This window comes from Aeromonas tecta (genome assembly GCF_000820185.1).
Taxonomy (GTDB): Bacteria; Pseudomonadota; Gammaproteobacteria; order Enterobacterales; family Aeromonadaceae; genus Aeromonas; species Aeromonas tecta.
On record NZ_CDCA01000020.1, the window covers coordinates 56,378 to 113,024 of the forward strand.

The 56,647-nt window shown below is 58.1% G+C and carries 55 protein-coding genes (1 of these 55 only partly in view); 17 read left to right on the forward strand and 38 right to left on the reverse strand.

The window, feature by feature from the left end; translation table 11 throughout:
• The 3 genes in view from tapT to yaaA are tightly spaced (at most 33 nt apart) and all read left to right on the forward strand, a layout consistent with a single transcriptional unit that may run on beyond the window.
• Positions 1-754: the 3' portion of a type IVa pilus ATPase TapT gene (gene tapT, locus BN1137_RS04975; protein ID WP_050717542.1), read on the forward strand. The gene continues 281 nt to the left of window position 1, outside the view; the window shows 754 of its 1,035 coding nt (coding positions 282-1,035); its start codon lies off the left edge, out of view; the stop codon is at positions 752-754.
• Between the two features lie 26 nt (positions 755-780).
• Positions 781-1,890: a PilT/PilU family type 4a pilus ATPase gene (locus tag BN1137_RS04980; protein ID WP_050717543.1), complete on the forward strand. Its 1,110-nt coding sequence runs from the start codon at positions 781-783 to the stop codon at positions 1,888-1,890.
• 33 nt (positions 1,891-1,923) lie between these two features.
• The gene (gene yaaA / locus BN1137_RS04985; protein ID WP_050717544.1) at positions 1,924-2,697 is read left to right on the forward strand and encodes a peroxide stress protein YaaA; all 774 of its coding nucleotides are present in this window, start codon (positions 1,924-1,926) and stop codon (positions 2,695-2,697) included.
• Positions 2,698-2,883: 186 nt separating this feature from the next.
• Here yaaA and srmB read toward each other — a convergent pair whose 3' ends face one another.
• A complete protein-coding gene (gene srmB / locus BN1137_RS04990) occupies positions 2,884-4,107 on the reverse strand; it encodes an ATP-dependent RNA helicase SrmB (RefSeq protein WP_050717545.1) in 1,224 nt (407 codons plus the stop codon).
• Between the two features lie 128 nt (positions 4,108-4,235).
• Between srmB and BN1137_RS04995 the strand changes: the two genes are divergently transcribed.
• Complete coding sequence (locus tag BN1137_RS04995) at positions 4,236-4,946, forward strand: tRNA1(Val) (adenine(37)-N6)-methyltransferase (RefSeq protein ID WP_050717546.1); 711 nt, start codon at positions 4,236-4,238, stop codon at positions 4,944-4,946.
• A 236-nt stretch (positions 4,947-5,182) separates the two neighbouring features.
• Positions 5,183-6,445 (forward strand): branched-chain amino acid transport system II carrier protein, encoded by a 1,263-nt coding sequence (gene brnQ, locus BN1137_RS05000; protein WP_050717547.1) that lies wholly within the window; start codon positions 5,183-5,185, stop codon positions 6,443-6,445.
• Between the two features lie 87 nt (positions 6,446-6,532).
• On the opposite strand, the gene BN1137_RS05005 is transcribed toward brnQ, so the two are convergent.
• From BN1137_RS05005 to zur, 3 genes are read right to left on the reverse strand one after another with little or no spacing between them, the layout of a single operon-like run.
• Positions 6,533-6,760 (reverse strand): hypothetical protein, encoded by a 228-nt coding sequence (locus BN1137_RS05005; protein ID WP_050717548.1) that lies wholly within the window; start codon positions 6,758-6,760, stop codon positions 6,533-6,535.
• A 5-nt stretch (positions 6,761-6,765) separates the two neighbouring features.
• Complete coding sequence (locus BN1137_RS05010; RefSeq protein WP_050717549.1) at positions 6,766-7,227, reverse strand: chemotaxis protein CheX; 462 nt, start codon at positions 7,225-7,227, stop codon at positions 6,766-6,768.
• Positions 7,217-7,675, reverse strand: coding sequence for a zinc uptake transcriptional repressor Zur (gene zur / locus BN1137_RS05015; RefSeq protein WP_050717550.1), 459 nt, complete (start codon positions 7,673-7,675; stop codon positions 7,217-7,219). Before zur ends, BN1137_RS05010 begins: the two co-directional genes overlap by 11 nt.
• 375 nt (positions 7,676-8,050) lie before the next feature.
• Between zur and BN1137_RS05025 the strand changes: the two genes are divergently transcribed.
• From BN1137_RS05025 to BN1137_RS22310, 5 genes are all read left to right on the forward strand, one after another.
• A complete protein-coding gene (locus tag BN1137_RS05025) occupies positions 8,051-8,788 on the forward strand; it encodes an SDR family NAD(P)-dependent oxidoreductase (RefSeq protein ID WP_050717552.1) in 738 nt (245 codons plus the stop codon).
• Positions 8,789-8,798: 10 nt separating this feature from the next.
• Entirely contained in the window at positions 8,799-9,005 is a 207-nt protein-coding gene (locus BN1137_RS05030) for a 2-hydroxymuconate tautomerase family protein (RefSeq protein ID WP_050717553.1), read from the forward strand.
• 81 nt (positions 9,006-9,086) lie between these two features.
• Positions 9,087-10,001, forward strand: a complete 915-nt coding sequence (locus BN1137_RS05035; RefSeq protein WP_050717554.1) for a LysR family transcriptional regulator — start codon at positions 9,087-9,089, stop codon at positions 9,999-10,001.
• Between the two features lie 417 nt (positions 10,002-10,418).
• Positions 10,419-11,471, forward strand: a complete 1,053-nt coding sequence (gene dusA, locus BN1137_RS05040) for a tRNA dihydrouridine(20/20a) synthase DusA (protein WP_157433631.1) — start codon at positions 10,419-10,421, stop codon at positions 11,469-11,471.
• Between the two features lie 3 nt (positions 11,472-11,474).
• Positions 11,475-11,624, forward strand: a complete 150-nt coding sequence (locus tag BN1137_RS22310; protein ID WP_157433632.1) for a hypothetical protein — start codon at positions 11,475-11,477, stop codon at positions 11,622-11,624.
• An 82-nt stretch (positions 11,625-11,706) separates the two neighbouring features.
• On the opposite strand, the gene BN1137_RS05045 is transcribed toward BN1137_RS22310, so the two are convergent.
• Both BN1137_RS05045 and hupA read right to left on the reverse strand, forming a co-directional pair.
• On the reverse strand, positions 11,707-12,132 hold the full coding sequence (locus BN1137_RS05045) for a hypothetical protein (RefSeq protein ID WP_050717555.1): 426 nt from the start codon (positions 12,130-12,132) through the stop codon (positions 11,707-11,709).
• Positions 12,133-12,246: 114 nt separating this feature from the next.
• On the reverse strand, positions 12,247-12,519 hold the full coding sequence (hupA, locus tag BN1137_RS05050) for a nucleoid-associated protein HU-alpha (protein ID WP_005305063.1): 273 nt from the start codon (positions 12,517-12,519) through the stop codon (positions 12,247-12,249).
• A 341-nt stretch (positions 12,520-12,860) separates the two neighbouring features.
• Here hupA and BN1137_RS05055 point away from each other — a divergent pair, with 341 nt between their 5' ends.
• Together BN1137_RS05055 and BN1137_RS05060 are read left to right on the forward strand one after the other, a co-directional pair.
• Positions 12,861-13,343: an Rsd/AlgQ family anti-sigma factor gene (locus BN1137_RS05055; RefSeq protein WP_050717556.1), complete on the forward strand. Its 483-nt coding sequence runs from the start codon at positions 12,861-12,863 to the stop codon at positions 13,341-13,343.
• A gap of 102 nt (positions 13,344-13,445) precedes the next feature.
• Positions 13,446-13,826: a PilZ domain-containing protein gene (locus BN1137_RS05060; RefSeq protein ID WP_050717557.1), complete on the forward strand. Its 381-nt coding sequence runs from the start codon at positions 13,446-13,448 to the stop codon at positions 13,824-13,826.
• A gap of 53 nt (positions 13,827-13,879) precedes the next feature.
• Here the strand turns inward: BN1137_RS05060 and radA are convergent, their stop codons facing one another.
• Positions 13,880-15,244: a DNA repair protein RadA gene (gene radA / locus BN1137_RS05065; RefSeq protein ID WP_050717558.1), complete on the reverse strand. Its 1,365-nt coding sequence runs from the start codon at positions 15,242-15,244 to the stop codon at positions 13,880-13,882.
• 100 nt (positions 15,245-15,344) lie between these two features.
• On the opposite strand from radA, the gene BN1137_RS05070 reads away from it, so the two are divergent.
• Entirely contained in the window at positions 15,345-17,720 is a 2,376-nt protein-coding gene (locus BN1137_RS05070; protein WP_050717559.1) for a PilZ domain-containing protein, read from the forward strand.
• A gap of 118 nt (positions 17,721-17,838) precedes the next feature.
• Here BN1137_RS05070 and BN1137_RS05075 read toward each other — a convergent pair whose 3' ends face one another.
• Together BN1137_RS05075 and serB are read right to left on the reverse strand one after the other, a co-directional pair.
• Entirely contained in the window at positions 17,839-18,744 is a 906-nt protein-coding gene (locus tag BN1137_RS05075) for an alpha/beta fold hydrolase (RefSeq protein ID WP_050717560.1), read from the reverse strand.
• Positions 18,745-18,773: 29 nt separating this feature from the next.
• The gene (gene serB, locus BN1137_RS05080; RefSeq protein ID WP_050717858.1) at positions 18,774-19,778 is read right to left on the reverse strand and encodes a phosphoserine phosphatase SerB; all 1,005 of its coding nucleotides are present in this window, start codon (positions 19,776-19,778) and stop codon (positions 18,774-18,776) included.
• Positions 19,779-19,903: 125 nt separating this feature from the next.
• On the opposite strand from serB, the gene BN1137_RS05085 reads away from it, so the two are divergent.
• From BN1137_RS05085 to BN1137_RS05095, 3 genes are all read left to right on the forward strand, one after another.
• A complete protein-coding gene (locus BN1137_RS05085) occupies positions 19,904-20,542 on the forward strand; it encodes an AhpA/YtjB family protein (RefSeq protein WP_050717561.1) in 639 nt (212 codons plus the stop codon).
• Between the two features lie 502 nt (positions 20,543-21,044).
• Positions 21,045-22,742, forward strand: coding sequence for a DUF3300 domain-containing protein (locus BN1137_RS05090; RefSeq protein ID WP_050717562.1), 1,698 nt, complete (start codon positions 21,045-21,047; stop codon positions 22,740-22,742).
• The gene (locus BN1137_RS05095) at positions 22,742-23,683 is read left to right on the forward strand and encodes a DUF2950 domain-containing protein (protein WP_083443365.1); all 942 of its coding nucleotides are present in this window, start codon (positions 22,742-22,744) and stop codon (positions 23,681-23,683) included. The genes BN1137_RS05090 and BN1137_RS05095 overlap by 1 nt, the downstream gene beginning before the upstream one ends.
• A 171-nt stretch (positions 23,684-23,854) precedes the next feature.
• Here the strand turns inward: BN1137_RS05095 and deoD are convergent, their stop codons facing one another.
• The 7 genes from deoD to BN1137_RS05130 all read right to left on the reverse strand — a co-directional run bounded on the left by deoD (position 23,855) and on the right by BN1137_RS05130 (position 31,080).
• Entirely contained in the window at positions 23,855-24,568 is a 714-nt protein-coding gene (gene deoD, locus BN1137_RS05100) for a purine-nucleoside phosphorylase (RefSeq protein ID WP_042652069.1), read from the reverse strand.
• A gap of 148 nt (positions 24,569-24,716) precedes the next feature.
• Positions 24,717-25,925, reverse strand: a complete 1,209-nt coding sequence (locus tag BN1137_RS05105; RefSeq protein ID WP_050717564.1) for a phosphopentomutase — start codon at positions 25,923-25,925, stop codon at positions 24,717-24,719.
• Positions 25,926-25,939: 14 nt separating this feature from the next.
• Positions 25,940-27,271, reverse strand: a complete 1,332-nt coding sequence (deoA, locus tag BN1137_RS05110; protein ID WP_050717565.1) for a thymidine phosphorylase — start codon at positions 27,269-27,271, stop codon at positions 25,940-25,942.
• 73 nt (positions 27,272-27,344) lie between these two features.
• Positions 27,345-28,118 carry a deoxyribose-phosphate aldolase gene (gene deoC, locus BN1137_RS05115; protein ID WP_050717566.1) on the reverse strand — a complete coding sequence of 258 codons (774 nt, stop codon included), beginning with the start codon at positions 28,116-28,118 and terminating at the stop codon, positions 27,345-27,347.
• A 392-nt stretch (positions 28,119-28,510) separates the two neighbouring features.
• A complete protein-coding gene (locus tag BN1137_RS05120; RefSeq protein WP_005332215.1) occupies positions 28,511-28,681 on the reverse strand; it encodes a XapX domain-containing protein in 171 nt (56 codons plus the stop codon).
• Between the two features lie 123 nt (positions 28,682-28,804).
• Positions 28,805-30,079 (reverse strand): NupC/NupG family nucleoside CNT transporter, encoded by a 1,275-nt coding sequence (locus tag BN1137_RS05125; RefSeq protein ID WP_050717567.1) that lies wholly within the window; start codon positions 30,077-30,079, stop codon positions 28,805-28,807.
• A gap of 212 nt (positions 30,080-30,291) precedes the next feature.
• Entirely contained in the window at positions 30,292-31,080 is a 789-nt protein-coding gene (locus tag BN1137_RS05130; protein ID WP_050717568.1) for a TatD family hydrolase, read from the reverse strand.
• Between the two features lie 40 nt (positions 31,081-31,120).
• On the opposite strand from BN1137_RS05130, the gene tppF reads away from it, so the two are divergent.
• Positions 31,121-31,735, forward strand: a complete 615-nt coding sequence (gene tppF / locus BN1137_RS05135) for a type IVa pilus pseudopilin TppF (protein ID WP_050717569.1) — start codon at positions 31,121-31,123, stop codon at positions 31,733-31,735.
• Here the strand turns inward: tppF and BN1137_RS21805 are convergent.
• The 22 genes from BN1137_RS21805 to BN1137_RS05230 form a co-directional block, all read right to left on the reverse strand.
• Positions 31,704-31,886 carry a DUF5363 family protein gene (locus BN1137_RS21805; RefSeq protein WP_083443366.1) on the reverse strand — a complete coding sequence of 61 codons (183 nt, stop codon included), beginning with the start codon at positions 31,884-31,886 and terminating at the stop codon, positions 31,704-31,706. The genes tppF and BN1137_RS21805 overlap by 32 nt on opposite strands.
• Positions 31,887-31,959: 73 nt before the next feature.
• Complete coding sequence (locus BN1137_RS05140; RefSeq protein ID WP_050717570.1) at positions 31,960-32,472, reverse strand: GNAT family N-acetyltransferase; 513 nt, start codon at positions 32,470-32,472, stop codon at positions 31,960-31,962.
• A gap of 93 nt (positions 32,473-32,565) precedes the next feature.
• Positions 32,566-33,915 (reverse strand): 23S rRNA (uracil(1939)-C(5))-methyltransferase RlmD, encoded by a 1,350-nt coding sequence (gene rlmD, locus BN1137_RS05145; RefSeq protein ID WP_050717571.1) that lies wholly within the window; start codon positions 33,913-33,915, stop codon positions 32,566-32,568.
• Positions 33,916-34,183: 268 nt separating this feature from the next.
• Complete coding sequence (amt, locus tag BN1137_RS05150; RefSeq protein WP_050717572.1) at positions 34,184-35,608, reverse strand: ammonium transporter; 1,425 nt, start codon at positions 35,606-35,608, stop codon at positions 34,184-34,186.
• Between the two features lie 1,672 nt (positions 35,609-37,280).
• Positions 37,281-37,883: a hypothetical protein gene (locus BN1137_RS05155; RefSeq protein WP_050717573.1), complete on the reverse strand. Its 603-nt coding sequence runs from the start codon at positions 37,881-37,883 to the stop codon at positions 37,281-37,283.
• 39 nt (positions 37,884-37,922) lie between these two features.
• A complete protein-coding gene (locus tag BN1137_RS05160) occupies positions 37,923-38,705 on the reverse strand; it encodes a hypothetical protein (protein WP_050717574.1) in 783 nt (260 codons plus the stop codon).
• Positions 38,706-39,044: 339 nt separating this feature from the next.
• Positions 39,045-40,178 carry an SIR2 family protein gene (locus tag BN1137_RS21810; RefSeq protein ID WP_083443367.1) on the reverse strand — a complete coding sequence of 378 codons (1,134 nt, stop codon included), beginning with the start codon at positions 40,176-40,178 and terminating at the stop codon, positions 39,045-39,047.
• Positions 40,178-41,902 carry a restriction endonuclease subunit S gene (locus BN1137_RS05165; protein WP_050717575.1) on the reverse strand — a complete coding sequence of 575 codons (1,725 nt, stop codon included), beginning with the start codon at positions 41,900-41,902 and terminating at the stop codon, positions 40,178-40,180. The genes BN1137_RS21810 and BN1137_RS05165 overlap by 1 nt, the downstream gene beginning before the upstream one ends.
• A complete protein-coding gene (locus BN1137_RS05170; protein WP_050717576.1) occupies positions 41,902-43,389 on the reverse strand; it encodes an N-6 DNA methylase in 1,488 nt (495 codons plus the stop codon). The genes BN1137_RS05165 and BN1137_RS05170 overlap by 1 nt, the downstream gene beginning before the upstream one ends.
• A 95-nt stretch (positions 43,390-43,484) precedes the next feature.
• Positions 43,485-45,938, reverse strand: a complete 2,454-nt coding sequence (hsdR, locus tag BN1137_RS05175; RefSeq protein WP_050717577.1) for an EcoAI/FtnUII family type I restriction enzme subunit R — start codon at positions 45,936-45,938, stop codon at positions 43,485-43,487.
• Between the two features lie 138 nt (positions 45,939-46,076).
• The gene (locus tag BN1137_RS05180; protein WP_232306894.1) at positions 46,077-46,967 is read right to left on the reverse strand and encodes an RNA polymerase sigma factor sigma-70 region 4 domain-containing protein; all 891 of its coding nucleotides are present in this window, start codon (positions 46,965-46,967) and stop codon (positions 46,077-46,079) included.
• A 408-nt stretch (positions 46,968-47,375) separates the two neighbouring features.
• Entirely contained in the window at positions 47,376-49,640 is a 2,265-nt protein-coding gene (locus BN1137_RS05185) for a DUF927 domain-containing protein (protein WP_083443368.1), read from the reverse strand.
• Positions 49,637-49,993, reverse strand: a complete 357-nt coding sequence (locus BN1137_RS05190; RefSeq protein ID WP_050717860.1) for a hypothetical protein — start codon at positions 49,991-49,993, stop codon at positions 49,637-49,639. Before BN1137_RS05190 ends, BN1137_RS05185 begins: the two co-directional genes overlap by 4 nt.
• Positions 49,977-50,144: a hypothetical protein gene (locus BN1137_RS22315; protein WP_157433633.1), complete on the reverse strand. Its 168-nt coding sequence runs from the start codon at positions 50,142-50,144 to the stop codon at positions 49,977-49,979. Before BN1137_RS22315 ends, BN1137_RS05190 begins: the two co-directional genes overlap by 17 nt.
• A complete protein-coding gene (locus BN1137_RS05195) occupies positions 50,137-50,397 on the reverse strand; it encodes a hypothetical protein (protein ID WP_050717578.1) in 261 nt (86 codons plus the stop codon). The genes BN1137_RS22315 and BN1137_RS05195 overlap by 8 nt, the downstream gene beginning before the upstream one ends.
• A 151-nt stretch (positions 50,398-50,548) precedes the next feature.
• Positions 50,549-51,085, reverse strand: coding sequence for an ash family protein (locus BN1137_RS05200; RefSeq protein WP_050717579.1), 537 nt, complete (start codon positions 51,083-51,085; stop codon positions 50,549-50,551).
• Positions 51,082-51,861 carry an antA/AntB antirepressor family protein gene (locus BN1137_RS05205; RefSeq protein ID WP_043158847.1) on the reverse strand — a complete coding sequence of 260 codons (780 nt, stop codon included), beginning with the start codon at positions 51,859-51,861 and terminating at the stop codon, positions 51,082-51,084. Before BN1137_RS05205 ends, BN1137_RS05200 begins: the two co-directional genes overlap by 4 nt.
• 13 nt (positions 51,862-51,874) lie before the next feature.
• The gene (locus BN1137_RS05210) at positions 51,875-52,288 is read right to left on the reverse strand and encodes a hypothetical protein (RefSeq protein WP_043158846.1); all 414 of its coding nucleotides are present in this window, start codon (positions 52,286-52,288) and stop codon (positions 51,875-51,877) included.
• Positions 52,289-52,298: 10 nt separating this feature from the next.
• Entirely contained in the window at positions 52,299-52,508 is a 210-nt protein-coding gene (locus BN1137_RS05215; RefSeq protein WP_043158845.1) for a helix-turn-helix transcriptional regulator, read from the reverse strand.
• A gap of 243 nt (positions 52,509-52,751) precedes the next feature.
• The gene (locus BN1137_RS05220) at positions 52,752-53,960 is read right to left on the reverse strand and encodes a tyrosine-type recombinase/integrase (protein ID WP_050717580.1); all 1,209 of its coding nucleotides are present in this window, start codon (positions 53,958-53,960) and stop codon (positions 52,752-52,754) included.
• Between the two features lie 383 nt (positions 53,961-54,343).
• Positions 54,344-55,396: a phage integrase gene (locus BN1137_RS05225; RefSeq protein WP_050717581.1), complete on the reverse strand. Its 1,053-nt coding sequence runs from the start codon at positions 55,394-55,396 to the stop codon at positions 54,344-54,346.
• Positions 55,393-56,640: a BRCT domain-containing protein gene (locus tag BN1137_RS05230; RefSeq protein ID WP_050717582.1), complete on the reverse strand. Its 1,248-nt coding sequence runs from the start codon at positions 56,638-56,640 to the stop codon at positions 55,393-55,395. Before BN1137_RS05230 ends, BN1137_RS05225 begins: the two co-directional genes overlap by 4 nt.
• Positions 56,641-56,647: the final 7 nt, after the last annotated feature.

Below are 56,647 nucleotides of genomic sequence, written 5' to 3' on the forward strand. Positions count from 1 at the left end.
CGTGTTTCGCACCATCCCGAGTACCGTCATGAGCCTCGACGATCTGGGGGCGCCGGAGATGTTTCGCAAGATAGCCGAATTCCCGCGCGGTCTGGTGCTGGTCACGGGGCCGACCGGCTCGGGCAAGTCCACCACCCTGGCGGCCATGGTCGACTACATCAACGACAACTTCCATCACCACATCCTCACCATCGAGGATCCCATCGAATTCGTGCACGAAAACAAGCGTTGTCTGGTCAACCAGCGCGAGGTGCATCGCGATACCAAGAGCTTCACCAACGCCCTGCGCTCGGCACTGCGGGAAGATCCGGACATCATTCTGGTCGGCGAGATGCGCGATCTGGAGACCATCCGCCTCGCCCTGACCGCGGCCGAGACCGGTCATCTGGTATTTGGCACCCTGCACACCTCGTCGGCGGCCAAGACCATAGACCGGATCATCGACGTCTTCCCCGGTTCGGAAAAAGACATGGTGCGCTCCATGCTGTCCGAGTCCCTGCGGGCGGTCATCTCCCAGACCCTGCTCAAGCGGATCGGCGGCGGCCGGGTGGCGGCCCACGAGATCATGCTGGGTATCCCTGCGGTGCGAAACCTCATCCGGGAAGACAAGGTCGCCCAGCTCTACTCCGTCATCCAGACCGGGATGACCCACGGTATGCAAACCATGGATCAGAGCCTCAAGCAGCTGGTCAATCGCGGGATTGTCGCGGCCCTCGATGCCAAGGCCAAGGCCTCTGACCCCAACAGCATTTAGCACGACCTCAAACCCAAGGAGACGCTATGAACATGGATGTTCTGCTCGCTGCACTGGTTGAACAAAAGGGCTCGGATCTGTTTATCACGGTCGATGCCCCGCCCACCCTCAAGGTCAATGGCCGTCTGGTGCCGCTGGCGGCGGCCCCCCTCGACCAGCAGGCGGCCCTCGCCCTGGTCAGGGAGAGCCTGGATACCGAGCACTTCGAGCGCTACCTGCGCACCCGGGAGGCCAACTACGCCATCCATCGTGAGGCGCTTGGACGTTTTCGGGTCAGCGCCTTCTGGCAGCAGGATCGGCCGGGCATGGTGCTGCGCCGCATCGAGACCCACATCCCCGGCTTCGACGAACTGGTGCTGCCCCGGGTGCTGCAAGATGTCGCCATGGCCAAACGCGGGCTGGTGCTGTTTGTCGGTGCCACCGGCGCCGGCAAGTCCACCACCCAGGCGGCCATGATTGGCTACCGCAACCAGCACGGTGACGGCCATATCCTGACGGTGGAAGATCCGGTGGAGTTCGTGCACAGCCACGGTCGCTGCCTAGTGACCCAGCGGGAGGTGGGGATCGACACCGAATCCTTCGATGTGGCGCTCAAGAACTCCATGCGCCAGGCGCCGGATGTGATCCTCATCGGCGAGATCCGAAGCCAGGAGACAATGGAGCTCGCCATCCAGTTCGCCGAGACCGGCCATCTCTGCCTCGCCACCCTGCACGCCAACAATGCCAACCAGGCGCTGGATCGCATCCTCCACCTGGTACCCCAGGAGAAACACCGCCAGTTCCTGTTCGATCTCTCCTTCAACCTGCGGGCCATAGTCGCGCAGCAACTACTGCCCGGCCTGACCGGTCAGCGCCGGATCGCCGCCTTCGAGATCCTGCTCAACACCCCGCTCATCACCGACATCATCCGCAAGGGAGAGGTGCATAGGCTCAAGGAGGTGATGACCAAATCCAGCGAACTCGGCATGCAGACCTTCGATCAGGCGTTGTTCGCCCTGTTCTGCGCCGGCCAAATTGGCTACAGTGAGGCCCTTGCCCACGCGGACTCCGCCAACGACCTGAGATTGCTGATCAAGCTGTCTGGTCGTGAGCAGTTGGGCGCAGGTTCACTGGACAACGTCACCCTGGACGAATGAGGGGGCGTGCGTCGCCGCAAGTAAAGGATAGATATGCTGATTGTGGTTTCCCCGGCCAAGACGCTGGATTACGAGTCGCCGCTGGTGACTTCCCGTTTCACTCGGCCCGAGTTGCTGGATCACTCCGCCCGGCTGATCACCCGGGCCCGTCAACTGACGCCGGCCCAGATCGCCAGCCTGATGAAGATCAGCGACAAGCTGGCGGGCCTGAACGCAGCCCGCTTCGCCCAGTGGCAGCCGGATTTCAACCCGACCAATGCCCGTCAGGCGCTGCTGGCGTTCAAGGGCGACGTCTACACGGGCCTCGCCGTTGAAGATTTCAGCGAGGAAGACCTCGACTTCGCTCAGGCACACCTGCGCATGTTGTCCGGCCTCTACGGGGTGCTGCGCCCGCTGGATCTGATGATGCCCTACCGCCTCGAGATGGGGATCCGCCTCGATAACGAGCGCGGCAAGGATCTCTATCAGTTCTGGGGCGACACCATCACAGAGCACCTGAACAAGGCGCTGGTCGCCCAGGGGAACGATGTGCTGGTCAATCTCGCCTCCGACGAATACTTCAAGTCGGTGCGCCCCAAGGCACTGAAGGGGAGGATTGTGACCCCGGTGTTCAAGGACGAGAAGAACGGCCAGTTCAAGATCATCAGCTTCTACGCCAAGAAAGCCCGCGGCATGATGGCTCGCCACATCATCAAACACCGGCTGACCGAGGTGGACCAGCTGACCGGTTTCGATGCCGGCGGCTACTGTTTCGTGCCAGAAGAGTCTGATGATCGCACCCTGATGTTCAAGCGTGCTGAAAATTAATTACAAAAAGAGGGAACCAACGGCCGGATCCTCGGGTCTGAACCTATGAATCCTCTGTTGTAAGCACTTTTTATTAGCCGACGTTTATGCGTCGGCTTTTTTCTGTCTGCGATACCGCTCGGCCTCCCTTTTGCAGGCTGCAGAAAACAAAACGGCCATCCGAGGATGGCCGTTGCTGTGCAGGTATTACTTCTTTTTCTTCTTGGCAGACTTCTTCTTGCCATCCTTCGGCTTTTTCTTCTTCACCGGCACCCGCGCCTCTTTATGGGTGGGGCGCAGCTCGTCGATCACCCGGCGCTTGAGGCGCTCCTCGGTGTAGCGCTCGATCTTCGAGACCATGGCCATGTCGTGGGCTTCGACCAGGCTGATGGCGCAACCCCGGTTGCCGGCACGGCCGGTACGGCCGATGCGGTGCACATAGACGTCGGTGCCGTAGGGCATGTCGTAGTTGATGACATGGCTGACGTTCGGCAGATCGATGCCACGGGCGGCCACGTCGGTGGCGATGAGGAAGGGCACTTCACCGGCGTGGAACTTGCGGATCGACTCGATGCGCTTGCTCTGCTCCATCTCGCCCCGGATCCAGGCGCAGGGAATGCCTGCCGCCTGCAGCTGGCCGGAGAGCTCCGCCAGTCGCTCACGGGTCTTGACGAAGACGATGGCCTTCTGGGTTTCCGGATCTTTCAGGATGTGGATCAGCAGCGCCAGCTTGTGAGCGGCATTGTCGGCCAGGTGCACCCACTGGGTGATAGGACGGCGCTCGCTGCGCGGCGGCTCGGCGTGCAGTTCGACCGGATCCTTGAGGATCTCGTTGGCGAACTTCTCGAGCCCCGCCCCTTCCAGGGTGGCGGAGAACAGCATGGTGTGCTTGCGGTAGCGCGCCTCGGCCACGATGCGATTCACGTCCTTGACGAAGCCCATGTCCAGCATGCGGTCGGCTTCATCCAGCACCAACACTTCGATGTCGTGGCTCTCGAACTCTTCTTTCTCGATGTATTCCAGCAGCCGACCCGGGGTCGCCACCACGATGTCGGTGGTCTTGGTCAGCGCCGGCAGTTGCTCTTCGTGGCTGACGCCACCGATGATGGTCTCGATGCTGAGATGGGTATGCACCGCCAGCGCCTTGGCGTGGGCACTGACTTGCAGCGCCAGCTCGCGGGTCGGGGTCAGGATCAGCATGCGGCACGGGCCCGGCTTGCGGCGCGGGAAGTCCAGCAAGTGTTGCATGGCGGGCAGCAGGAAGGCCGCCGTCTTGCCGGTGCCGGTCGGCGCGGACGCCAGAATATCGCGGCCATCCAGGGCTGGCTCCAGCACCATCTGCTGGATGGTTGTGGGGCGGGTGAAACCCATCTCGGCCAGGGCCCGGTTGAGGGCTGGATTCAGGTCGAAATCATCAAAGGACTGGCTCATGGCAATACTCGGTCATTTAGGAAACCGCAGATTATAGGCGATTATGCCGCCGCCTCCTATGGCGACTGTGGCTTAGTCGCTATAATCGCCGACCATTTTAGGTGTCGCGGGCAGATGACGGGGGTCAGATGGGACGAAACAGCGGGTTTAGTTTCAAACAATTTCACATCGAGCACGATCGCTGCGCCATGAAGGTCGGCACCGACGGCATCCTGCTGGGTGCCTGGGCCCCCATTGCCGAGGCCCGTCGGGTGCTGGACATCGGTACCGGCAGCGGGCTCATCGCCCTGATGCTGGCCCAGCGCAGCACAATCGACTGCCACATCGACGGGGTAGAGCTGGATAAGGATGCCGCCGCCCAGGCTCGCGAGAATGTGACTGCCTCCCCCTGGGCCAATCGGGTCAACATCATCAAGTGCGCGATCCAGGACTATCAGGCCGCGCCTTACGATCTCATCGTCGCCAACCCGCCCTACTTCGTGGCAGGCCAGTCATTCAGCGATCCGGCAAGGGCCCTCGCCCGTCACACCGGCGGCCTGGATCCCCACGCCCTGCTGAGCGCCTGTCAGCGCCTGCTGGCCCCAGACGGCCAGGTCGCCCTGGTGGTGCCCACCCCCATGGCCGACGACATCTTATGTATTTCATCGAATTATGATCTGTTTGAGAGTTGTTATACAGCTGTTATCACCAGAGCAGGAAAAGCGGCAAATCGCGTTTTATTGCTGCTTGGCAGAGGATTAAACAGGTGTGAGCGGGGTGAGATCCTGATCCATTCTGCTGTCGGAGGCTATTCCGACAGATATATCCAACTCACCCACCCCTTCTATTTGAAGATGTAAATTTTGTCTTGAACTATTTTTTCACATCATTATGCTGACTGTTAAACGAGCACCCGCTCAAGATCAGCTCAAACCACTGGTCGCGATGAAAAAAGCAGCGGGGCTCCTTTTTTTTACCCGCAGACAGTACTGGTCGATGACCAATAAAAAACTATAACAAGCAATTGTTTACAAGACAGACGAGGTTGAACTTGACGAAATCACTCACATTATCAGACGTGCTCGGATTGGGCTTTATGACCTTCGCCTTCTACCTGGGCGCAGGCAACATCATCTTCCCCCCGCTCGCCGGCTATATGGCGGGTGAACACCTCTCCCTGGCCATGCTGGGCTTCCTGGTCACCGCCGTGGGCCTGCCGCTCATCACCATCCTCGCCGTCGCTAAGGCGGGCAACGGTTGGGCCGGCATGACCAAGCTGCTGCCTACCGGTGTCGCCACCGCTCTGGCAGTCGCCATCTACATCATCATTGGCCCGGCCTTCGCCGCGCCCCGTACCGGCCTCGTGGCCTACGAGATGGGCCTCAAGCCCTTCATCGGCGACATGGGTCAGACCGGGCTGGCACTCTATACCGTGCTGTTCTTCGGTGTGGCCGTGCTGGTCTCCATGAACCAGGGCAAGCTGATGGATGCCATCGGCAAATACCTGACCCCGGTGCTGATGCTGCTGTTGCTGACCCTGGCCATCGGTGTCTTCATCGCGCCTCAGGGCACCATGCCCGCCGCCACCGGTGATTACCAGAGTGGTCCCTTCGTGAAGGGCATCCTGGAAGGCTACAACACCATGGATACCCTGGCGTCGCTGATGTTTGGCGCCCTGATCGTCGATCTGCTGCGCCAGAAGGGCATCCACGACTATCAGAGCCAGTTCAAGTATCTGGCCATCGCCGGCGTCATCTCCGCCATCGGTCTGTCCGTGGTCTATGTCTCCCTGTTCCAGCTCGGTAACACCGCCGCCGGGGTGGCGAGCGATGTCAGCAATGGTGGCGCCATCGTCAACGCCTACGTGCTGAGCCTGTTCGGCCAACCGGGTCAGTTCATCCTGGCCGCCATCATCACCCTGGCCTGCTTTACCACCGCCGTGGGTCTGATCTCCGCCTGTTCCGACTTCTTCCACAACCTGACCGGCATGGCTTACAAGAAGCTGGCCGTGCTGCTGGGAACTATCTGCGCCGTGGTCGCCAACGTGGGCCTGAGCCAGCTCATCAGCCTCTCCATCCCGGTGCTGGTTGCCATCTACCCGGTCGCCGTGGCGCTGGTGCTGGTCACCTTCCTGAAGGGCTACTTCGGTCGTCCACGCCTGGTGTTCCGCTCCGTGCTGTTGGTGGCCTTCCTGTTCGGCTGTCTGGACGGTCTGGGCGCCGCCGGCATGAAGATGGATGCGTTCGCCTTCCTGCCGCTGTTTGACAAGGGCCTTGCCTGGTTGCTGCCGACCCTGCTGGCCTGCGGCCTCGGCATACTGGTGCGCAGTGGTGACAAGCTAGCTGTCGAAGCCGCCTGATACCCCGACATCGAGATAAAAAAAGAGGCCAGCATCTGCTGGCCTCTTTTTTTGTGTGAATCGTCCTACTGAAAAGGACGGCTTGCGCTAGAGCACGGAGACCGGCTTAGGTTTGCCAGCCAGGCCATACCAGTGGAACTCGGTCTGGCCGGCATGCCAGCTGAGGGTGGCCCAGGGCTGTTTGGCCTGCCAGCGCGGGAAGTTTATCTGCACGCTGTTGGCCTCGTACTTGTAGATAGAAGTACTGAGCTGGATATCAGACAGGATAAGCAGCAAGACACTACCGATGACACTCCATTTCAGCAATTTCCACATGGCGGTTACTCGAAGCAGATTTCGATGGTGGCACGGCCGTAGTCAGAATCGAACGGCATCATGATCTTGGTGCCATCGGCTCTGTGGGTGATGGTGTGGTTGGGGCCCGAGACGATGATGGGGGTCGCCATGTCAAACTCGTAGCCCTTCTCCCCCAGCATGCGCTTGGCGCCACCGGTCACCATGTTGGTGATCTCGCCCACCATGTCGGTCACTTCCTCATTGAGGGTGGTCGGCGCCTCCCCCAGCATGCGGCGCATGATCTCCAGCGCCAACCCCTTCTCGAAGCTGATGGAGAGCGAACCACGGGTCTGCGGCCCGACCATGCCGATGAGACCGGAGACATCTCCCCTTGCGAGTTCATCCACCTTGCGTTTGGGGGCGCCCGGCTTGAGCTCCAGCTGGGCCATGGTGGAGAGCACATTGAGCAGCGAGAGCAGGAACGGGTTTACAAAATCAGCCTTCATCATGACTTCCTACGGTGGACGAACAGCGCGCACATTGACCGTGCGCCTCTATGGTCTTGTTGGTAATAGTAAAGCCATGCTGGTGTGCCTGCTCGGAAAAGGCGCTGTCGATGGCCGGATCGTGCAGCTCCACCACGTCTTTGCAGCGATCGCAGATCAGCAGCTGCATCGGGTGGGCATGGTCGAAGTGGCAGCAGAAGATGAAGGCGTTGAGGGACTCGACCTTGTGGGCAAAGCCCTGCTCGAGCAGGAAATCGAGGGCCCGATAGACGGTCGGCGGCTTGGCATGGGCCTCGGTCTGCTGCAATTGGGCCAGCAAATCGTAGGCACTGATGGCGTTGCCATGGGCGGCAAGCAGCCGGAAAACCTGGCGGCGGGTGGGGGTGAAACGGATCCCGCGCTGTTCGCAGAGGCGTTCCGCCCGTAGTAAGAGTTGGTCTTGATTCATGATCACGCAGCTACCCTGTCAATTAGCCGGATACTATCACAGGGCCTTGCCCACGCGGCGACAAAATTCATTTTCCCGGCCTGCCTCACAGAGTCGTGAACGAGCATGTATTGCGCGCTCGCGCGCCACCACCACATCTGTTTCTGATCACATATCTCGCCCCGCAAGCCATGACTTAGGGGAGAGCGGAGCCGGTGGCTTATCTCCATACCGCAACGGGAACCACTCCTGCTCGCATCTCTTCCCAGCCATACCGGGCTACATGTTCAATTTATTCCTTCGCGTAACAAAAGATGCAACTTCAACGCCATTCAACCCCCATCCAGGCCGACTTACACTGCACTCAATGTAATAGTCATTGGAAGGATAGTTAAGATGAAGAGCAAGACTGTGATCGTGACTGGCGCCTCGAGCGGTATCGGCTTTGCCATTGCGAAGGCCTACCTGGCCCGGGGTTACAACGTGGTGGCCAATGCCCGTACCGAGCAAGATCTGGCCCAGCCCGCCGAGCGCCTCGGCGTACCGGATAACCTGCTGCTGGTGGCCGGCGACATCGCCAGACCCGAGACGGCAACCGCCCTGTTCGTTCGGGCGCAGCAGCACTTCGGCCGGGTGGATGTGCTGGTGAACAATGCGGGGGTCTTCATCTCCAAGCCCATCGCAGAATACGACGAGGCCGATATCGAGACCATGTTGGCTACCAACCTCAAGGGTTTCATCTATCCCTCCCAGGCCGCCGCCGCCCACATGCGGGCTCATGGCGGCGGGCAGATCATCGCCATCACGGCGGCGCTCGCGATGCAGCCCAATGTGAACGTCCCGGCCCTGTTGCCCATCATGGCCAAGGGGGGGCTGAACCAGGCCGTGCGCGGGCTGGCGCTGGAACTTGCTGAGTCCAACATCATGGTCAATGCCGTCGCCCCCGGCATCATAGCCACCCCGATGCACGGCCAGGATCCAACCGTGCTGGAAGCCCTGAAGTCGATGGCGCCGACCCATCGCGTGGGAGAGGTAGAAGACATAGTCCAGGCGGTCATGTATCTGACCGACGCCAGCTTCGTCACCGGCAGCATCATGGTGGTGGATGGCGGCTCCACCGCCGGCAAGTGGTAAGGGGAGCACCATGCCTTACGTCAACATCAGGATCACCGACGAGCAGGTGACAGCAAAGCAGAAGCAGGCGCTGATCGAGGGAGTCACAAGCTTGCTCGAGCGGGTGCTGAACAAGCCCCCGGCCACCACCTTCGTGGTCATCGACGTGGTCGCGACCGACAACTGGGGGGTGGGCGGCGAAACCGTCTCCGCCCTGCGCCGCCGACAGGGAAAATAGGGCTGGTGGGGCTGGTTTGGAGGTATAGAGTCAGCGCCCTTGCTAGAATGGGGCGCGTTATCACAGGGGAGTCGACGCCGTATGCAACATAACTTGAGCGACATCATGCTCGGCAGCATCGAGCTGTTCTGCCTCGCCGCCGAGCACCAGAGCTTCACGGTCGCCGCCCAGGAGGCCGGCATCTCGCCGGCGGCGGTGAGCCGGACCATGATGCGGCTGGAGGAACGGCTCGGCATTCCCCTGTTTATCCGCACCACCCGCCAGGTGCGCCTGACGGACGCAGGGCGCCAGTATGCCGCTCAGTGCCGCGCGGCCCTGGCGCTGCTGCACGAGGCCGATCAGCAGGCCATGGGGGCCCAGCAGATCCCCGCCGGTAAGGTGCGCATCAGCCTGCCCGCCCCTTATGCCCATTGGCGACTGTTCCCCCGCATTGCCCTGTTCCAGCAGCGCTATCCCCTGGTCGAGCTGGAGTTTCACATCAGCACCCACAGCGTCAACGTCTCCCGCGATGACTACGATCTGGCCATCCGCGGCAGCGAGCTAGCGGACTCGAGCCTGATCGCCCGCAAGCTCGAAGATGCCGAACTGGTGATGGTGGCCTCGCCTAGCTACCTCGATCGGCATCCACCCATCAAGAACTGGCAGGGGCTCGCCGACCATCAGTGCCTTGGTTTCATCCTGCCAGGCAGCGGACGCCCCGCCCCCTGGCTGCTCAGGGTTGACGGAATGCAACAGGAGGTTGCCGTCGGTGGCGGCGCCCTCTGCTCGGAGGATTATCTCGGTGGTCTCTCCCTGGCCAAGGGGGGCATCGGCATCTACCAGATGTACCGCTTCGTGGTGGCGGATGCCCTGCAACGCGGTGAGCTGCAGGAAGTCTTGCCCACCTGCAACGACGCCACCCGTCCCTTCTACCTCATCTATCCACAGGCCAACTTCATGCCCCTCTGCGTGCGGGTCTTCATGGACTTCGTGCTGGAACAGCTGCGCCAGCCCTGAGTCAGCCCTGAGCCAAGGATGCGACCACTCAGGAGGCAGCGTCATGGGGTCGGACCGAGCCTTGATCAAAAATGGCCCAATAAGCCAATAGAAACGATATTGGGCCAACGCCATGATCGGGCAACCGGCCAGCTTGGCGCCGATGTCGGCGCCTTTCCCCGACATCCCATGCCAGACATCCAGCAAGACAGACCCAGGCCGGACTGGATCAGGTTCTTCTGCGGCCGGATCGCCGGTTTTCCTGCCAAAAATGGGCGATTCAGGCTAAACTATCGCGCTTTGCGGGCAGATAGCGACGTGCCAGTCGCGATGGCCACGCCCTCATATTACGCACCCCAGGGTGCAGCCCAGCCGCCTCGGTCAGCCGAGGGCTGGTGCGATAATCGCTAGTTTGAAACAGGTTGAAAACGGTTAAGCATGGCTCAAGCACAGATCTCCGACACACAAGACGACGCTCGGCTCACCCCACAATATCAGGGTACCCCGAGTGCCCAGCGGTTCTCCATCGCCCCCATGCTGGACTGGACCGATCGGCATTGCCGCTATTTTCATCGGCTGATGACTCGTCAGACGCTGCTTTATACCGAGATGGTTACCACCGGCGCCATCATCCACGGTAAAGGCGATTATCTGGGCTACAGCGAGCAGGAGCACCCGATCTCCCTGCAGCTGGGTGGCAGCAACCCGGTGGATCTGGCCCGCTGCGCCAAGCTCGCCGAAGAGCGCGGCTATGACGAGATCAACCTGAACGTGGGCTGCCCGTCCGATCGGGTCCAGAACGGCCGTTTCGGCGCCTGCCTGATGGGAGAGCCCGCCCTGGTCGCCGATTGCGTCAAGGCGATGCGCGACGTGGTCGACATCCCTGTGACGGTCAAGACCCGCATCGGCATCGACGAGCAGGACTCCTACGAATTCTTGCAAGCCTTCATCGAGCAGGTGCGCGACGCCGGTTGCGAGACCTTCATCGTCCACGCCCGCAAGGCCTGGCTGAGCGGCCTGAGCCCCCGTGAGAACCGCGAGATCCCGCCGCTGGACTACCCGCGCGTCTATCGGGTCAAGCAGGACTATGCCAATCTGACCATTGCCCTCAACGGCGGCGTGACCAGTCTGGAGCAGACCCTCGAACATCTGCAGCATGTGGATGGGGTCATGATGGGCCGCGAGGCCTACCAGAACCCTTACCTGCTGGCGCAGGTGGACAACCTGCTGTTCGGGCAGAATCGGGATCTGCCGAGCCGCCACGAGGTGGTGCGGATGATGCTGCCTTACATGGAGCAGGAGCTGGCCAAGGGCAACTACCTCTCCCACATGACCCGCCACATGCTGGGCCTGTTCCAGAACATGCAGGGCGCCCGCGCCTGGCGTCGTCACCTGAGCGAGAACGCCTGCAAGCAGGGTGCCGGCATCCAGGTGGTGCTGGATGCCATGGCCAAGGTGCCGGAGTTCGCCCAACCCGAGACGGTGGAATAAGCCATGTATCGCTTCACCGGCTCCTGGCTGCACAAGGCGATCGTTCGCCTCTGCGCCGGCCTGCTCGCCATCCTCGGCATCAAGCTCAGCGCCTTCTACCTGCTCGGGCTCGTGGTCGTACTGGGGCTGCACAAGGATCAACTGCTGGGCTAATGCTCCGTCGTGACGCCGTAGCAAGATGCAAAAAGCCGGAACCATGTTCCGGCTTTTTGATATACGGCTGACGTCGCTCGGGCTACTCGCTCAGCTCCACGAACTGCAGCTCGGGGGGCGACGAGGTCAGCACGTCGGCGCAGTAATCCCAGGTCGAGATGCGATAGTGCTGCAGATCCTCGTCCAGATGCAGGCCATCGGATTCCTGATGGAACCAGCTGGCGAAGCGGGACGGGGTGATCAGCTGGATCTGCTCCTCGATGGTATGACTGTCGCGCCCCTCCGCCAGATCGCAGTCTTCCATCACGCGCACCGCGAAGATGTGGCGGAAACTGACCCGGCACAGCGGCTGCGGCGGCAGATCGATGCTGCGTGCGCGGCCCAGCATGACCACCAGGCTATCGCCCCAGATATCCTGATGCAACTCGGCCACGACCAGGCCGGGGGGAAGTTGGCGGGACGGTGCCCAAGGCACGGCCACCTGCCGAATGGCATTCTTCTGTTCCATCATCCACCTCACTACAGCGCATGCCATATCCTGAGTGTATCTGAAACAAATTATGCTGACGATGGCAACAAAAAACCCGGCATTAGCCGGGTTTCATTCGATAACTTTACGCGATTACTTGACGGCGTCTTTCAGCGCCTTGCCTGCCACAAAGGACGGCACATTGGCGGCTGCAATCTGGATCTCTTTACCAGTTTGCGGGTTGCGGCCGGTGCGGCCTGCACGATGGTTTACCTTGAAGGTACCAAAACCCACCAACTGAACGGCATCGCCCTCTTTCAGGCTCTGGGTAATACCATTGATGATCTCTTCCAGAGCCACTTTGGCCTGAGCTTTGCTCAGGTCAGCTTTGGCGGCAATTGCATCGACAAGTTGAGCTTTGTTCATAACATTTCCTTTATGATCGGGCATTTAGCACCGGGCCACTCTATTCAAAAAAAAACACTCAGGCAAAGGCTTTATCAGCCGGATTGGCTTGAATGCTGGGGTTTTCATCAAGATCTGCGGAAATAGTCACATATATCACCCCTTCGTCGTCATTCATGACCCGGAAGTGGCGAGCAAATGATGGGGACTTGTATGCAAACCCCCATCTGATGTAACAATATCCCCACACTCCTATTGACGGTCAACAGTATTTTCCCTAGTTATAGGGAGGTGTCGTCAGTCGATGAGAATGACCGGAGGCTGCAGCCATAGCGCCGCATGCCCATGCCCACGGAGGGACTATGTTAACTGAACTGGAAAAAACCAAGCGCGCATTGGCAGGAAAGCACCGAGCAATTGATGACTGGCTGGATGCCAGGCAGGCGTTGCTGGTCGAGTACATGCGACTGGCCGGGCTCATGCCTGCCCGCTCAAAGCAACGCTCCCTCCCGAGTCACGTCGAGTTGCAGCGCTTCTGCGAACAGCTGGTCGACTACGTCAGTGCCGGTCACTTCGAGATCTACAACCACGTGGTGACCGCTTTTGAACAAGCCAGCGGTGACACACTGGAGCTGGCCAAGCGCATCTATCCCCATATCCGGGCCGGCACCGAATTTGCCCTGGAGTTCAACGACAAGTACAGCAATGCCGACGAGGCGCAACTATTGCAGCTCGATGACGATCTGAACCAGCTGGGGCCGGTACTGGAAGACAGGTTCAAACAGGAAGATCGACTGGTCAAGGCGCTGCAGGTAGTCGAATCGCTCAGCCACCCCCAGGTCTGATCTCCAATACCGGATCCAACGCAAGATCCTGATGAACAAGCTGGATTACACTTTGGGGCATGACTTGTTAGCACTGCATTCGAACGCAGACCGGAGATGAGCATGCCCGAGCGCCGCCACTTTACCAGGATCTTCTATTTGACGGCTGCCAAGCTGGTGCAAGGCGTACAGCAATGGCAGACCCAACTCATCGACGTCTCCCTGCAAGGTGCCCTGGTGCTCAGACCCGATGCCTGGTCTGGCAGCGACGATCGGGAATACGAGCTCAGCTTTGTGCTTGGCGGCAGTGACATCGTCATCAGGATGCAGGTAGAGCTGACCCACGAGGCCAGCAAGAAGCTGGGGTTCTACTGCCACCACATTGACATCGACAGCGCCAGCCACCTCAAGCGGATGATCGAGCTGAACGTAGGGGAAGAGCAGCTGTTGTACCGAGAGCTGGAGCAACTGCTACAAGAACATCAGGATCACGCTCAACCTTGAGCCTGAGTGCCACAACGAAAAAGGAGCGCCAATGCGCTCCTTTTTGCTGCCTGCTACAGCGCCTCAAGGGCCTCTGACAGTTTCTTCACCGGCACCACTTCCATGCCTTCGATGGGGTGCTTTGGCGCATTGGCGTGAGGAACGATCGCACGGCGGAAGCCATGCTTGGCCGCTTCCTGCAAGCGCTCCTGACCAGATGGCACTGGCCGGATCTCGCCAGACAGCCCCACTTCGCCAAATACCACCAGATCCTTGGGCAGGGCCTGATCCCGGAAGCTGGAGACCATCGCCAGCAGCAGCGCGAGATCCGCGCTGGTCTCTTCGACCTTGACCCCACCAACCACGTTGATGAAGACATCCTGATCCGCCATCTGCAGGCCACCGTGGCGGTGCAGTACCGCCAGCAACATGGCGAGGCGGTTGTGATCCATGCCCACCGCCACCCGCCGCGGGTTGGAAACCTGGGAGTAATCCACCAGCGCCTGCAACTCCACCAGCAGCGGCCGGGTCCCTTCCCAGATAACCACGACGATGGATCCCGGTGCCTGCTCCTCGCCCCGGCTCAGGAAGATGGCGGAGGGATTGCTCACCTCCTTCATGCCCTGCCCGGTCATGGCGAACACGCCAAGCTCGTTGACCGCCCCGAAGCGGTTCTTGTGGGAGCGCAGGGTGCGAAAACGCGAGTCATGGGCACCATCCAGCAGCACGGAGCAGTCGACGCAGTGCTCCAGCACCTTGGGGCCTGCCAGGGTGCCGTCCTTGGTGACGTGGCCCACCATGAAGATGGCGACGTGGTTCTGCTTGGCGTAGCGAGTGAGCAGCGCAGCCGATTCGCGCACCTGGGAGACGGAGCCGGGGGAGGACTGCACATCCGCCACGTGCATCACCTGAATCGAGTCGATGACCATGATCTGTGGCTGCTCTTGCTGGGCGATGATGCAGATCTGCTCGACGCTGGTCTCGGACAACATCCGAAGCTTGTCGGTCGGCAACCCCAGCCGGCTGGCACGCATCGCCACCTGCTGCAGGGATTCTTCCCCGGTCACGTAGAGGGTCTTCATTCGCTCGGCCAGACCACACATGGTCTGCAGCAGCAGGGTCGACTTGCCCGCCCCCGGATTGCCGCCAATCAGGATGGCCGAGCCCGGCACCACGCCGCCGCCCAATACCCGATCCAGCTCCTTGAAACCCGAACCGAACCGGGGGATCTCGGTGGTGGCGACCTCCGCCAAGGTCTGTACCTGGCTGCCGATGGCACCGGCATAACCGGTGTAACGGGCGCTCTTGCCAGGGGTCGTGACCCCAAGCCGGACCTCGGTGATGGTGTTCCACTCCTTGCACTCGCCGCACTGACCTTGCCAGCGGGTGAAGTCGGCTCCACATTCGGTACAAACATAGGCGGTTTTGTTTTTGGCCATGGATAACTCGGGGACAGGATGATTTCCTGCTTGATATACTTGTTTGCGACCGACAGATCAAACCCAGAATCGGAAAAGTGACTTTCCGCGGCAGGAATACATGGATTCAGAACAACCACTACACCTGATAGAACAACTCGTCCCCCTGCTCAGAGAAAAGGATTTTGATGAGCTCTTCAACCGCCTGACCCAAAACGAGAACAACAACAGCCGATTCCTGCTCAAGATGGAGATCAAACGCAAGTGCAGTCCCTGCCGGCGGGTGATCGACATGCGCAATGAATTGAGCGAGCTCTGCCTGGTACACGAGTTCGAGGGGGTCACCCATTTCATGCCTGCCGAGGCTATCGAGCTGTTCCAGTCCCAATGCTATCTCTACCGCGACAGCTACACCCTGGGGGTTTACGAGGCACTACACGGCTGGTACAAGTACCATCAGGGCCGGGGCGAGATCCTGTCCCTGCCGGTCAGCCCGTTTCGCCCCTTCGATGTCAGCGCCATCCCCTTTGCCAGCCACTATGGCCGGCAAGAGGAGCGGATGCATTTCAGCTCCCCCATGCTGCTCAGACTGGCTAACGGCGAGAAGCTGCTCGCCAAGAGTTCGGATATCTCCCTTGGCGGGATCCGGGTCTCGGTGCCCTATCTGCCCGACTACCAGACCGGCGATCAGCTCGATGTCCTCTTCACCGGGCTGGAGCGGGAGCATGCCAATCCCATCTTGCGCCAGCCGATCAGCTATCAGATCCTCGGGGAAGAGCACAAGGAGGGCAAATTCTGGCTGCGACTAGTGAAAAGTGGCGAGCACCCGAGCTTTGACAACTTCCTTGGCGAGTTCATCGAGCACAACCGCAGCCGCTATAGAGTCAGTGTCGATTACCTGTTGTCGGCGGCCATCATCAAGGGGTACGAGCAGTTCTACCTGCCACGCATGACCGGCATGCCACTCTACTTCGGCAAGGGAGACAGCCCCGCGCTGGAGATAGCCCTGCGCACCGAGAATAACCAGCACCTGCTCGAGTATTGGCGTGATGCCAAGAACCGCGACATGCTCGCCAGCCTCTTCACGGCGCCGCGCATGCACTCCCTAGTGCCAACTGGGGGCGGACTGCGCGAGACCCTGATTTACAGCTTCACCCATTCGGTGCGCAGCCATCTCTACTTCTTCTCCGCTACCCGGGAAGAGCTGCTGCAAAGCGGCCTGACCTCCCTGTTCTTTCAGGTCGGGGCACGCCGCCCCAGCTGGCGAGTCTACAAGTTCAGCCTGGAGGCCTGCACGCTGCACGAGGCCGATCTCGATAGCCAGCAGGCAGGAGAGGCGCACCAGTTACAAGACATGCTGCTGCGCGAGCGGCTTCAGCAGATAGGCTATGTCGGCCTGTTGCAGGAGGTCGGGCTCGACAACCAGCGCGACGAGTTCCGCTTTGATGCCAACTTGCCCCACAACGCCAACGATCTGCAGCGCTTCGGCCACGACATCGGTGCCACGCCCTTCGAGATAGAGACGCTGCACTACGTGCAATTGCGCAAAGAGGCACGCTACAGCCACAAGACTGCGGTCGTGATCCACCACAAGGGACGCGCCTGGATTGGCTGGACCCGCGACATCTCTGCCCATGGCATGCAGATTGAGCTGGAGGAGCCGCTTGAGGGGGAGAAGGGAGAGATCATCACAGTCGCCCTGCCCCGACTGCAGGATCTGGCCAAGAGTATGGATCTGCAGCGCTTGTCCTACCGGCTGGTCAGTCTCAACCTGAGCCGTACCGTGCTGCATCTGTGTATCGAAGGAGAGCCTGGCCGTCATATCGGCCATCAATTCTTCAGCCTGCTGATCGAGAGCAACCAGAACAAGCTCAAGACCACCAAGGAGCACAGACGCTACCGCGGCATGGCACGGGCACTGCGCAACATCTTCACCCATCACATCTTCAACACGCCGGTCTACATCAACAAGCTCAAGGCGGCGCCCAGACCTGCCGCCGTGGGACTTGCCCCCCGGCCACGCAGCCTCTCGCGTCTGCTGCACGCCTGCGCCGAACACGAAGAGCTGGCCAACCTCTACCCATTTTTCCAGGGGGGATTGATCAAGACCCTGCTGCTCAACCCCTTGCGCGCCATCGAGCGGGAGGACAAGCCAAAAGAGGAGGAGGTGTATATCGCCAGCCTGCACTCTCAGGGCGGAGCCCCGCTGTTTCGCAGTCGGCTGGCCAGCAGCTTCCCGTCACCCGAAGATAAACGCCGCTTCGTCGAGCTGGCCCTGCAGCAGGGAGAGTTCTATTCGGTACTGGTTGGTATCTCCCGCACCGGCCGCCCCGATACCAGCTTCATCGCCAATGAGCTGGACTACATCGCTAAGTTCGCCATTCACAAGGCCAAGAAGCTGGAAGAGGAGCTGTGGAGTGTGATGGGAGTGGGTGAGCTGACCGACACCACACTGGCCACCCTGTTCCGGTTCGGTATCACACCGCCCACGAGTTGACCGCCCACCGCGGCACCATCAGCAGGTGACACAATCAGCAGACGGTTCACTAAGCAGAAAGGGCAGCCCTGGTGGGCTGCCCTTTCTATTGCGGTTGGTTGTCTGATGCCAGCTGAACTCAGGCCGCCTGCGGGTCACTCAGCCAGGCGAGGATCTGCGGGAAATGATCCTCCTGGGCCTGGGGGGCCGTCAGCATGTTGATGTGGTCATAATCGAGCCGGTTGCCATTATCCAGCCCGAGCCGGGTATGGCGGGCGACAGATCCCATCTCGGTGCTGAAACGGCGCACATCGATGGGGTGACCCAACACCTTGTCGGCCTTGGCCGAGATCATCCAGAGTGGCGGCCACTGCACCCGAGTCGCCGCCTCGTCATAGGCAAAGCCATCGTGGGGATCCTGCCAGGGGCCGCATTTCACCCAGGGGATCGTCTCTTGCAGGTAGCGCAGGGGTTCATCATCTGCCCCCATCTTCAGCTTGCGCGCCGCCAAAAAGCCACTGTTGCGCGCCAGCCAGGGCGCCAGCCGGTTCCAGACCAGATCCACCTTCAACCAGCGTTCCGGATTTTGCACCGAGACACCCCGCTTGGTGCCAAAAAACACCAGACTGGCGATCTGGTCGGCAAGCTCGGGGAAGCGAGCCAGGGTCGATGCCATGAGCACCCCACCCCAGGAGTGCGCCATCCAGTGCACCCTGGCCCCCGTGTGACGGGCCGCGACCCAGTGTTGCAGCGCGGGCACATCTTCTGTGATGAGCTCATGCTGGCCATGTCCGGCTTGCTCGGCGATGGCCGGGGTACTCAGCCCCCGACCCCGCAGATCCGCCACATAGACCTGATAACCGTGTCGGGCCAGATAACAGGCCAGCCCCTTGCCCGACTCGGTATAGAAGATACGGCCGTTCTCGATGGCGCCATGCACCATCAGGATGGGCTCGGCATGCACCGCCACTCGGGGTTGAATGTGCCGCACATGCAGTTGATGTTCGCCGCAGGGAATAAACAGGGATTGTTGTAACAGTTCCATCTTGATAACAGGTCCTCCTTGACCCTTGTTCAGTGCCAGCGCCGTTCGCGGCAAGAGAGAGCGCCGAGCAGACAGAGCACCCCTTCCAGATCATGATGATTGAGGGTGGCGGCCGCCTGGGCGCGCACCAGCGGTTTGGCGTGGATGGCGATGCCGAGCCCAGCCACGGCCATCATCTTGAGATCGTTGGCCCCATCTCCGACCGCCACCGTCTGAGCGAGGCGGATGCCATGCTCTACCGCCAGCTGCTGCAACACCTCGGCCTTGACGGCGGCATCCACGATGCGGCCGCTCACCTGTCCGGTCAGGCGGCCATCCTCGGTCATCAACTCATTGGCGAAGATGGCATCCAGCCCCAGCGCCTGCTGCAACTCGCCGGCGAAACGGGTAAAACCACCCGAGGCAATCGCCACCTTCCAACCTGCCTGCCTGAGGGTTTCGACCATCAGCTGCAGGCCCGGCATCCAGGGCATGTTGGCCGCCACCTCATCGAGGATGGCGACGGGTGCCCCCTCCAGCAGGGCGACCCGGCTGCGCAGGCTGTCGGCAAATTCCAGCTTGCCCTGCATGGCGGCCGCGGTCACCGCAGAGACCTGTTCCCCCACGCCAGCCAGACGGGCTATCTCGTCGATGCACTCGATCTGGATGGCGGTGGAGTCCATGTCCATCACCAACAGGCCCGGCTCGCTCAAGCTGGGCAAGGCAGGCAGATGGCAGACATCGATGTCCCACTCTTGCGCCTTGAGGGCTTGTACCAGCGCGGGCGAGAAACGATCCGTACCGAGCAGCAGCACCGGAATACCGGCCTGCTCCCCCGTGGGGTAGAGGCTCGCATCGCCCCCCTGGCTGGCCAGCAGGGTCGCCAGACGGTGCAGATGACAGGCACCGAGCGTCTTGCCAAACAACACCACCCAGGCAGTATCATGAGACTGGGTAGCGGGCAGCAGGGCTTCTGGAGTTAGCTGCCAGCAGGGTGCGCCGCACAGGGCCGCGGGCCAGTCGGACAGGGAGGGGGGGAGCTGGGACAACAACATAGAGGTGACACCTTCCTTGGGGATCATGGGTTCATCATGCTGGCCCAGAGTAGCGTATTGCTTTTTGTACAGGCAAGCGCCAAGATCCCGCCACCTTATCCATTCACCACACGAGGCTCAGCGCTTTGCGTCATCTCCCCATCAAACGTGTCATCAGCCTGGTGGCTGGCTGCCTGCTCGGCCTCTGGGTACTGGCTCTGCTTATTCATATGCAGGGAGAGAGCCAGGCTGCGCTGCACAGCGCGGCCCGCGATCGGGCTCAGGCGCTGGTCGCCTATGCCGCCCGTGACATGAAGCGCTGGATCAAGGAAGACAAGGAGAGCGAGCTGGAGCGACTGGCCCAGGATCTGGCCGCCGAGCCGGAGATCCTCGATGTCACCCTCTACGATGCCCGCGGCATCCCCCTCGCCCAGTCGGATCAGGCCGTTCCGCTGGAGAGCCTGCTGCCCATCGGGGCCGACAACAAGTCGCTGCCGGAGCAAGGCAAGGGCCGTATCCAGTTCGTACAAGAGATCCAGGATGGGAACCTGACCCTCGGCTACCTGCGCATCACCCTGGAAGAGCAGAAACTGCTGGCGACTCAGGACACCCGCCTTAAGGTTAGCCAGGAGAAACAGCGGCTGATGCTGCTGATCATGCTGCTGGCAGGCCTGCTTATCTCCTATGGCGTGCGTCGCAACTACATGCGGGTCCGCAAGCACAAGAAGAGAACAAACCCGGCGCAGCCGCCCAGCGAGAACGCCCCTCCCCCCGGCATAGAATAAGGCGCTGTTCGCAAAACCTGTTGGTCTTGCTACTCCCCCCAACTGTTCGAGTATCTGATCGAGATGACTATCGAGACGCTTGGCACCGTCGTCGCTAAAGCGCTCGTTAACGAGGTGACGACCTATGGTCACCTCATGCAGCAGCCTCTTGACCAGCCTATCCCGCCATTTTCGCTGCATCAGTACTCAACTTTGCTATGCGTAGATCTTCTCCATCACCAAGTGAGTTGATTGAATTTCAATCCCACCGAAGACCATATCCCATCGCCCTTCACTTCTCAGGTCTACCCATCGGATTTGGTCAGGTTACGGTGTTCGGGCGTAGCTTGAGGCAGAAGAAAACGAATTTTTTACGCCTTTCCAGCCGGTTTTGGGTGTGATCTCGATTCGTGGTTTATGTTTTCGGTATGACACACCCGCATTGAATACGATGAGATACAACATTCGTGGACATCATCGGGCAAGAGGTGCATCAACCACTCCAGCAGAAGGAAGCAAGAGCATGAAGCAACCCCTATTTCGCCGTAGCGTGTTGGCGGCCGTGATCGCCCTCAGCACGGTATTGGCTGCCTGCAGAGAGGAGCCGCCTGCCGTCACACAAAATGTTCAGCCCAGCGTGGCCTCTGCTGCCAGCACAACCGGCGCTGCCAGCCCTGCGGTCGCACCACAAACGCAACCCGTTAACGCACCAGCATCGAAATATACCCCAGAGGCGCTCGAAACCCTGCTTGCGCCCGTCGCGCTTTACCCGGATGCGGTATTGTCTCAGGTGTTGGCCAGCGCCACCAATCCGCAAGAGGTGCTCGATGCCGGCAACTGGCTGGTCGCCCACCCCAATCTCAAGGGGAAAGAGCTGACCGCCGCCATTGCGCCGCTGGGCTTTACGCCGCCGACCATGTCGCTGATGCACTTCCCAACCGTCATGGACATGATGTGCTTGAAGATGGATTGGACAACGGAGCTGGGCAGTGCCTTCCTGGCCGATGAGCCGGGCGTACTGGCAGCAGTTCAGCGCCTGCGTCAACAAGCGATGGAGGTGGGCAACCTGAAAGACTCAGAACAGATGAAAGTGGCCAAGGATGAGCAGAACAATCAGCAGATCGTCACCATTGCGCCTGCCAACCCTGACGTCGTTTACGTCCCACAATACGACCCAAGCGCCGTCTATAGCCCGCCAGCTGCTGGGCCAGCCCCCGCGCCGGTGACCACAGCAACCACGACAACGACCGTGCCTGCAGCAACGACCACGACAGTGGTGGAACATGACGATCACGACAACGATGATGAATACGACCGCGGTGATATGGTCTTGACGGGCTTGCTCGCCTTTGGCGCAGGCATGTTGGTCAACGAGGTCTTCAACGACGATGATGAGGGCGATTATTATTACCCTCGGTGGGGATCAGGTTATCCCAGCGGTTACGCTCCCTATCGTTACAACCCCAACTATGGCAATGGTTTTCGCCCCACCAACGGATACAACCGTCCGGTCAACTATCAGCGGGGCTCTAACAACAATATTTATATCAACGCCAAGGGGAACGATTACTTCAACAAGTTTGAACGCGGCCCCAATAACTACCTGCGCCAAGCCAACAGCCCCATCACGGCGGCGCGCCCCAACCGCCCTGAGCTGGCTACCTTGGGACAACGTTCGCTGAATAACGCGGCAGGGGCTGTCCAACGGGATGTCACACCGAAAGGGAGTTATGCAGGGATCAATCGCCAGCCTAAAAGCGAATACGCTGGCGCACCGCGCGCTGTCAATGAGGTGAACAGAGAAGCTCGCGTCACCGCGCCGAAGGGAACCTATGCGGGAGCCAACCGCCAACTCAACAGCGAAAGTGCCAAGGCGACGCGCGACGCTAGACAGGCGAACAGGGAGGCGAATGTGGCCCAACGCACGCCGCGCCAGGGCAACTATGCCGGAGACAAGGTCAAGCGGCAGCAAATTACGCCACAGACCGCTGGAGCCCGTGATCGCGGCTATGTCCAACCACGAGCCACTCACAACAAGAGCACGGCACAGACTGCAACACGCAGAGCACCTGCGGCCTCGGCCTCAACCTCAAGGAGTGCCTTCCAAGGGGTACATAATACGGGCAGAACCGAGCGCGCCGCCAGCCAACGTGGGCGCGAAAGTGTGGCTAGGAGCGCGCATACCGGGCGCAACACTCAACCCAGACGGAGTACGCGATAATGAAGCGTTTGTTGAAATGGAGTTGGGCCCCCTCATGGGGTTTGGCCCTGCTGGCCCTGGTCTGCGCCAGCGATACAAGCGCCATGGCACCGCGAACCTTCGCCACCCCGGATGAGGCAGTGCAGGCTCTGATCACGGCCTTGGAGAAGAACGATGTCACCGCACTGACGCAGTTGCTCGGCGAAAAGAGTGAGGAGGCCATCACCTCGGGGGATGAGGTGGCCGATGCCAATGATCGCGCCGCCTTCGTCGCGAGCTTCAAGAGCAAGCACCAACTGGTGGCCGACGGTAAGGATAAAATGATACTGGTCGTGGGGGAGTCTGATTGGCCACTGCCAATCCCTCTCGTGGCCTCAGATGGCAAGTGGTATCTCGATGGTGCCGCAGGTGCCAAAGAGATCGTCTATCGCCGCATCGGTCGAAATGAGTTGGGGGCGATTGCGGTGTGCCGTGGCTTCATCGACGCACAGCTAGAGTACGCTGCCATGGGGCATGATGGCCAAACAGCGGGGATCTTTGCGGCAAAACTGCGCAGTGATGCAGGGCAACAAAATGGACTCTATTGGCCTGTAGGCAAGGGGGAACCAGCAAGCCCGGCCGGAGAGGAGGTCGTCAGTGCCGCGGCAGAGGGCTACAAAGCTGTGGTCGGTCAACGCACCCCGTATCATGGCTATTACTACCGTATCTTGTATGCCCAAGGAGCCGCTGCCAATGGAGGGAAGAAAGAGTACTTTGTCGACGGGCAATTAAGAGACGGTGTCGCCCTGATCGCCTGGCCGGCCGATTATTCCGCCAGTGGAGTGATGACCTTCATGGTGAATCACGAGGGGCGGGTTTATCAAAAGGATCTAGGGGCCGACACGGCAACGGCCGTTGAGGCGATCCAGCTGTTCGATCCCGATAAGAGCTGGTCGCTGGTGGTCAGTAAAGAGGGTGATTAGGGCTCTTTATCTACCATCGAGTCTTAGCAAATAGTATGGGTCGAGAGCGGCGTAATCGAGATCACAGGAGGTAATGTGGGGCCAGTCGGCCCCGCGTTGGTTCAGCCGATCGAGACCATAAAAAAACGGCGACCCGAGGTCGCCGTTTTGCATGGAGCCGAAGCCGCGGGATCAGTCGCCCAGCAGCACGGAGTCCAGTGCGATTTCGATCATGTCGTTGAAGGTCAGCTGACGCTCTTCGGAGGTAGTCTGCTCACCGGTACGGATGTGATCGGAGACGGTGCAGATGGTCAGTGCCTTGGCACCGTACTCTGCGGCCACGCCGTAGATACCGGCGGCTTCCATCTCGACACCCAGGATGCCGTATTTTTCCATGACGTCGAACATGGAAGGATCCGGGGTATAGAACAGGTCGGCAGAGAAGATGTTACCCACGCGCACGGCAACACCCTTGTTCTTGGCGGCTTGCACGGCATTGGCAACCAGGTCGAAATCGGCGATGGCGGCGAAGTCGTGATCCTTGAAGCGAAGACGGTTGACCTTGGAATCGGTGCAGGCACCCATGCCGATCACTACGTCACGCAGTTTCACGTCTTCACGCACGGCGCCACAGGAGCCCACGCGGATCAGGGTTTTCACACCGTAGTCGGTGATCAGCTCTTTGGCATAGATGGAGCAGGACGGGATGCCCATGCCGTGGCCCATGACAGAGATGCGACGGCCTTTGTAGGTGCCGGTGAAACCGAGCATGCTGCGCACGTCACACACCTGCTCGACGTTCTCCAGGAAGGTTTCGGCGATGTACTTAGCGCGCAGGGGGTCGCCCGGCATCAGCACTGTGTCAGCAAAGGCGCCATCTTTCGCATTGATATGAGGAGTTGCCATTCTCTTAATTCCTTCACACTAGGTTGAGTTTTATTGTCTTTATTGGGGTGCCCACCGCGTGGCGGTGGGCTGGTAACTTACAGGACCCGGGCCCTGCTGTGCAACTTGGGTAGGCGGTGCATGGGGCACCGCACTGCCCGATGCGGCATTACAGGAAGCTGGTGCCGTACTGCAACTTGGGCAGACCGTGGTAAGCGGCGATGCTCTGGCCGATGTCGGCGAAAGTCTCGCGACGACCGACGGAGCCTGCCTTGACCGGCTTGCCGTAGAACAGCACAGGAATGTATTCACGGGTGTGATCGGTACCACTCCAGGTCGGATCGCAACCGTGGTCGGCGGTCAGCACCACCACATCGCCATCTTGCAGTATCTCGAACAGCTCGGGCAGACGGGAGTCGAAGTACTCCAGTGCATCGGCGTAGCCCTTCACGTCACGGCGGTGGCCGTAGGAGGAGTCGAAGTCGACGAAGTTGGTAAAGACGATGGTGTTGTCACCGGCGGCTTTCACTTCTTCCAGGGTGCGATCCCACAGCTCGGTCAGGCCGGTGCCTTTCACCTGCTTGGTGATGCCCTGGTTGGCATAGATGTCGGCGATCTTGCCGATGGAGACCACCTGACCACCTGCGTCTTTCATGTAATCCAGCACGGTTGGTGCCGGCGGCAGCACTGAGTAGTCGTGGCGGTTGCCAGTCCGCTTGAAGTTGCCCTTGCCGCTGCCCACGAACGGACGCGCGATGACGCGGCCGATGTTGTAGGGCTCCAGCAGCTCGCGCACTATGTGGCACAGCTCATAGAGCTTCTCGAGGCCGTAGGTCTCTTCGTGGCAGGCGATCTGGAACACGGAGTCGGCAGAGGTGTAGAGGATCGGCTTGCCGGTCCGCATGTGCTCTTCGCCAAGGTCATCCAGCACCTGGGTACCGGAGGCGTGGCAGTTGCCCAGATAGCCAGACAAGCCCGCCTTCTCGACGATGGCATCCAGCAGCTCCTGTGGGAAGCTGTTGTGGTGATCATGGAAGTAACCCCATTCGAACAACACGGGCACACCAGCAATTTCCCAGTGGCCGGACGGGGTGTCCTTGCCGGAGGAGAGTTCCTGGGCAAAGCCGTAGGCACCGATGACCTCGATGTCTTTCTTCAGGCCTGCCGGGAAGTAGCCGGAGGCTTGTTCACCCGCATGGCCCAGACCCAGCTTGTTCAGGTTTGGTAGATGGAGGGCTCCACGGCCTTCGATCTCATCGGCGGCGCAGGCCTTGGCGATATGGCCAAGGGTGTTGGCGCCCACATCTCCGAACTTCTCGGCATCGGCGGCAGCGCCAATACCGAAAGAGTCCATCATCAGAATAAAGGTACGTTTCATGGGACTTCCCCTTGTTACAAATCAGCCAGACCGATGCGACGGTAAACCTCAGGCAGAGCCTGGGGCTGAGTGTCACCGATCCTGACAGCCGCCTGCACCATGCCGGCAGCCTGAGCGAATTGCTCTTCGGTTTGAGCGTGGATCAGCGCGAGCGGCTTGTCAGCATCAACGTTTTGACCCAGGCGGATAAAGTCGGTCAGACCGACCGCATAATCGAGTTTGTCACCGGCAGCGCGGCGACCGCCGCCCATGGCGACCACGGCCAGACCCAGTTCACGGGTGTTCATGGCGGTCACGAAACCGCTCCTGGACGCATACACCGGACGCACGATGGCCGCCTTCAGCAGGTGGTGATCGTAGCGCTCCATGAAGTCGCTCGGACCGCCCAGACCAGTGACCATGCGACCGAAGATCTCGGCCGCCTTGCCGTTATCCAGCACGGCTTGCAGCTTGGCACGGGCATCGTGCTCGTCGCTGGCAAGATGGGCGGAGATCAGCATCTCGGCACACAGGGCCATGGTGACTTCGTGGATGCGCGGGTTGCGGTATTCACCGGTCAGGTAACGCACCGCTTCACGCACTTCTACCGCGTTGCCAGCACTGGAGGCCAACACCTGGTTCATGTCGGTCAAGAGAGCAGAGGTACGGCAGCCGGCGCCGTTAGCCACGGCGACGATGCTTTTAGCCAACTCTTCCGAGGCTTCGAAGGTCGGCATGAAGGCACCGGAACCCACTTTCACGTCCATCACCAGCGCTTCAAGCCCTGAGGCGAGCTTCTTGGAGAGGATGGAGCCGGTGATCATGGCGATGGATTCGACGGTGGCCGTGATGTCACGCACCGCGTAGATGCGCTTGTCGGCGGGGGCCAGATCGCCGGTCTGGCCGATGATGGCCACGCCCGCCTCTTTCACCACTTTCAGGAAACGATCGTTGTCGACCGAGGTCTGGTAGCCAGGGATGGCGTCGAGCTTATCCAAGGTACCGCCGGTGTGGCCGAGGCCGCGACCGGAGATCATCGGCACGAAGCCGCCGCAGGCGGCGACCATGGGGCCGAGCATCAGGGAGACCACATCACCCACACCGCCGGTGGAGTGCTTGTCTACGATGGGGCCACCGAGGTTCAGGTGATCCCAGTTCAGCACCATACCGGAGTCGCGCATGGCACAGGTCAGGGCGACCCGCTCATCCATGGTCATGTCTTTGAAGTAGACCGCCATGGCGAGTGCCGCGATCTGGCCTTCGCCGATACTGTTGTTGGTAATGCCCTGGACGAAGAATTGAATCTCTTGGGTACTGAGCGCTTCACCGTTGCGCTTCTTGCGAATAATTTCTTGAGGCAAAAACATCTTTCATTCCCTCCGTGCGTCATGCACGAACACAGACCGAAATAGGGGACGGCATGCCGTCCCCTGCCACCGCTTAGTAACCGCTGGTATTGGCCGGCTTGTCGCCGTGGCCCAGGGTCGCCAGCAGGCTGGCCAGCAGGCTGGAAGCGCCGAAGCGGAAGGTGCGCGGGGAGACCCAGTCTTTACCCAGGATCTCTTCGGCCATGGCGAGGTACTGGCCGGCTACCGCCGCATCCTTCACGCCACCGGCCGGCTTGAAGCCGACTTTCGGGTTCTTGGCCTTGATCACTTCCATCATGATGCGGGCCGCTTCCGGGGTCGCATTGACCGGCACCTTGCCGGTGGAGGTCTTGATGAAGTCGGCACCGGCATCGATGCTGATCTCGGAGGCGCGACGGATCAGAGCTTCTTCTTTCAGCTCACCGGTCTCGATGATCACCTTCAGCAGAGCTTGAGTGCCGCAAGCTTCCTTACAAGCTTTGACCAGATCGAAGCCAACCTGTTCATTGCCAGCCATGAAGGCGCGGTACGGGAAGACCACATCCACTTCATCGGCACCGTAAGCAACGGCGGCGCGGGTCTCGGCCACGGCGATGTCGATGTCGTCATTACCGTGGGGGAAGTTGGTCACGGTGGCGATGCGCACGTCGGCGGCGCCGATCTCGCGCAGGATCTTGCGTGCAATGGGGATGAAACGGGGATAGATGCAGACGGCGGCGGTGAGGCCGGCCGGGGACTTGGCCTTGCGGCACAGATCGATGACCTTCTGATCGGTGTCGTCATCGTTCAGGGTGGTCAGGTCCATCAGGTTCAGGGCGCGTTGGGCGGCCAGTTTCAGATCAGTCATTCTATGTCTCCAAAGTCTCGATAAGTCCCGGATACCAGTGATCAGTCTCCGCCGAAGCACGCAGGATCGGCAAGAGAAGATCCCAGGTAAAGGGGATATGGAATTACAGCGCAAATGCACAGGCAATACGGCTGCAAATAAGGCAAGAGCCCTGTCACTTTCTTACAAAAGTGCGGACTTGGTTCCATGAAGACTTGAGAAAGGTCGACAACTGCTGACCCGACTTCCCAATCAATTCCATTTGACCGCCAACACCTGACTTAATCAGGTATTAGTCAATGCCAGCACCCTGCTGGCACCGCCTATTTCAGCCGAGATACCCCGTGTTTGCAAGCCAGATTTGCCAATTTCAGAGGTACCTCACATCTGGCAAATCCGGCACTGGAACGCTACTAAGAGAAGAAACGGGTCAGGATCCAGGAGTAGGCAATCCCCCCCAGATAGACCCCGACGATCCCCATCACCCCGGACAACACGGGGGGCGCCGGGATCGGCAATTTGAGGAAAGAAAACAACACGCCGACGATAAATCCGGCGGCAATCGCCAGTAGCACCTCATTCATATAACCTCCGATTTGACTCATTTTATTATTAGTTTAGAAAGGAAAACGGTTGTCACCGCTCCAAACGCGAACGCCACAGCTTTTCGCTGTGGCGTTCGTCTTTACCTGTGTGTCAGGCAAATATTACATGGCTGTCAGTGCCAGGAAGAAGCCTGCGATGGTCGCAGACATCAGGTTGGACAGAGAGCCAGCCAGTACGGCCTTCAGACCGAAACGGGCGATGGTGCCGCGACGGTTCGGTGCCATGGAGCCCAAACCACCCAGCAAGATGGCAACGGAGGACAGGTTGGCGAAGCCGCACAGGGCGAAGGAAATGATGGCCTTGGTGTGGTCAGACATGGCCACGCCGTTGATCAGCACTTCATCTTTCAGGTAAGGAGCGAAGTTCAGGTAAGCCACGAACTCGTTCACCACCAGCTTCTGACCGATGAAGGAACCGGCCACGACGGCTTCGCTCCAAGGTACACCAATCAGGAAGGCCAGCGGGGAGAACAACCAGCCCAGCAGCAGTTCCAAGGAGAGTTGCGGGTAACCGAACCAGCCACCCACACCGGCGAAGATGCCGTTGATCATGGCAATCAGGCCGATGAAGGCCAGCAGCATGGCACCCACGTTCAGGGCCAGTTGCAGACCGGCAGAGGCACCGGCGGCGGCGGCATCGATCACGTTGGCCGGCTTGTCGTCCAGCTCGCCATCGGCAGAGTTCTCGTCATAGCTGGGGGTCTCGGTTTCCGGTACCAGCAGCTTGGCGAACAGCAGACCACCCGGGGCCGCCATGAAGGAGGCAGCGATCAGGTATTCCATCTTGACGCCCATGGAGGCGTAACCGGCCAATACGGAGCCGGCAACGGAGGCCAGACCACCACACATGACGGCAAACAGCTCGGAGTCGGTCATCTTGGAGATGAAGGGACGCACCACCAGCGGGGCTTCAGTCTGACCGACGAAGATGTTGGCAGTCGCAGACAGGGATTCGGTACGGGAAGTACCCAGTACCTTTTGCAGGCCACCACCCAGCAGCTTGATCACCCACTGCATGATACCGAGGTAATAGAGAACCGCGATCAGGGAAGAGAAGAAGATGATGACGGGCAGCACGCGGAAGGCAAAGATAAAACCACCGCCACCGAACACTTCAAACATCTTGTTGCTGACCAGACCACCGAACAGGAATTCGATACCGTTTTGGCCATAGCCGATGACGCTGGAAACGGCATCGGAAACGCTCACCAGAATATCTCGGCCAACCGGGACATAGAGCACGAATGCGCCCAGACCAGCCTGGATTGCAAAGGCACCACCCACGGTGCGCACTTTGATTGCCTTGCGATTACTGGAGAACAGCACCGCGATAAGGATGAGTGTTGCCATCCCTACCAGACCCATTATCAGATTCATTATTAATACTTCCTCTTAGTAGCACCTTCCAGCTTGTTAACGTTTTGTATCTTAAAGCCGTTAATCAAGGGTGCGCATTATACTAATTACGGTGCGACAAAGTAGAATGCTGGTCACATTTTATAAGCCTGAAATGGGCCGGACATCGCTTAATTAGACCGCAAACGATTTTTATGCCTCCTATTTTTTATCACCGCGATAGCAACAGTTAATCAGATGTTAATTTCACTACTCATGAGTGGGAAAGTGCACCGAGTGGATTCATGTAACACCGAAATAACATCTGAGAGCGGCAGCTGACGCAACTCGGCTAGGAGTTGCGCAATCAGAGGCAGGTTGGCCGGAGAATTCGGCTCTCCTTGCAGCCCCTGCAGTGGCATGTCGGGAGCATCGGTTTCCAGCAGCAACGCCTCCAGCGGCATGTCGCGTACCGCCTCTCGGGTCTTGTTGGCCCGCTCATAACTGATGACCCCGCCAATCCCCAGCCTGAAGCCCAACCGCCAGAACGTTTCCGCCTGATTCAGCGAACCGCTGAAGGCGTGGATCACGCCACCCTGCGCCGGATTGAACCGCCGCAAGATCTTGGCAACGCTGTCGTTGGCGCGCACCGAGTGGACGATGAGCGGTAGCTCGAACTTCATGGCCAGCTTGATCTGCGCCTCGAACAGCGCGACCTGACCCTCCTGAGGCACATGGCTGCGCAAATCCAGCCCGCATTCGCCGATGGCCACCAGCCCGCGCGGCCGGCTCGCCAACAGGTCTTCCAACCTGGTGAGCACCCCAGGCGTCTGGGCACTCACATACCAGGGATGAATGCCCAGGCCATAGGCGATACCGGCATGTTGTGCGGCCAGCGCCATCACGCGAGTCCAGTTTTCCTCTCCCACGGCGGGGATGATATACTCGCCCACCCCCAACTGGCGCCACTGCGCCAGCCGCGTCGCCAGATCGGATTCGAATACCGGAAAATCGAGGTGGCAATGGGTGTCTGTCAGTTGCATATCACGCTTACCTGTTTGTCGTACTTAATGGGTTCATTCCATGCAAAAACGCATTTCCCACGGCTTTACCCTGATAGAGCTGGTGCTGGTCATCATAGTGCTGGGGATCCTGGCGGTCACCGCCCTACCCCGTTTCATCAATATCCAGGACGATGCCCTCAAGAGCAGCGTCTCCTCGACGGCAGGCAGTTTTTCCAGCGCAGTCCAGCTGGCCCATGCGGGCTGGGCCGTCAAGGTGAAGGGAGAGCCGCTGGCACTCTATAACTTTAGCGGCATGGGCAAGCAGGATCTCGATATCAACAGCCTCGGTTGGCCGGCGGGGACCATGGAGGATCAGGGGGGTCAGGGGCCGGATACCATCTTCCCGGGAGGCGACAGCGATCAGATTTCGGTCAGCAGCCGGGACGATTGCGAGAGTCTGTTCAGCGGCCTGCTCAACACCGACCAGACCGTCGCCGATGAGCTCCACACCGACTCAGCCAGCGACTATATCTCCCGACTCATCCCGGCCGACCATCAAACCGCCGGCAACCTGCGTCACGACAACTGCCGCTATACATTGCGGGATTCCATCGGTCGCTTCCCCGCCTATCCGGACGGGCTCAGCTTCGATTACAACAGCGTCACCGGCGCCGTGGCTCGCAATTTTCGGTAAGAGATGAGGACTCCTCTGCCACTACCGGCGGCTTGGACTCCTCATCATCCCGGCGCACCGGTACGCAGCAGCGCCGGTTCTCCGGGACAAGTCCCCACTCCTGGCACCAGGCATCGTAGCGGGCCAGCCAATTCAGCAACACGCTTTTCATCTTCTGCTCCTTATTACCAACGCAGGCAGACTGCCTGCCCAGACGACCCCATCGTCACGTCGTAGAGGATCGGTTATGAGTGACCCGACGGCAACAACAACCCCATGCTGATCTCGTCCACCTCATCATCACCCAGCCGATAGGCTCGCTGGCGCAGCCCCTCGTCAACGAAGCCGCATTTGCGATAGAGGCCATGGGCCACCTCGTTGTGCGCCATCACGCCCAGCTCCAGCCGACTGATGCCGCACCCCGGCGCGGCCGCAATCAGGGTTCTCAGCAAGCACTCACCCCAACCCTGACCCCGTGCACTCTGACGCAGGCCCATCACCACCAGGGCACAGTGCCGGTTGCGCTGCAGGCCGCCCCCTATCATCACCGCGAACCCCTGCAGTTCCTGGCTCAGCTCCAGCAGCCAGATCCGCTGGTTCTGACTGCCCTGCATGGCGCCCAGGCGCTGACGCTGCCCCTCGATATTCGATGGCCGCTCCCCCGCCTCGAACAACATGAAGCGGGTTTCCCGGTCCAGTTGCTGGAAGAAGTGATCCAGTGCGGCGGCATCTTCCACCCCTGCCAAACGAATGCTCATCCCTGCTTGCTCCTTCCCCGCCACCTTGTCGCAGCCATAAAAAAACGACTCCATTTGGAGTCGTTTTTATCAGAGCCATCTGGCTAATTCAATTTATGCCTTGGCAGGCAGGCTCAGACGGGCGACGGCCTCTACGTGCATGGAATGGGGGAACATATCCACCGGCTGCACCTCGTCCAGCACGAAGCCCTGCTTGACCAGATAGGCCAGATCCCGTGCCAGGGTCTGCGGGTTGCAGGAGACATAGACCAGGCGACGCGGTGCCATGGCCACCAGGGTCTGCAGCACTGCCTTGTCACAGCCCTTGCGCGGCGGATCCATGACCACAACATCGGCGCTCACGCCCTGGGCGTGCAACTCGGGCATCAGCTGCTCGGCCTTGCCCACGTGGAATTCGGTGTGCTCGATGCCGTTCAGGGCCGCGTTGCGACGGGCATCCGAAATCGCGCTCTCTACCGATTCGATACCGACTACCTTGGCCGCCTTGGCCGCCAGGAACAGGGAGATGGTGCCGATACCGCAATAGATGTCGAATACCGTCTCGCTGCCGGTCAGCTCGCTGTATTCGAGCGCCTTGGAGTAGAGCACATCGGTCTGGCTCGGGTTGTTCTGGAAGAAGGAGAGCGGCGAGATCTCGAATTCGAGTTCGTGGATCTTGTCGCGGATCACCCCTTCACCCAGCAGCACCCGATTGCTCGCGCCCAGGATACGGTTGGTGCGCTCGTCATTGATGTTCTGCACCAGGGTGGTGACAGGCAGGTCCGCCAGGGCAGCCAACAATTCTGCTTCGAACGGCAGGGCTTCGCCCAGCGTCACCAACACCACCATCAGCTCGCCACTCTTGAAGCCCTTGCGGGTCATCAGGTTGCGCACGCAACCGCTATGGTTGACCTCGTCATAAGCGGCGATGTCGTGCTCACGCATCCAGTTGCGGACCCGGGCGTTGAGCTCCACGTGCAGGGAGTCCTGCACCGCGCAGTCATCGGCGGTGATGAGATCGTGGGAGTGCTTGCGATAGAAGCCAATCTCGGCGCCGGCTTCGGTGCCACGCACCGCATACTGCGCCTTGTTGCGATAGGCAAAGGGGCTTTCCATGCCGATGATCGGATTGACCTGAGTCGCCAAGCCAGCCTGATCCAGCGCGCTCTGCACCAGAGCCTGCTTCAACTTGAGCTGAGCCGGATAGGCCAGCGGTCGTACCTGGCAACCACCACACTCGGTGTTGGGGCAAAAATCAGGCACCCGGTCGGCGGAAGGTTGAGTCAGCTCCACCAGCTTGCCATGCAGATAGTTCGGCTTGACCTCGGTCAGCTCAACCAGCGCCTGCTCACCGGGCAGCAGACCCTCGACAAACAGGGGGCGATCGAACAGGCGACCCTTGCCATCCCCTTTGTCGGTCAGTTCCAGAATATCGATCTGATGTTGGTGTCCCACTAACGGCATGAGCGGCTCCGAAGGCATATATAAAAGGATGGAAACAGGGCTAACCCGGCTACCCCGAATAAAGGGTGGCAGAGTTTAGCGGAAACCCGCCCAAATTGCAGGCATAAAACATCACGGCAAAAGAAATAGCTGGGGGAAGATCCGGCTACATGCCCACGTAAAAATGACCGCCATCAGGAAACCATGGACTGGCATACAGCCCGATCCGCAGCCATAAAAAAGCCGCCGGACATGGCCGACGGCAAACTCGTTAACGGGAGCGCTGCTTTTACAGACTGTACGCTTTCTCACCGTGACTGGTGACATCGAGCCCTTCTCGCTCGGCATCTTCCTTCACGCGCAGACCCACCAGCAGATCCACTGCCTTGTAGGCCACGGCAGAGACTAGGGCAGTCCAGGCCACGGTCACCAGCACACCTATGACCTGGATCTTCACTTGCGCCAGGATGGAGTAACCCTCGGCCACCTGATTGGTCACATAATCCCAGACCCCGGTGCCACCCAGATCCGGGCTGGCGAACACACCGGTCAGCACGGCACCGAGGATCCCGCACACTCCGTGCAGGCCGAATACGTCGAGGCTGTCATCGGCCCCCAGCAAGCGCTTGAGACCATGCACCCCCCACAGACCGGCGACACCGCTCAGCAAGCCGATGATGAGGGCACCACCGACCCCGACGAAACCGGCGGCCGGCGTGATGGCAACCAGACCCGCGACAGCACCTGAGACGGCGCCCAGCAGGGAGGGACGTCCCTTCATAAGCCACTCGGCAAAGGTCCAGGCCAGTGCGGCCGCGGCCGGTGCCACCCAGGTATTGATCAGCGCCAGGGCGGCGGTACCGTTCGCTTCCAGCGCGGAGCCGGCGTTGAAGCCGAACCAGCCAAACCAGAGCAGGGCTGCGCCTATCATGGTCATGGTCAGGCTGTGGGGGGTCATGGGATCACGACCGTAGCCCACCCGTTTGCCGGCCATGAAGGCACCGACCAGACCGGCGACCGCCGCGTTGATGTGCACCACGGTACCGCCGGCAAAGTCGAGAGCGCCCTGCTGGAACAGGTATCCGGCAGTAGCCGTCGCGGCAGTGGCCGCCTCGGCAGTGGTGTAGGCATCCGGACCGGCCCAGTACCACACCATGTGCGCCATCGGGATGTAGGCGAAGGTGAACCAGATCACCGCAAACAGCAGCACGGCGGAGAACTTCATCCGCTCGGCGAAGCCACCGACGATGAGGCCGCAGGTGATGGCCGCGAAGGCCCCCTGGAACACCACGAAGATAAGCTCGCTGATCCCCACCCCCTTGCTGAAGGTGGCGCCAATAGACTCAGGAGTGACCCCCATCAGCAACACCTTGTCGAACGAGCCGTAGAAGGCGCCTCCTTCGGTGAAGGCCAGTGAGTAGCCATAGACAACCCACAGCACAGTGATGAGGCAGAACAGGGTAAACACCTGCATCAGCACGCTCAGCATGTTCTTGGCGCGCACCAGGCCACCGTAGAACAGGGCAAGGCCCGGGATGGACATCAGGATCACCAGGGTGGCCGCCACCATCAGCCAGGTGTTGTCACCCTTGTTGATGGTCACGGCAGCCGCCTGTACCACATCAGCCTGCGCGGCCACCTCTTGCGCCCAACCGGGGGCGGCCATGGTGGCAGTCAGCGCCAGCAGGCCAGTCATTACGAGTCTCTTGAACATACAGCCCTCTCCTTGTCGTCCCGGCACCTGGCCGGTTCCATTTCCTGATATGAATGTCGCACTTGGCTATTCACCCAAACCCACATCGTCAAATCGGTATTGTCCTGTCACAACCCTCGGCATGACCCCGCAGGGATCATCATGGCGACATGATTGTTTTAAAGCATAAAGCAGGCCATAAAATATAATCCTTTATATTCATATATTTGCATTACTAGTTGTCAGATGGCGCACCATATTGGCGCACTCGGTTCACAAACAGGAAGGTGTACGCACTCCTGCTGTGCAGCGACAGACAGGCGCACCAAGATGGGACAAGGCCATCAGGGTCAGGGAGGGAATACGACGAAGGAAAGAACACTCAACGCCAAGGAGGCACAAGATCGACACCAACGGAGAAGGGCGAGAAAGCTACTCTTGCTACCCACGCCAGCAGGCTTGAACGGCCAAGATAGGGATAAACGGCCCCACGTGGGGAAAGCAATAAACAAACCCCCGACGGCTCGCCACCAAGAGCCTCTCGTGCTGGCTGCAGGGCAAGCCGTTATTCCTCCTGCCCCCTCAGGGCATATCTGCCTGCCGGGGATCGGGATAAATGGCGCTAGGCATCAGCGGGGCTGAACGTCAGGCAGCAGAAAAACAAAAGGCCATCCCTGAGGATGGCCTTTTGTTTTTGAATTTAAATGGTGCCGGGGTCTCTATCGAATCGTGAACTTACTGTAATGATTTTAAAGGAAAATTCCAGATGTGAATTTTACTTATACCCCCAAAAATACCCCCGCATCAGTGGCAGTGGTTGCTGCCTCCTCGAATCAGTGCGGGATATCTCAGGGGCAAGCCCCTTCACTGTCCCGGGGAAATTACCCCTATACATGGTGCGGTGAGGGGCCGGGCCATCCAGGTAAACGCCCCCTAGATTTGGTCACCGGCGTACCGGCCTGCCCTGCCGAAATGTCGGGTCAGATCATCGGCAACACCAAGAGCCTCTGGGTAGAGGTCAGTTCCCTATATGCCCACCCTTCACAGGTTTCATACTCACGGTGTTCTACTTCGCGCCGATGTAATTCGTTTTGCACAGTTCTGCGCAATTGCGCAATATCCAAATCCCTAACCTTCTCTCCAAGGCTTGCTACATAAGGCCTCGATGAGAATTGCGCAGTCCATTGCATTTCGTTTTTGCGCAGATCCAGTGCGCAGAGAAGTGCGCAATTTGCGCAGTTTGTAGTGCGCAGTTCAGAGGGGATTGCGCAGGTGGTGAGTGGGGCAAGTGGCCTGCCCTGGAGGAATGGTTCATCTGGTAACAGTGGGATGTTGTTTCACCTGCCGTGGCTGACGCGCTCCATCACCCCTTGGCTTTCTGCCGGCTTAGGCGCGGAGTTTGCGGTCAGTGGCGGTACCGGATGTAACGGAGCCCCGTCGAGTTAGGTGCGGAGTTACCGCGATCGGAGCGGTGGAGCATGGACCGCATCAGGGAACCCACGACACTGCCGATTCAGAGGGCCACCTGGTGAGCACAGTAAATGGCCAGGGAATGGCGCCGCATGAACAGAGCCCACCAGGTGACGGCAGGGAGAATAGCTGAATTTGGCCGAAGTATTCCTCCCCAATTGTGCTGGCTGATGAACTTCAGCCGTATCTGACCCTCTGGGCTCATTACATAAGGGGCCGCAGTTTAGCCCAACCGGCTCTTGATCCACCGAGTAACCACTGCAGGGTCGGCCAACAGCTCAGCCAGTGGCACATGCCACACGCAATACTCAACCTCTTGGTGCTGGGCTGCGGTAGTCCACTGTTCTGTTGGCTCAGGCCAAGGAATGTCGCTCCACAGCTCATCGAAATGAAGCTCACTATCCTGAGTACAGCGGAACAGGTTCACCTCCACTACAGCCTTCCCCATTTTCAGCTCCAAGGGATCTGGCATGCCTTTGCTATTCCCTCTCTGAAATGAGCCCTTCTTGAAGGCGTCATCAATATAGAGCCGCAGTGCCAAAGTCATATCACCAGCACGGGCCTTATCACCATCCCAAGTACGGTAACCATGAGTGGAGGCAAACAGCGGGATGTAGTCCCATACCCAGGAACTGGAAGGTCTGGAGCTGCCTGAACAAGGGCGGCCATTCTCACTGGGTTTCCAATACCAGAATGTTGCATCAATAGACTCTTGGGCTATCTGATCAAACAACGGCAAGATCCGCTGATAGAAACCGGCCACCAGGCGGTGGGCTTGTCTCAATTGTTCGACTAACTGCTCGGTCTGGGTTATGTCATGAATCATCCGATAAATCCTTATCCGGCCTGTGATGATGAAAGCAACTTATTGGACGTTGGTCGCCAGTAGACTGTGATCCAGATGTAAACCATTGGCGAACTCCAATAAGGGTGTCCAGTTATCCTGAACGGCTTTTGGGGTGAGCAATGACAACTGCTGATGGGCAGCGGCCAGATCCAAAGGGCTGGCGAAATCCAACAGGGGTTGCCAGCTTGGTACCGCTGGTAACATCCCGAATAACCTGAATGCTTCGAGCCAGTCTTGGCGTATCGCAGCATCCTGCCGACAGGTAGTGAAGAGCTTCTCATCTAGCAATAGGCGACGAATTTCGGCCCACTCCAATTGCGTCATGCGAGCGAAGCGCCGGAGGTCAGCCGCTATGGCTAACGATGTTGGCAGGGTATTGCCGAGAGCGACAAAATAGATCCGTTCATAACCCTGATACTCCGTCTCGGCGTTCAGTGCCCTCATCTGTGCTTGCCACTGGTTGTGGTACTGGCTACCGCCAAAGGGAGGCTTGACCTCGACCATCACCAACTCATGCTCGAAGCACAGGATTACATCGGGTTCGACATAGCCGCGTTCTTCCCATTCGGTGAGGCGAGGCCAGAGGTCTATGGTTACGAAGGGGGATAACTGCCCGGCCTGTTCTGAGCCTATCAGGCAACCCAGTACCGCCTTGAAGGCATCATCAGACAGATAAGGCAGTCGGCCGAAGAAGGTGGCCGTGAGCAGGTCTTCATTGCGCTTGAACAGCTCACGCCAACGGAGAGACTGGCTACCTTGTTCAACTCGCCCGGCCTTGCCATGCAAAATGGCATGTAGCATCTCAACTCCTTGTCATATCGATATTTCAGGCAGGCTCTTTCCACGGAGAAAAGCCTTCGAGATCCTGCTTGAATACCCACTCGACTACCAGCTGACCCGTCACAAAACGGGGCAAAATGTTTGACTGGATGGGGAGCTACTCTCTATTGTTGCTCACAACATGACCCCGGCAGCTTGGTTGCTTGCAACTTACGCCGGGGTTGTTGTTTGGTTGAGGTCGTGCGTGGCTCGACCTCGGTGATTTGATACCCTGAAAGCAGTTTAGTGAGGACATAATCCACTATCACAGCCCCTCTAAGATAGACAGAGTTTACCGGCTGTGCTTTTACTAGTTAATAATCATACATCATATTTCAATTGATTTATCGCACTTGTCAAAATATCAGGAATCTTAACGTGATGACCAAACTCATACCATATTGGCTTGATATTGCAACTTTGCAACATTACTTCTAGGGTGTTGAACTCTTGCTCATTATCTGGTTTTTCTATAATTGCATAATGGTCTGCTATCTTAGGTTTTAGTTCTTTATTTTTAAGGATATTCTCAAAGACCTTAATCGTACGATCCACAGACAGGCTACATCCTAAGAATAATAATGAATGGCTACTATATATGTGGGATAATAATTTTGGGATTGGGCTTTTCATATCTACATCATCGCCATGCAGATTACTATAAGCAGCTTGATACTCTGATTTTTTAAAAACTCTAAAGTCAGGCCTATCAAAATTACCATGTAATTTCAATAAATAATGGTCCCCCCTAGTCATCGCCTTAATGAAATTGCTAGGGTTGTTCAAACCTTCACACTTTTCTTTAAATTGAACCCCTTGCTTCGCATAGCATTCCTCAATTACCCTATCAAAATTGGTAGTTATTACGCAGCCTGTAAATAGCTCTGGGAGTAGCCACGAAAAAGATTTTTCTGGGTCTGCGTATTCGAAATCTTGTTGAAAATAAAAATCAAAAGATGAGCCTTTTGGCTGTGTAATAATTAAATCTAACAATTCTTCATATTGAGAACTGCTCAGCATTGGAGTAATCTCATGCTCAGATAGCCCAACTTCCTTAGCTTTATTTCTTAGATATGAACCCCAACTTTGGCAACCAGCACTGATAGATGAACCTGCACCAATAAATGGTGTTATTTTATTTGCTTTAATTGCTGATAGCAGGTCTTGATAGTTATTTCTATTGCGTGGAAATAAGTCTGATGCGAGCAACCCGTCTAAAAGCTCTTTGCGTAGTCGTTTGCACTCTTGCTCATACAATACTCTATCCCCATGAAATAACGCTAGGCTTGGCCTTGCGATTGATACACCATCATATTCGCCCTCTCGTTGCAGACAAACGGAGTACCCATACTCATCACTATCCAAAATTGTATTTTCTTGTTGATATTGGTGATAGACCTGCAAACTCTCAAGTAGAGGTAAAATCGCGTCTTTTACTCTGATAGCATCTCCCATTAGACCCCCTCCTCCAGAGCATGCTGAAAGAACGCACTAGCCAAGTTAGATTGGATCTGCTGGCTGACCTGTAAGCAGGATGTAAGTTGGTCGCAAACTAGAACTAAATCCGTCAGCTTTGACGTTATCTTGCTCATCTCCGATTCCGGACATATTGGTACAAGAATATTAGATAAACTACCCACATTTAATTTAGGCATTTTTATTCGGTTTTCTACAACTCTAACTTGCGCTAAAAAAACCTCAGATAAGATAACTTTGAGCAAGAAATCAGAGCTTATCATTGCCTCTAAAGGGTACATATCTGCGCTACATAACCCATCAAAATCAGCAATAATTACTTTTGACAAGGAAGGACGTATTTTTGAATATAATATTTGGCCTGCATAAAATCGGCTATTGGGACCTTTAACCCCAGACTCAAGAACAGTCCTACGCTTGATCAGCTTACCAGTTCCTTTTTCAATAGAATCTGGTGCTACTTGGTCAAAGTTTGGGAATTCATCTGATCTAACCAGCTCAGTTCGGAAGTTTACAAGAGTTCCAAAGCGGCACCACTCCCATCCCTGTGGCAATTCAAATGGTTTCTCATCTTCGCCAATCGCAGGCAACGGTTTCTCTTTTTTAATCCTCTTCTCTTTGACCAGTTGCGCTTTTTCGGCCGCAATACGCTCCAGCAGGGCGGAGGCGGGCTCATCGCTCGGATCTTGCGGCACCAGCTTGCCCATCACGGCCAGTTGCAGGATGGTCTGTTTCAGGGCGTCGATACTAGCCTCTGTGGTAAAGAGGGTATCGAAGTGAGTGCTTAGCCGCGCCCAGTTTTGCGCCAGCGTGTCGGCATCGCCAGAGTCAGTCAGCGTGGTGAGCAGAGTCTCTACCAGCGTCTGATGGGCCGCCAACTGCGATTCGCTGCGCTGCTCCAACTGGTCACAGAGGGCCATTAACTCATCCACTTTGGCAACGATGCGGTGTTGTTCTGCGAATGGGGGCAATGGATGGACACTTTTTATTGCATCTTCCGTCCCCAATCTCGGCATTTTCACACCATACATCAATGAATTAACGTAATTCTGAAATGCAGGTGATTTAAGTAAGTATTTAAGATATGCAGGATGTAATCCGTCACTTGGTACAATCGGTACAATTTCTGTAGTACATACACCATCAAGGTCAGCGATAATAACCTTGTTCAAATAGGGCCGAAGCTTACCATAAAGAACGTCTCCACATTTAAATGTAGACTTATTGGACTTCGACTCTCTTTCCTCATAAAAAGCGCGATAGAGAAGTTTGGATGTATCTTTCTCGATATCTTCCAAGTCTAATAACCAAACGTCACCTTTGATATTATCGGGTTCAATGTTTGGTCGCCCATTATAATCAGTAATATCATTTAACCGTACCCAACTCCATGTTCTCGGCAGTTCAAATGACTTCTCCTCCTCGCTAATCTCCGGTAAGGCTTTTGGCTTTTTAATTTTCCCCTCTTTGACCAGCTGCGACTTTTCGGCGGCAATCCGTTCCAGCAGGACTGAGGCGGGTTCATCGCTCGGGTCTTGTGGCACCAGTTTGCCGCGCACGGCAAGCTCCAGGATCAGCTCGCGCAGCTTTTTAATGCCGGTGAGTTCCAGCTTGCTGTTGCTGCCACGCCCCGCGCTGCTTTTGGGGCGCACCGCCGCAGTCCAGAGATCCAGGTGGTCGGTAATCAGACTTTCGATCGCCATTATGCCTGCCCCCCTTGCTTGGCCGCGTCCTTACCCAAGGCTTCGCCAAGAATGGTTTTAAGCTGGTCACGCAGGGTCTGGATCCCGGCCTGCTCTGCGGCATAGCGCGCCAGCAGTTCGTCAGGATCGTGGCTTATCTGCTCGACCACATGGGGGTTTTTGATATCGAGGTTGAAGTTGCGGGCCGCAATCTCGTCGATGCTGACCTTCCAGGCCCGCTCGTTCTCGATTCGGGCAGCAAAGCCGTCCGTCTCATCGCCCCACCAGGAGATCTCGGCTTCAAACTCCTCGAACTTCATCGGCTTGGTCTTGCTGTAGTTCTTCACCCCGGCCGGATAGGGGTGCTCGTAGAACCAAACATCCTTGGTGGGCTGGCCCTTGGTGAAGAAGAGGATATTGGTCTTGATGCCGGTATAGGGGGCAAAGACGCCGCTGGGCAGCCGCACTATGGTGTGCAGGTTGCACTCGCTGGTGAGCAGTTGCTTGATCTTGGTTTTGACCCCTTCGCCAAACAGGGTGCCATCAGGCAGTACCACGGCAGCACGGCCGTTCTTTTTCAGCACTTCGATGATGAGCTGCAGGAAGAGATCGGCGGTCTCACGGGTACGCAGGTCGGCGGGGAAGTTCTGTTCGATGCCATCCTCTTCGGTACCGCCAAAGGGCGGGTTGGTGAGGATCACATCGATATCGCTATCCCAGCTAGACAGCGGTTTGTCGAGGGTGTTGCCGTGGCGAATTTGCACCGGTACTTCGATGCCGTGCAACAGCATATTGGTGGTACAGAGCAGGTGCGGCAGCTGTTTCTTCTCGACCCCCAGGATCTGCTGCTGCAGGGTCTGATGGTCGGCCGACGTTTCGACATAGTGCTCTTTGACATGATCGAAAGCGCAGGCAAGAAAACCACCGGTGCCGCAGGCCGGGTCCATGATCCGCTCGCCGAGTTTGGGGTCGATGCGGTTGACCATAAAGCGGGTAACGGCACGGGGGGTGTAGAACTCCCCTGCGTTACCGGCGCTTTGCAGGTCGCGCAGGATCTGCTCGTAGATGTCGCCAAACAGGTGGCGCTCGCTGCTGTCAGTAAAGTCGATCTCGTTGAGCTTGTTGATGACCTGCTTGAGCAGGGTGCCGTTTTTCATGTAGTTGAAGGCATCAGAGAACGCTTCTTTCACCACATAGCCGCGGGGGTTTAGATCAATATTGGCAGGCTGGTTTTTCAGGCTATCAAACAAGTCATCGTTGACGAAAGCGAGCAGGGCATCGCCGGTCAGCCCTTCGCTATCTGCCGCCCAGTTGCGCCACAGGAAGCGCTCGGGGATGGGGCAGCGGTAGTTATCCTGCTCAAACTCCAGCTCCTCTTCCTGTGCGTCGAACACTTTAAGAAAAAGCAGCCAGGAGAGCTGACCAAGGCGCTGGGCATCGCCGTCGATACCGGCGTCCTTGCGCATGATGTCCTGAATGGATTTAATGACTGAGCTGATGGATGACATGGCGTTCTCTTTTCTGCAAATGCGTCAGGATTATCGATAAAAACAAGCGGCCATGGTTGCCATGGCCGTACGGTGGTTCTGCTGCAGCCAGGGCGTCAGGCGCTCTGCTGCTCGCGATAAATTTCTTGCTCCAGTTCGGTGATGGCCTGCTCGAACTGCTTGGGACCACCAAAGCCCTTCTTGGCTAGCTCCAACGGGCGACCCAACTCGGTAAAGGGGGCGACTTTTAGCGCATCCTTGGTCTCAATCTCGGTCACGCCCTGATCGGCATACTTGTCGAGCAGGTTTGTGAGCACCTGCTGGGCTGTGTCGTTGTACTTGGTGAAGTAGTTGCGCTTTTTGACGTTGTTCGCTCGCTCACGGCGGGTCAGCGGCGGCTGATCGTATACCACATGGCAGATAAGGTCGAACGGGTCGAGATCTCTGCCTACTTCTTCTTGTAACACCTCCCACAGCACACCCACTTGTGCCAGCTCATCCATAATGGCTTGCTTGCGTTCGGCTGATTGCCAGCGCTTGGTGAAGGCATCCAGGGTGGCAAACTCCTTGAGCAGGGTCTTCTTGGTGTAATCCTTGAAGGATTCGGTCACCAGCTTGCCATCGGTATCGTAGTACTGCACCCGCTCGGCGATAACGTTGACGGCGACACCGTTGACATAATACTTGCGGACTTCCGGTTGAGGGTCGCTTGTTGGGTCAAACGGGTCACCCTGGCCATCACTCGCGCTACCAGTGGTATAGGTTCCTTCCCCAGTATCGCCAGCAATTCCGGACTCACTCCCATCCCCTCCCTCATCTTCTGGTAAGGGGTCTGCACCATCGATGATGTCACTAAGGCCATCATCAGGGTCATTGATTGCTTCCGGCTTAGTAACGATGACCCGTACAGGATCACCATCGAAACGAGGGTCGGCAAACTGCTCTGTCGCCTTCTTGAAGTCGAGAATGGTAAACCAGAGCTTGCCGTATTTGTCGTCGATACGAGTGCCACGACCGATAATCTGTTTGAACTTAGTTAAGCTATTGATTGTTTGGTCTAACACCACCAGCTTGCAGGTCTTGGCATCCACCCCTGTGCTCATCAGCTCTGAGGTGGTGGCAATCACCGGATAGGGCTTTTTCGGGTTGATGAAGTTGTCTAGCTGGGCCTTGCCAAGGTCATCATCGCCGGTGATTTTCATCACGTAGCGTTCGTCCTTGGCCATCTGTTCTGGATTGAGGTTGACCAGCGCCCGTCGCATCCTGTCGGCATGATCGATGTCGTTGCAGAACACGATGGTTTTGGCCATCGGATCGGTTTTCTTGAGGTAGTTAGTGATGGTCTCGGCCACCAGCTGAGTACGCTCATCGATCACCAGAGTGCGGTCGAAATCCTTCTGGTCATAGATGCGGTCTTCAATCAGGTTGCCCTGTTTGTCCAACTGCCCTTTGGTTGGACGCCACCCCTGCAGATCCACATCAATATCGACCCGCACTACCTTGTAGGGGGCAAGAAAACCATCTTCGATCCCCTCTTTCAGGGAGTAGGTATAAACAGGGTCACCGAAGTAATCAGTGTTGGAGACGGTTTCGGTCTCTTTGGGCGTGGCGGTAAGGCCAATCTGGGTGGCCGATGAGAAGTATTCGAGGATTTCGCGCCAGGCACTATCTTCGGCGGCGCTGCCCCGGTGACACTCATCCACCACGATAAGATCGAAGAAATCGGGGGAGACCTGCTTGAAGGCTTTCTGTGCTTCTTCCGGCCCGGTGAGCGCCTGATAGAGGGCAAGGTGAATCTCAAAGGCAGGATCGATAGTCCGCCCCGTCACCTTGGTCATGGCCGAGCCAAAGGGCTGAAAGTCATTGATCTTGGTCTGATCCACCAAAATGTTGCGATCTGCCAGAAACAGGATGCGCTTTTTGGCTCCCGCCTTCCACAAGCGCCAGATGATCTGGAACGCGGTGTAGGTCTTGCCAGTGCCGGTGGCCATCACCAGCAATATCCGATCCTCACCTCTCGATATTGCTTCTACGGTCTTGTTGATGGCCTGCAGCTGGTAGTAGCGGGGGGATTTGCCACTGCCATCCGAGTAGTAGTCCTGGCTGATAACTGGCAACTGGGCTTGGGTGTAGCCCTTCCAGGTGCAGAGTTTGTCCCAGAGCTGGCCCGGGCTGGGAAAATCCTCCAGCGCAATCTCGGATTCCAGCTTGGTCAGATTGGTCTTGTCATGAAATACAAAACCATCGCCGTTACTGGCGAACACGAACGGCACATCCAGCAGGCGGGCATAATCCAACCCCTGTTGCATCCCCTTGCCAATCTCATGCTTGTTGGCTTTGGCCTCGATCACCGCCAGTGGCAAGCCCATCTTGTGGTAGAGCACAATATCGGCCGATTTGACCTTTTTGCGGGCCGCCATCTGGCCGCGCACCACCACTTTGCCATCCCGCAGTTTCACCTCTTGGCGGATCTGGGTTAAGTCATCCCATCCGGCACCTTTGATTGCTGGCAGCAGGAATTTGGAGATGATGTCGGCTTCGGTAAGGGTTGTCTTGTTGATCTCGGCCATGAGCGATTTCCGTATACGGGACAGTATTAGTCGAAATCATCTCATAGAATCAGCCTGATTGGGTTGATCTTGGACTCATTAAGGAAACGAATTGAGACGCCTTGGGACGATATGGCACTCAGGCATTTCTGGCCCACACTAGCTGACGAGGTTCTCCAGGATCTGGTCCGCCTCTGGCATATCTTGGCGATCGCTGACCATCAGGTAACGAAGGGTATCCTTGGCTTCTTCCCGGTTCCGCGGCCGCAGCTCTGCCAGCAGGCCGAAGATGAACCAGTCTCGGGCAGACGACTCCATGCGGTGCTCGTAATCGCCACTGGTATCACAGGCCTTTCGCAGGTAGTGAAGGTCATTCCAGTAGGCCAGCTCGTGAAGGCAGTCCCTCAAAGTGTGCGGCATCAGTTCGGGTAGCGCCTTGAACCGACCGGCCACTTGTTCCGGCGGGTAGTCCCATTCAACTCGCTCAACTGTTCGTAGGCTCTCCAGGCAAAATACCTCCGCCGGTGTGTCATCCCACAGTTCATTCCCGAAGCGCCCGACCGCCTCAGCTTCCTTGGCTCGTCGTTCGATGGCACGCTCTGCCAGGCCATCCAGGTTGGCAAAGCCGATGCTGCCAAGGCCCGCCATGATATGCCCGGCACTGGCCACCAGCCACTTACCGTAGCGCGTTTCCAGTTCATCGAGTGGGGTGGTTATCCGGCATGCAGCCTCCTTGGCTTGTTCAATGCGGCCCGGGTCACCAGTCTCAATCACCTGGCGTAGCCATAGCAGGGCATCGATTTCCTTGTCACCTGTCACCACCTGCTGGGGAGGCAGCTCAGGAGCCGCCGGTAAGGTCTCCCTGCAGTTTTGCCGTGGAGGCAGGGTGAACATGGCCCGGTGCCTTGGGTTATCGGCAAACAGCCCCGACCGGCTGATGATGGACTTCACGGTACCCAATGGCAGGCCGGCTATGTCAGCCACCTCCCTCATTGAGTGGTTGCGGCGCAGTTCGAGCACCAGCTCTCGTTGTTCGTTGGTCAATCTCAAGGCAACCCCCTGTTGCAGTAAAAGTGTGATCTCGATCGGCTGTCTGCACTCTTTATGTATGAAAAAAACGGTGGCTACAGTGGCTACGCGGCTACAACTCCCCTCTAGGCCGCGCCATTTCTGGGTTTGTCGTGTAGCCACTACTCAAAAAGGTGGTGGCTACAGGTGGCTACACACCTCTTACTCGGTGGCTACAGCCCCCTTTTGTAGCCACTGTAGCCAATGTGTAGCCACTAAAAATCAGCCTAGTGGCTACACCTCTATCCCTTGATACATAAGGCCTACAGAGGTGTTTTGTTGTGGTGTAGCCACTGTAGCCACCATTTTTGTTTCTTCTTTCACGCGCGCGCATGAGGCAGAAAAGGCAAGGGTCACACTCGGTGGCCCTCTGGTTCCTGTTGGCTGAGGTTATTCATCCTCCAAGCCATCCCCTTCATCACCCAATACTCGCTCACCCAGCACATAGACCCTCATCCCCTTACCCATGCCTGGCAATCTGACCTGTCGCTGGAGCCGCTTCTTGTCTTTGCCTGTCAGCAGATATCCAGCCTCAAGGCTCAAGATGGCCGCTCGCTTGGGATCTCGCCCCTTGGTGATCTCAAGCCAGCCCTGGGGCAGCACAAAGAAGCTCACCCCATCCGACTCCACCTTGCGAAAGCCCACCATGTTGGCAGGACGATGGCTAGAGTCGAACCAGTCGGCAAAGCGTGTGAACTGGTGGGCAAAGACAAATCCACGTACCTGCATCAAGGTGGCAGCGTCCTCCTGGTTGCCCAAGTGCCCCCGTTCTGCCAGCCAAGCCTTGAGGCAGACCCTCACCGCTCTGATGGCTTCCCCCTCTGGCCAGCCGGTCACCCCCAATCGGGTGGCCAGCTCCCCGGCTGCGGCCACCAGCGCAAACCGGTTGATAGCTCGGCCAACCTGATTACCCGCGCCCTTGGGAGTCAGCTCGGCTGCCAATTGCTTAATCTCGGCCCTCAGCCGCTCTCTCTGCTCATCCATGGTCTGAGTCAGGGCATGGGCATAGGTGCGAAAAGCGATGCCGTGATGTGCTTCTGTGTTGGCTTTCAGGGTGTCGGCAAAGCTGCGGCCTCCATCCATGCCATGCAGCCACTCAAAGGCGCCATGGTGCCCGGTATCGCTGGGGATCTGGATTGTCCGCACCTCCATCCCGGCCTGGGTGCTCTTCCCGGCACTGGCGGCATGGTCCTCAAGGCTCAGCTCACCCGTGGAAAGGAACAGCAGCCGCCAGGCCTTGCGCTCTCTCAGCTCGCCATCCTGCTTACTGCGGCCCTTGCCTTGGCCGTTAGCCAGCATGTAGGCGGTCTGTCCTGCTTCCCGGCCGTCCAGCTCACCCAATTCATCCAAGCAGAGGAGGGCATCATTGCGCCGGCTGGCAATCCCTTCGATGGCGTTACCGGTGGCCCGCCAGGTTTGGGAGTACCGATCCGGGTCCCCATAGACACTGGCGGCCGCTTTCATCACCGTGGTTTTGCCGTCTGTACTCTCACCCTTGAGGTGGAAGCCACCGCCCTCCATGCCTACCAAGGAGAGCAAGGGAGCCGCGAAGGCGAGTGACAGCGCAAAGCAGAGGCGGGAGTTGCCCACAGCCAGCCCTGCAACCCCCTGTTGCCAGCCGGCCAGGGTACCGCGCTCGGTAAAGTCGCTGGCGGTGTAGCCGGCGGTCTGCAGGATGACCCCCTCAGCATCTGGCCCAATGGACCCACCGGGCAGCACATAGGCATGCCCATGCCACCCCGTGCGCTCGACACAGGTGATCCGCCGCTTGGGCTGGCAGCTCATCAGGTAGGCCGACAGCCTGCGCTTATGACTTAGCTCGATGAAGGGCAACCCCGCATCCAGCAGCGCGGCAAACACTTCTTCACCGTTGCGTGGGACCAGGGCGCGCACCGGCATGGCCCATTGGCGCGTCCGCCCGGCACTGTCGCGCCATTCCAACAAGCGGCCGTAGCCGCGGCCCTGCTCATCAGCGGTCTCAGCAAGTACATGGACGGGGCTGGCGATGGGTACCCACTCTTGCCGGGCATCCTCACCCCGACCCACTGTCATCAGGGCGCACAGGCGCGAGCCCCGAACCTCGAACCCTGCCGGCAGCTCTGGCCTTTCCTCTGGATTGCCTTTCACCAGATGGAGTTGGGCCACATTGTCTGACCAAGGCGCCTCGTCCGATTGAGTGTCTGCCGCCAGTGTCTGCTCGAAGTCCACCACCTCCACCAGTTGCCAGGGCTCGGCATTCTGACCAGGGTTACCGCGGTAGAGCTCGGCCTTGGGGGCTTGCTTGCGCAGAGCCACGATCAGCCGCTTGGCTTTCTCGGGAGCCAGGTTGCCGAACTGGTGAACGATGACCTTCTTGGTGGCATCCCGATCGGCCATCTTGTAGAGCCTGGCGCCTTCATCCAACTGAGTGGGCCCCACATACAACGCCTGCTCTGGCTCCACTTCCGGGTCAATCGGGTTGTCGGTGACCACTGCCTCGTTGTGTGCGCGCTGCAGGGTAGCCCTGATGCCGGCATCCCTGTTGGCTTGCTCACCGGTGTGGATCACGACCACCTGCAGATTGTCCAGGTCCGCAAACTTGAGGAAGGCACCGGCCCGGGATGGCGGGCTGCTTTGATGACCGGGGCCTGCAGCCCCTTGGTGTATCGCTGTCATTGCATAGCCCTCTGCTTGCTCTCCTGGGCCAGCTCAACGATAGGGTCCTTTCCCTCCTCCAGCATTTGGTGAACATCGGCGCAGAAGGCGCAATACATCTGATCCACCACCAAGGCACCCAGCGGGGTCAAAGTCCCGTCCACCACCATGTGCCGCAGCATCAACAAGGCATCGGCCTGCCCCTGCTGCGCCCCGGCGTTTTCGAGGTGAGCGGCCACGATGTTGTTATGAATGGCCATTGTCAGTGACTCCGCAGCAAGGGGAAGCTGGATCCCCAGGTGAGTAAACACATTGCCCCGGGTGGCCAGGTAGGCCTGGGCTAACTGCTCCACCAGCTTATTTATCTCGGTCATGGCAACCCCCTGTTGCATTGCGCTCGTCCGATTGTTTCTGGGCCTTGGTCACCCGCTTGAAGAGTTCCCGCAGTACCGCGGGGCGCAGTGGGTTACGTGATAGCTCGCGCCACATGCGGCCATTCAGGGTGTTTATCAGTCGATTACTCATGGCGTGTCCCTCCCAGCAGAACAGCAACCAGTTCCTTGAACGCCCGGTCATCCAAACCGGCTTTCAGTTCTCGAGCCTCCTTGGTGGTGACTGCCACCGCGGCGCCCTTGGTCTGTGCAATGAAACGGTCCCGATCGCTTCGCCACAGGAAGGCGCTCAGGCTGCCCTGTTGTGAACGTTTACCGGTACGGGGGTGAGTGGGGCCAATGAAGGTGGCCGGCTCGCTGCCGTTGGCCCATGCGAAATAGGTCATGCCAGCACCTCCTGGCAGAGCCCAACCTCAACGCGCAGGGCATCAAGCAAAGCGCTGAACTGCGCTCGCTCTTGGAGGCATAGATCGGTTTGTTCCAGGGCATCGGCAAACTGCTCGAGCAGTGCCTCTAGGCGGGATGGAGTGGACTGGGTCATGCGGCCACCCCCATGCTCGGGGTGCGGGACATAAACACCAGCGACAAGCCAGGCAGGTTAGCGCGGGCTTGGTTCTCGGTATTGGCGATGACAGAGATAGTGCGGATTCGACGAAGCTCTGCCAGACAACAGGCTCGTTGACGCTGGATCAGGAAGGTGAAGATTTTGGGTAAAGCAGGGGTGGGGACAGTAGCCATGACGGCAGCCTCCAAGGTCAGCAAATTGTCGCTGCCACAGATAGACGCCAATCTTCTGGTGACAGCCCGGACGAGGTTGGCGTAACTGGAGACCTTGGGATCCAGCGCTCCTTGCGGAGCCCTCGCCCGAGCCGCCATAACACGGTAGGCACTGCCGACCAGATAAGCCAGCAGCGCCCCTAGAAATGAGGGACGAGCACCGACAAAAAACCACGCAAGAGCGTGGGTCGGCTCCAAGACACTTTTCGAGACGCCAATCTCGGCAGCGGATTTTGCCGCTGCAAGAGGAATCGTACTCCGTTGGACGTTGTGGGACAAGAGTGGAGGGTAAATCATGTCCGGCCCTCCCGTTCAACATTTGCAGCCAGCATGCTAGAGAGGCGTGCTTTGCGCTCCGCAAATGGCATGCCTGCATCAATCAGGGTGGCGTTGCTGCGTTCAAGGTAGGCGATCTGTTCGAGCTGATAAGAGTCCATGTGCTGGCGTACTTCCCGGCAACCACCATGCAGTTCAGACCAATCCTTGGCATCCACCCCTAACACCAACCGGTTGAGCATGTTTGATTCGTTGCTGTAGTGGTGAGCTTTGGTTTCCTTACCTGCGCGGGTTCGGGTCTGCTGCAGAGCACGGCACATCAACCCATGGTAGTCCTTGGTCACCTCCCGCTGTGCCTGCCAATGAGCCACCGCGGCGGCTTGCTGCTCAGGTGCCACTATGGATAAGCGACGCTCACACTCAATGAAGTAGTGGCGAGCCCGCCTTCCCTCATCGTTGCGTTCGACCATTGCCAGCTCTTTGGCCATGTCGAGCGCAAGATGGTATTCCTTCACTCGCTGCGGGCGTGCTTTTGAGCTCCCCGAATTGGGGGAGCTCAAAGTTTCAACAACGGTGTAATCCATTCCCTCGATAAAGCAATACTCCCCGATCCGCTCCTGTACCCAGGTGGAGAAGTCACGGCCCACCTTGAGGAAGGCGTGAAGTTCACGTGCGTTGACGGCCTGAATCGGCTCTCCACCGATATCTTGCTGATGGAGTGGCAGCAATTCTGACAAGGGATGGCTGTTTTTGGGCAAGGCTTCGCCCTGGGCAGTGAGCCCATATTGTTCATTCATGCATACCTCGGGACTAAGCGGCGGGAGGAAGGGGAATGGCTGCCGGCGTGCGAGCGCACAGAATGGCGGCGTAGTCGTCTGCCAGCAGGGCAGCCTGGCGCTGGTGTCGCCAGTGGTTGATCAGGGCCACCAGCTTATGGGCTTGCTCACGGTCGGCCAGCCAATAGCGCTTGAAGCGAGTGGTCCCGCCGCCGCTATGCTGGTGCTCAAAGAACGCATCGGTGATAGCTACCCCGTGGTTTCGACGGAGTAGGCCGATGCTGTTGCGCAAGTTGAGGTCATGGAGCCCAGCTAGTCCAGACAAGGCGCTGACGCCTTGGGCTCCCTGCTCCAGCAGGTGGGTGGCGACCAATTCATACTTGGTGATATGCTGACCCTGCTCAAGCTGGGTCGTGCCGTTCGCGGTGCGGCCTTTTTCTTTTTGCATCGTCCTCTCCTTACGCAGCTTGGCCTTGAGCGTTGATCCACTCGTGAACCTCTTCACATCGCCAGGCGGTGACCCGGGTTCCCAGCTTAATTGGCTTCGGGAACTTGCCTTCACCAACCATCCTCCAAAGCGTTGACTTGCTGAACGGCAATGGGCCCACCTTGCTGGCCGTGGTCACCAGTTGTGCCTCTCGAATAAATCCTGTTTCCGGTATTGTCATGTGAGTTCTCCTGAAATGAAAAAGCCCGACACAGTGGTCGGGCTTAAGAGGGATAAAGCAGTATTTGATGATGAATAGGGCTGATTTTGACTTGGGATCCTCCAACGCAAAAACCCGGCACGATGGCCGGGTTTGGATATGAAAAAGGCCCAATCTCGAGAGAATGGGCCATGATGGGGAAATCCTAACGCTGGTGTGATAACGAGTCAAGCAGTCGCTTAGCGTGTCACCCCCTCCTACCTCTTACCCTGCTCTGTGGAAGTTCACCGGACGAACATTGCCGCCCTGTTGTGACTCATAGAAGTCAGCAAGCCATTGCAAGAGCTTGCGGCGGTCATCCAGGTACTCGGCCCTATGGTAGGCCGCCCGCACCTTATTGCGCTCAGCATGGGCAAGCTGGCGCTCGATGACATCCGGATCAAAGCCCTCCTCGTTGAGTGTGGTGGATGCCAGCGCCCGGAAGCCGTGTGGGGTGGCAATCCCCTTATAGCCCATTCGTCCCATGGCATAACTCAGGGTGTTCTCGCTCATGGGGTCAGTCAGCTTCCGCTCGCTCGGGAACAGCAGCTCACAGTGTCCGGTTATCTGGCGCAGCTCCTCAAGCACAGCAAGGGCCTGTCGGGAAAGGGGCACGAGATGGGGTACCCGCATCTTCATCCGCTCAGCCGGGATCCGCCACTCGGCTCGCTCCATATCGAACTCATCCCAACGAGCAAAGCGAACCTCACCAGGGCGGGTCATCGTCAACATCAGCAGGTGGAAGGCTAGGCGGGTTGCAGGGTTCAATGGCTCAGCAGCCAAGCGCCGGTAAAACTCCGGCAGCTCAGCCCGCGGGAGCGCCGGCCGGTGTTCCTGCTTGGTGGCCCTCAGTGCCCCTTTCAGATCTTGGGCTGGATTGTAGCTGGCCCGCCCGGTCTGGATGGAGTAACGCATGACAGAGCTGATCCGCTGCAGTACCCGTCCAGCTGTCTCGGTGGCTCCCCTTGCCTCAACCTTGCGCAGAGCATCCAACATGATGGGCGCTGTCAGCTCAGCAACCGGCACCAACCCCAGATCGGGAAAGGCATCAACTTCCAAAGACTCGATCACACGCTTGGCATGACCTGGGCTCCAGCGGGCTAACTGACTCTGGTGCCACTCCCTGGCTATGGCCTCAAAGCTGTGTTCGCTGGCGAGCCGGCTGGCCACCTTGCTCTGCTTACGGGCAAGACTGGGGTCGATACCTTCCGCCAATTGCCTGCGGGCATCCTCACGCTTAACTCTTGCCTCTTTCAAGGAAACCTCTGGGTAGACCCCCAGAGCCAGCACCTTCTCCTTTCCAGCGAAGCGGAACTTGAGGCGCCAGTATTTCCCCGACGAGGTGATCAGCAAAAAAAGGCCCTTTTCATCAGACAGCTTCTGCTGTTTGCCATTGAACTTGGCTTGTCGGGCGGCGGTATCAGATAGCGGCATGGGGGTATCTCCCGTTTTAACTTGGGGGTACATGGCAGACGCTGGGGGTATAAGCCACTACCTCACAGGCCAGGAATGGCGCGGGATAGCGGACAGGTGGGGGTACTTTTTACCCCTGCTGGGATTTGTACCCCCAGAGATACCCCCAATAATGGGGGGATGTCATGAGGCTTTATGATACGACGAGAAACAACAAAAAACCCGCAAGCCTTACGCTATGCGGGTTTCTGGTCTGCCGTGATACGGCATGAAACTGTAATATGGTGCCCGGGGTCGGACTCGAACCGACACGTCTTTCAACGGCGGATTTTGAAACCATCGCAAGCCGCTATGAATCAATGAGTTGCCGTGTTTTCACTGGTTTGCTTGGGGATGGATGTGGCTTATTGGGTGTCGCTGGTGAGCGCTGCCGCCATTTTGCCGCCATCTTTCAGCGCGGTGATCGGGTTGAGTTTGACTGCATCCTCGAGGTGGTCCGGGGCGAAGTGGGCGTATCGCATGGTCATTTTGATGTCGGTGTGACCGAGGATGCGTTGCAGCACCAGGATGTTGCCACCACCCATCATGAAGTGACTGGCGAAGGTGTGGCGAAGCACATGGGTGCGTTGGCCGGTCGGCAAGGTGATCCCAGCGCGGCGCAGCGCCTTCTCAAACTCGGCGTAGCAGTCACCGAACAGGCGACCGGTGCGCTTGGGCAGCAGCGCCAGTAACCAGCCGGCCACCGGCACGGTGCGATTCTTCTTACCCTTGGTGCGGGTGAAGGTCAGCCGCCCGATGCCGACCTGTGAGCGAGCCAGCTTTTCTATCTCGGACCAACGCGCCCCAGTCGAGAGGCACAGCATCACGATGATCCACAAGTCTTTCAGTCCCGCGCAGGCCGCCAGTAGCTGCTCGATTTCATCCTGATTCAGGAATGCCAGCTCGGATTCTTGCACCTTGTACTGGCGCAGCACCTCCAGCGGGTTGCCGTGGGCCCACTCACCCAGACGGCCAAGTTCATTGAACACGGCCTGCAGGTAGAGTAGTTCACGATTGATGGTGGTCGGGGATACTTGCTTACGCTGACCGGGCACATAAAGCTCGCCTGCCAGCCGCCGCTCGCGGTAGGCCGCAAACTGCTGGGCAGTGAACTCGGTCGCCAAGGGATTACCTAGCGCATCAGCCAGCCAAATCAGCTTGTCACGACGCCGGTCGCCATCCGTCAGGGTTTGGCCGTGGCGACCATACCAAAGCGCCACAAGGTCGTTCAGCCGCCGCTCATCCACATTCCCCGCCTCTGGCTGTTGCCAGGGCTGGGCCAGCATGTGCTTTTCCCACGCCAAGGCTTCGCCCCTAGTGGCGAAGCGCTTGCGTTTGCGAGGGCCATCTCGGCCTTGGGGGTAAACCTCAGCCAGCCAGAGCTTGGGCTTGCCGTCATCGAGTTTGCGAACTGTCATACTGTTTCAAGTTGATGAGACTGCTCAAATAGGCCATCTCGCTCAAATGGGTTGTAAATCTCTATGGAGGACGAACCATCTGGGAGTGTTATTGTCCGCGTGAAGCTTCCATTTTGGAGAAGAGCGACAAATTCTACCTGCGTAATGGCTATTCGCTCAATCTCGACCAAACGCTCGCCATCAGGCTGAGAGACGGCGATCGTTACAGTTCCCTCATCATAGGCTTGAGAGTTAATGGCTAAAGGGACCCGGTCTTGTGTTCGCTCACCCTGAGTAGAACTGGCATTATTCCTACGCAGAACTCCAGTAAATTCGCCCTCTATACGGTCAACTGTGTCATAGCCAGCCGGGGTTGAAAACTTAACGGATAGTACTCTCTCATTCGTCATTTTTACAAATTCAGACCATGGGCCTCTATGGCCTGAGACGTGACTACAAATTAGCTCGCCACCGATAAAGTTAAAGGCGTGGCCTTGAGTCCAAACACTCTTTGAGATCTTTTCTTTTGGCTTGTCTGAGTTAGATGTGGATATAGCAGTAAACTTAATATCCAAAGATGGTCGGTGAGCCTCATGAACACAAAAACGCCATCCAGCAGCATAGCTGTCAATGAAACGAGCGATGAGGCATTGCCGTCTTGGCAAAGTGCGCCATGTTGTAAACGTGTCACGAATGTAATCTATGTCATTACTTGGCTCATTGTCTGTAGAACCCATTATGAGATCATATTCGCCGACCTCCGGGAGCTCACCAATAGTAATGAGGTTGATGAACTGCTGCTCGGTTAATGCGAGAGCACCAGCATCACGCGCTTTTGCTGTTTTAGTAGGGCCTGCGTTGGGACCGCAACAGAGATACGAGAGCCGCTTTGTAACGTCTTTCTTGATAGTTAGGCCAGCACTTTCAGCTTGAGCCTCTAACCGATCTCTATCCGATTTTGAGAATCCGGTGAATGCAATTTCAGCTTTTCCAGTAGATTGTTTAGGCCGGGTTTTCGAAGCCCTTGATTGAGATGAATCGAGCAGTGATGGAACATCTGCAGAAAGTAATTCATTTTCGCTGTTAAACATCGCCAAGATTCTATCAATACGAAAAGTTCTGAACTGTTTCTTGGGTAAAGCAACACCTTGTAAATGATGGTCGCTGACACTGATATTAACAACATGATAGCCTTCAATGTCTCCATCTGATTTTTCGTAGATGAAGAATGCCTCTTTGTCAATTATCTTGCTGTTGTCAAACATTGTAACT

What these genes read in the sequence shown, in the direction of transcription:
- BN1137_RS05195 (WP_050717578.1), bottom strand. Translation starts at nt 50,397, where the DNA reads ATGACCTATTTCGCATGGGCCAACGGCAGCGAGCCGGCCACCTTCATT.
- deoD (WP_042652069.1), bottom strand. Translation starts at nt 24,568, where the DNA reads ATGGCAACTCCTCATATCAATGCGAAAGATGGCGCCTTTGCTGACACA.
- BN1137_RS05025 (WP_050717552.1), top strand. Translation starts at nt 8,051, where the DNA reads ATGAAGAGCAAGACTGTGATCGTGACTGGCGCCTCGAGCGGTATCGGC.
- dusA (WP_157433631.1), top strand. Translation starts at nt 10,419, where the DNA reads ATGGCTCAAGCACAGATCTCCGACACACAAGACGACGCTCGGCTCACC.
- BN1137_RS05070 (WP_050717559.1), top strand. Translation starts at nt 15,345, where the DNA reads ATGGATTCAGAACAACCACTACACCTGATAGAACAACTCGTCCCCCTG.
- BN1137_RS05090 (WP_050717562.1), top strand. Translation starts at nt 21,045, where the DNA reads ATGAAGCAACCCCTATTTCGCCGTAGCGTGTTGGCGGCCGTGATCGCC.
- BN1137_RS05035 (WP_050717554.1), top strand. Translation starts at nt 9,087, where the DNA reads ATGCAACATAACTTGAGCGACATCATGCTCGGCAGCATCGAGCTGTTC.
- BN1137_RS05060 (WP_050717557.1), top strand. Translation starts at nt 13,446, where the DNA reads ATGCCCGAGCGCCGCCACTTTACCAGGATCTTCTATTTGACGGCTGCC.
- tppF (WP_050717569.1), top strand. Translation starts at nt 31,121, where the DNA reads ATGCAAAAACGCATTTCCCACGGCTTTACCCTGATAGAGCTGGTGCTG.
- yaaA (WP_050717544.1), top strand. Translation starts at nt 1,924, where the DNA reads ATGCTGATTGTGGTTTCCCCGGCCAAGACGCTGGATTACGAGTCGCCG.
- BN1137_RS22310 (WP_157433632.1), top strand. Translation starts at nt 11,475, where the DNA reads ATGTATCGCTTCACCGGCTCCTGGCTGCACAAGGCGATCGTTCGCCTC.
- BN1137_RS21805 (WP_083443366.1), bottom strand. Translation starts at nt 31,886, where the DNA reads ATGAAAAGCGTGTTGCTGAATTGGCTGGCCCGCTACGATGCCTGGTGC.
- BN1137_RS05125 (WP_050717567.1), bottom strand. Translation starts at nt 30,079, where the DNA reads ATGAATCTGATAATGGGTCTGGTAGGGATGGCAACACTCATCCTTATC.
- srmB (WP_050717545.1), bottom strand. Translation starts at nt 4,107, where the DNA reads ATGAGCCAGTCCTTTGATGATTTCGACCTGAATCCAGCCCTCAACCGG.
- BN1137_RS21810 (WP_083443367.1), bottom strand. Translation starts at nt 40,178, where the DNA reads ATGGGAGATGCTATCAGAGTAAAAGACGCGATTTTACCTCTACTTGAG.
- BN1137_RS05200 (WP_050717579.1), bottom strand. Translation starts at nt 51,085, where the DNA reads ATGATTTACCCTCCACTCTTGTCCCACAACGTCCAACGGAGTACGATT.
- BN1137_RS05165 (WP_050717575.1), bottom strand. Translation starts at nt 41,902, where the DNA reads ATGGCGATCGAAAGTCTGATTACCGACCACCTGGATCTCTGGACTGCG.
- BN1137_RS05170 (WP_050717576.1), bottom strand. Translation starts at nt 43,389, where the DNA reads ATGTCATCCATCAGCTCAGTCATTAAATCCATTCAGGACATCATGCGC.
- BN1137_RS05105 (WP_050717564.1), bottom strand. Translation starts at nt 25,925, where the DNA reads ATGAAACGTACCTTTATTCTGATGATGGACTCTTTCGGTATTGGCGCT.
- BN1137_RS05220 (WP_050717580.1), bottom strand. Translation starts at nt 53,960, where the DNA reads ATGCCGCTATCTGATACCGCCGCCCGACAAGCCAAGTTCAATGGCAAA.
- BN1137_RS05205 (WP_043158847.1), bottom strand. Translation starts at nt 51,861, where the DNA reads ATGAATGAACAATATGGGCTCACTGCCCAGGGCGAAGCCTTGCCCAAA.
- amt (WP_050717572.1), bottom strand. Translation starts at nt 35,608, where the DNA reads ATGTTCAAGAGACTCGTAATGACTGGCCTGCTGGCGCTGACTGCCACC.
- BN1137_RS05095 (WP_083443365.1), top strand. Translation starts at nt 22,742, where the DNA reads ATGAAGCGTTTGTTGAAATGGAGTTGGGCCCCCTCATGGGGTTTGGCC.
- BN1137_RS05055 (WP_050717556.1), top strand. Translation starts at nt 12,861, where the DNA reads ATGTTAACTGAACTGGAAAAAACCAAGCGCGCATTGGCAGGAAAGCAC.
- BN1137_RS05190 (WP_050717860.1), bottom strand. Translation starts at nt 49,993, where the DNA reads ATGACCGAGATAAATAAGCTGGTGGAGCAGTTAGCCCAGGCCTACCTG.
- BN1137_RS04995 (WP_050717546.1), top strand. Translation starts at nt 4,236, where the DNA reads ATGGGACGAAACAGCGGGTTTAGTTTCAAACAATTTCACATCGAGCAC.
- BN1137_RS05155 (WP_050717573.1), bottom strand. Translation starts at nt 37,883, where the DNA reads ATGATTCATGACATAACCCAGACCGAGCAGTTAGTCGAACAATTGAGA.
- BN1137_RS05120 (WP_005332215.1), bottom strand. Translation starts at nt 28,681, where the DNA reads ATGAATGAGGTGCTACTGGCGATTGCCGCCGGATTTATCGTCGGCGTG.
- deoC (WP_050717566.1), bottom strand. Translation starts at nt 28,118, where the DNA reads ATGACTGATCTGAAACTGGCCGCCCAACGCGCCCTGAACCTGATGGAC.
- BN1137_RS05030 (WP_050717553.1), top strand. Translation starts at nt 8,799, where the DNA reads ATGCCTTACGTCAACATCAGGATCACCGACGAGCAGGTGACAGCAAAG.
- deoA (WP_050717565.1), bottom strand. Translation starts at nt 27,271, where the DNA reads ATGTTTTTGCCTCAAGAAATTATTCGCAAGAAGCGCAACGGTGAAGCG.
- zur (WP_050717550.1), bottom strand. Translation starts at nt 7,675, where the DNA reads ATGAATCAAGACCAACTCTTACTACGGGCGGAACGCCTCTGCGAACAG.
- radA (WP_050717558.1), bottom strand. Translation starts at nt 15,244, where the DNA reads ATGGCCAAAAACAAAACCGCCTATGTTTGTACCGAATGTGGAGCCGAC.
- rlmD (WP_050717571.1), bottom strand. Translation starts at nt 33,915, where the DNA reads ATGCCGTTAGTGGGACACCAACATCAGATCGATATTCTGGAACTGACC.
- brnQ (WP_050717547.1), top strand. Translation starts at nt 5,183, where the DNA reads ATGACCTTCGCCTTCTACCTGGGCGCAGGCAACATCATCTTCCCCCCG.
- BN1137_RS05215 (WP_043158845.1), bottom strand. Translation starts at nt 52,508, where the DNA reads ATGACAATACCGGAAACAGGATTTATTCGAGAGGCACAACTGGTGACC.
- BN1137_RS05005 (WP_050717548.1), bottom strand. Translation starts at nt 6,760, where the DNA reads ATGTGGAAATTGCTGAAATGGAGTGTCATCGGTAGTGTCTTGCTGCTT.
- BN1137_RS04980 (WP_050717543.1), top strand. Translation starts at nt 781, where the DNA reads ATGAACATGGATGTTCTGCTCGCTGCACTGGTTGAACAAAAGGGCTCG.
- BN1137_RS05045 (WP_050717555.1), bottom strand. Translation starts at nt 12,132, where the DNA reads ATGGAACAGAAGAATGCCATTCGGCAGGTGGCCGTGCCTTGGGCACCG.
- BN1137_RS05075 (WP_050717560.1), bottom strand. Translation starts at nt 18,744, where the DNA reads ATGGAACTGTTACAACAATCCCTGTTTATTCCCTGCGGCGAACATCAA.
- BN1137_RS05225 (WP_050717581.1), bottom strand. Translation starts at nt 55,396, where the DNA reads ATGACAGTTCGCAAACTCGATGACGGCAAGCCCAAGCTCTGGCTGGCT.
- hupA (WP_005305063.1), bottom strand. Translation starts at nt 12,519, where the DNA reads ATGAACAAAGCTCAACTTGTCGATGCAATTGCCGCCAAAGCTGACCTG.
- serB (WP_050717858.1), bottom strand. Translation starts at nt 19,778, where the DNA reads ATGTTGTTGTCCCAGCTCCCCCCCTCCCTGTCCGACTGGCCCGCGGCC.
- BN1137_RS05010 (WP_050717549.1), bottom strand. Translation starts at nt 7,227, where the DNA reads ATGAAGGCTGATTTTGTAAACCCGTTCCTGCTCTCGCTGCTCAATGTG.
- BN1137_RS22315 (WP_157433633.1), bottom strand. Translation starts at nt 50,144, where the DNA reads ATGAGTAATCGACTGATAAACACCCTGAATGGCCGCATGTGGCGCGAG.
- BN1137_RS05130 (WP_050717568.1), bottom strand. Translation starts at nt 31,080, where the DNA reads ATGCAACTGACAGACACCCATTGCCACCTCGATTTTCCGGTATTCGAA.
- BN1137_RS05160 (WP_050717574.1), bottom strand. Translation starts at nt 38,705, where the DNA reads ATGCTACATGCCATTTTGCATGGCAAGGCCGGGCGAGTTGAACAAGGT.
- BN1137_RS05230 (WP_050717582.1), bottom strand. Translation starts at nt 56,640, where the DNA reads ATGTTTGACAACAGCAAGATAATTGACAAAGAGGCATTCTTCATCTAC.
- hsdR (WP_050717577.1), bottom strand. Translation starts at nt 45,938, where the DNA reads ATGGCCGAGATCAACAAGACAACCCTTACCGAAGCCGACATCATCTCC.
- BN1137_RS05210 (WP_043158846.1), bottom strand. Translation starts at nt 52,288, where the DNA reads ATGCAAAAAGAAAAAGGCCGCACCGCGAACGGCACGACCCAGCTTGAG.
- BN1137_RS05185 (WP_083443368.1), bottom strand. Translation starts at nt 49,640, where the DNA reads ATGACAGCGATACACCAAGGGGCTGCAGGCCCCGGTCATCAAAGCAGC.
- BN1137_RS05140 (WP_050717570.1), bottom strand. Translation starts at nt 32,472, where the DNA reads ATGAGCATTCGTTTGGCAGGGGTGGAAGATGCCGCCGCACTGGATCAC.